Below are 57,671 nucleotides of genomic sequence, written 5' to 3'. Positions count from 1 at the left end.
AGTATAACGGCATGAAAGGTATCTATTTTTTTCATTTAGATGTGACGAATTATTTCCTATCAAAAATCACGGCAATAGGGAGCTTGCCATATCGCCATTCCAACATCTTAGTAAAACAAAGAGGGTATCACTATTCATATACAAGCCATTACAAAGTAAGTGATGAAAGATTGAGGGTTACTTGTACAATAGGAGACAAGACCAATACTAATTTCGACCAATGGATTGTAGAGCGTTATCATTCATGGGCGAAATGGAAGGATACACTTTTCCGCATTGATATTCACCACTCCCCATGGGAATTAAAGCGAGCCAGCGTAACGATTGAAAGCAATACATTAGCCTCTTTTATGAAGGGGAGCTTCCAAGGCATGCAACCTCGTGCACATTATGCCAAAAACAAAGTGGCGAGAGTTTTTCCTCCAGCAGTTGAGCGTAAAATGGACATAAATGCATCAAGATTTTTACATTAAAAGAGGTAACAAAATTGCATCACGATGGCGCTGGCAATCATATCTGACATCGCAAGTGCCTCTGCTTCAATTTCATCAAATACATCGACATCTGCCTGATAATCTTTTTGTATCATGGTGACAGCTTCATTTTTCGTTAAAGCTAAATGCGTATAAAACATTTTTTGTACTGCCTCTCTACTTAGGTATGGATTGATTGTATGCAAAAAGAAAGCAATATCATCTGCATTACGATACCATTCCTTCTCTTTTGCTTCCGCTGTGGTAGCGTCTCCTTTTGCTGCAGCTGTCACTAATTGAGCCGCAATTACCAGATGCTCTTTAATTAAAGCTGCATAATGATCTGCTACGGAGTCTCCGTAAAAGGGGCGTAGACAATTCCCTAAATCGGTTGCATTGCGTAGCAAACGCTGCTGCACAAAGGGTAAATCAGGCAAATTAAACACAATGCTAATAATGGTCATCCGTGTCCAATTTACATGCTCCATCCAAAGTAAGCGGTTCATAGCCATAAAATCCGCTTCGCCTTTACTAATACAGCGTCGGTAATCATTATTAGACTGTAAAAAGTGACGAATCGGAGCTGTATAGTGCGTATAGGGAGCGTGATACAGCTGGCTTAATGAAAAACCATTTGCATAGGGGTACAAGGCTTCACTCCTTCTTGTTCTTTTTCCTACAGTAGCATACTCCAAGGTATCTCTGAGTATGAAGAACAAGAAAGAAAAGAAGAAACGACAAAATTACGCTTCATACATCATTTTCTTCGTCATGCCACCATCAACTGTAAGATTAATCCCTGTCACAAAGTTATTCATCGGGTTTGTTAAATAGAGACAAGCCTGTGCAATATCTTCAGGCAGCCCCACCCTGCCTGACAAATGCTGTGCATGATCGATTGGCCGTAGTGCCTCGTAATCACCTGTTTCAATCCACCCAGGTGAAATACAATTCACAGTAATTTGATCTGGCCCTAAAGACCGCGCTAAAGCATGAGTTAATGCTACGATCCCACCCTTTGTAGCCGCATAAGCTTCTGTATGAGGCTCCGACATTTCAGCTCGCGTTGAGGCCAGCGAAACAATGGAACCGCCCTTTGCATTATGCCGCATCACTTTTGCAGCCTCTCTGGCACAGAAAAAGGTACTCGTTAAATTCGTCTGCAACAAATCATGCCACTCATCAAACGTAACCTCGTAAGGAGATTGATGCTGAAACTTCCCAGCATTATTAATTAAAATATGAATGGTCCCATATTGCTCAACAGCTCGCTGCATTAAATGGATGATATCCTGTTCCTTTGTCACATCCGTTGGAACAAATAATGCAGAGTAGCCCTGAGCAAGCATATCCTGTGCTAACTGTTGTCCTAAGCCTGCGTTCAAATCAGCAATCACCACTTTTGCACCTTGTTGTGCATATGCAAGCGTAATGCCCTTACCAATTCCTTGTGCACCACCTGTGACAACAACGACTAAATCTTTAAACATCCGCATACCTCCTACTTTTTTATCGCCAATAGTGTAGCAAATATTTTGCTATTCGTCCTGTTAAGAGGGTGAAGAAATGGTATAATGAATGCTGTGGCAATATATGATAAAAAATATGAGGCAAACCTTGCCTACATAGTAAAATTAATGTTGACATTATGCTATAAATTACATATAATAAGTATTGTCCTTCCTATGGAATACATAAGAAACGACATCATGTCTCAGTAGCTCAGCAGGATAGAGCAACGGCCTTCTAAGCCGTCGGTCGGGGGTTCGAATCCCTCCTGGGACGTCAATAGGTAGTTTTAGAAAGAGAAGCTACAGTGTGAAAAACACCTTAAATCCTTTAATATCAGGGATTTAAGGTGTTTTTAGTATTTTTGAGAAGTCGTTAAAAAGAGATAAAAAATAAAAGCTTTCTACACATTTTCTACACATCTACACGCTCTATATTAGTGGAAGGCATTAACATCATCTTTTTAAATACATCTGCTGTTTTTCTGGAATCACGTTCACGCAATTCTTTTAGCACATGGGCATATGTAGAAGAAGTAATTTCAATACCTGAATGTCCTAGACGTTCAGACACATAAATCAAATTTACTTCTTCGAAAAGTAAAATGCTCGCATGTGTGTGTCGTAATCCATGAGCAGTAATAAGAGGTGTTATTTTAAGATGTTTCAATGCTGCCCGTAGTACATCATTTAATCGATCATTTGTGACAACAAAAATATCGGATGTGTCATCAAAGAACACTAATTGATGTTGATTATCTGAATGTGATGTTCGATATTTGAAAAATTTCTTAAACAATAGCATAGTCTCTGTATCAATGGTTATTGTACGCTCAGAACTTTCATTTTTTAAGTCACCAAAGCCACCGCCTTCTTTGTATTTCCATTGCCGTTCTACACGAATGAAACTCTCTTTAAAGTAAAAATCTGTTTCGATCAGGCCAACTAATTCACCATAACGCATACCGGAAGTTAAGGCGAGAAGTAGTAATAAATTCTCAATACCATTATCCACGTTTTGTAAATTTTTTATGTTTTTCTCAACATGATCTTTTAAGTAATATAAGAGCCTTTCAGTATCAGTAAGGTTTAGAAATTTTTCAGACCCTTTTTTTGAAGAGGCCCCAGTAATAGTAATATTTCGAGTGAAATCATTCTTTATTAGTCCTTCGTCAATTGCTTCCAACAAACATGTTCGCACGTAACCATTTAACTTACGATTTGTATCTCTTGCAAATTTTGTCCCCAAATCATTCATAAATTCTTGGTATTTACGCTTAGTAATCTGTTGTATGGGCATCTCTCCAAAGTATTCATATAATTTATTGTAAGTGGTTGTGTAGGCTCTCATCGTAATATCAGAGATATTCGTTTTATATGTTTTAACCCAATCCATAAAATACTTAGTGAAAGGAATATCTTCTTGAATTGAAGGGAAGTTATTTTTCCCAATGTTAGCTTCAATAGCAGCTGCTGCAACTGTTGCTTCCTTTTTGGTACTGAAACCACCTTTCCGTATAGGTTTGTACTTTCCATCAACCATTCTACTAACACAATACTGCCACGTCTTTCCGCGTTTTGTTATGCTCGCCATATTAAACACCTCCAATTCTATTGTTAAAAATACAATAGAAATGCACTATTCCATTTCGGCATATTTTTATTATTAAAGTATTGAGTAAGCCTCTTTTCAGCAAACTCATATTCAACATTAAAAATTAGTTGCAAATCTTTAACAGATAGGGAAGAGTCATTTTCAATTAGATCATCTAACATAAACGTAGGCATACAGGCGTGGTACATAAAATTATTTGCCTTATTTTCTAAGTACTTAATCCAAGAATTTGTCATTTGGTGTTGTTGTCCTGTATGTAAGAGTATATGACCAAGCTCGTGGCAAAAATCTTGCCACAGTTGCGAAGGTGTTAATTGTTCGTTAAGTAGTATAAAGGCACGATATTCATCAAAAAGTGCTTGGCTTGGTCTATTCCAATAAAAGATTTGAATTGTCAACATTTGAGCAATATTTTTAAAATCAAGTTGTTTAGAATTAGTGATGCCTAAATTCATATACATTTTCTTTATAAAATTTTCTGTATGCCCATTATAAATCATTAAACCAACTCCAATTTCTAAATATAGAACATATGTTCCTTTTATTGTACAACAGAATATTATAGTTGGAAAGGCGATATATTCATTTATTTAAATAAAAAGGAGAGATTTGGACCAATTAAAGGGAATAGAGTATTTATGTAGAATATGATATTATAAGGTAAATATCTTAAGGTGGATAAGATGGAGACAGTAATAAAATCTATATTAGAAGTAGTTCCAGGATGGTCTATCACAATTTTGGCCATAATTATAATTATTATGGTAGTTGGCATTGCAATCCTCATTTGGTGGACGTTATTTAAAACTGTAAAGGTTGCACTTAAGGACAATACTGAAAAAAGCTTAAAAGAAGACATTAGACTTCTGACTGATGAAAAAGCTATTCTTGAATCACATGTTGCAAGAATGGAGAATATTGTAAGTCATGCACGATCTTTTACCAATTCCTATAATAAGCTTATCAACGGAGAAAGTACTAGCTTTGAAGCTGTCATACAGCGAATGATTGAAAGTCTTAGTAATGATATAAAAATGACTCCAAAAAATGGTCACAGATCTGGCTTTTGGCTATATGATGAAGAGGGAGAGGATGGACCATGTTTAAAATTACTTTATGGAAGTTCTGCTTTTCCTGATACATATTTTGGCGAAAGAAGGTTAGGAATAAATAATTCTGTCGCTGGTAGGTCATATCGAAAAAACAAGATTGAGCAAATTGATGATGTACATAATGATCCTGATTGGGCTACTGAAAACTCGACATCCAAATATCAGGCAATCTTATGTATACCTATTTCCGGTTATGGAGTTTTAACTGTTGATTCAAATGAAGCTATTACAGAGCATATAAGAATTATTGTTGAACTTTATGCGGTACTTATTGAAGGTGTATTTGAAGCCTTTCAGCGTTATGAAATAAATGAAACATCAGATCCGTCATAAACTTCTTATGTTGAATGTAAATAATCAATATAGAGTGAGGAGGAAGTGGTATGATGAGCACAAGAGAAATTCTTCTTAAAAAGAATTTATTAAGAAAATCGTTTGTTGAAAAAAAGATAAGTGAAGCTGAATATAAAATTGCACTAAAAAAATTAGAGGAATTGGAAAGAAAAAAAGCAGCCATTAGCAGCGAAAAGAATGCGAATTTAGGTATATTTAGAAAAAAATTAATGGGTAATTAAAAAAATGATTCAGACAACGTCTGAATCATTTTTTAGTATTTATTTCTATTATTAAAATAGTCATGGTTTAAATTTTTATCGAAATACAATTTTCTTTTAACCCATACAAACCCATCACCCTTAGTAATTATTGCTACATCAATAGGACCACCCACAGTTTCAGTTTCTTGTGAGACTTTCCTTTTAAAAGATGTAAGGTTTACTAAAGTCTCAGCTATTGAAGCTAATTCTTCTTTAGGAAAAGTAGGTAAAATTTTCAAAACTGGTTCTGTACTAGTATTATAAATAAAATCATTAATAGATAATGATATTTCTTGTAATGACTTTCCAATATAATCTATTTTTATCGCATCTACTTGATCTTCGCTTAGTGTTTTGTCGAGATTTGGCAAAATTACATCATCAAAATAATTGTTCAGTGTATACATAGTTGTATAGGGCATAAACTTTAATATATTTTCATCAATACCATTTAAAAAAGTATAAACCATTTCTTTCTGAGCGAAAGGAATTATTGCAGCTCTAGCATGATTAAACTTGTTACTTATTATAATTTTTTCTTCTTCACTAATTTTTAAATTCCCATAAAAAGTTCCGCCTATTGAATGCTCAGTTAATTTAGGAAAGAAATCTTTTTCTCCAAATCCTGCTATTACAATTCCAGAATGATTTTGATATTGGAAAGTATCTTTAATAATTAATAGATATACACATCTAGTGGTTTTTTTAAGTATAACTTCATTGAAATCAAAGAATAAGTTGTCATTCAAGAATTCATTTATATACTTTGTATAATCATTTTTAAATCTATTGAATAGAGTAGGATCTTTAATTAAAGTCTCTATCTTCGATAGTTCGTCTGTACGCTCGTCTACAAAATCCTCAAATTTTTGAACGTAATCTACCTCGTAATCGTTTTCTCGGCTTTCAATAATTAATTCTGCTAAATCATTGTCGATTATATCTTTAATAAATAACTCACTAATGCTCAAGATACTTCTAAGTTCAGTATCCTCATTACTAAAATAAGGATTTGTTTTTACAAATTCAATAAAAGCACTTGCGTACTCTTCTAATGTATCAAATTGAATATTACGATATTCTTTTCTGTAGGTTTTAATAACTGTTTCCCAAGGGACATCCATAAAATCTGCATTTCCATAAATCATAATGCCTACAGGGGAAGACTTAGATAAAGCAAATAACTTATTGGCAAAATTATATATTTTTCCTGAATCATTCCCTCCAATTGAAACAGCACTATCAGCAGCCAAAGCAATTCCAATAGTATTCATCACACAGACTTCTGCAGTCAAATTCCTTCACCTCAAACATTATCATTTATATTCCTATAATTTTGAGAAATAATAAAACAAAAAATCCATTAATGTTTTATATTTACAATGATGATTGTAATTATGGGCATGCCTTAAAGCATGCCCTACTTTTTATAATCGCGTTTAATAATTTCCCAAAATTCGCGAAGGCGTTCAACTGCCTCTTCTTCGGACTCAGGCAATTCCTTATAAAACACATTTAACTGAGGATTGCTTTTAAATGCTTGAAAATCAGCTTCATCTTGTTCTTCATGGGTCGGTATACCTGTACGCCCCAGAAGATAATCAGTACTAACTTCAAAATAATCAGCAAACTTATTTAGTAATTCAAAATCAGGTCTTCTCTCATCTCGTTCATACATTCCGATTGTACTCTCAGCAAGACCAAAAATTTTCCCGAACTCTTTTTGTGAAATTTTTCTACTCGTACGGAGAGCCTTTAATTTTTTTCCAAAAAGTTCTGTCATATTCATATCACCTGTTTTCATATTAACACAGATTGTGTTAAATAAATTGTTTTATATAATTTATTGACAACACGATTTGTGTGGTTTATATTGTTGAATAACGACACGAATTGTGTTGGGAGGTGGAATGTTGAATAAAGAGAAAATTGGTCAAATTCTCATTGTTTTAAGAGGTGAGGCGTCTCGAGAAGATGTTGCCAAAGCTGTGGGTGTAAGTGTAAGCGCTTGGCAAATGTATGAGAATGGGCAACGTATTCCAAAGGATGAGGTCAAGGTAAGAATCGCCTCCTACTTTAATAAAACAGTAGGAGAAAATTTTTATTCTTAAACAACACGAAATGTGCGGTTTTTATGGAGGAGGAATTTTATGCAACAGCAATTAAATGTCCAATTAACGATTCATATTCCAGAAGATCAAGTATTAATAAGCAAAGTCGAACTGGAAGAATTGCATAGGAGTAAATTGGCAGGAAAGTATTGGACTATGAAAGATTTAGAAGCACAAACTGGTCGAAAATCTGATTGGTTACAAGAAAAGATTCTTTATGTACCTCGTTTTAAACAAAAGTTAGATGCTCGTAATGGAGGATTTGTTTATTATCCAAAAGGAAAAGGTTCTCCCTGGGCTTTCCAAGCGACAAAAATGGCTAAGTTCCTGGATGATAATTTCCATTTAATTTGGGGAGGGTAACGTCCCTTTGACGCTACCCTAAGCAGATGAATTTTAAGTCGAGGGGAAATAGGAAAAATACGAGAGGCAATATGTAAATATTTCTATCTTCTTATTAGCAATTTTAACAGTTGATAGCTTAATTGAGTATTCCAGATTGGCATAAGAAGGTGGTGAGATAGTGAAATTAGGAGCACTTTTACAGGCATGTCGAATAGGCAGTGGTATGTCACAAGAAGATTTGGCTGCTCAAATGAATAGAAGTCAAACTTGTATTTCTAAGTATGAAAATGAACGGAAAACACCCGACATTTATACATTTATCGAATGGTTTAAACAAACGAATACTCAGGAGGTCGGCAATATCTTTATACAACAAATGATGAGTGGTATTGACTTAGCAACCGTTGTTCAATCATTACTACCAATCGTTGGAGGTTTTGGATGGTGGTTCTTTTTATAACAAGGAGGAGATCTAATTGAGGATTATCGTAAAACATTGGAAATCATTGAAACCAGTGGAGCGGTACATGGCTATATACAGAGCCGCACGTCAAAATGACGCTACCCTTAATAATCAGCATAAAAAAGGCTTACAAGCACTGGCATGCAAGTAAGCGGTTAAGAAAAATATATTACTGAAACTATATCAAAAATTTAGTGAATCGGCAAGAAAGGGGATGCATCTTATGCTTCCAGAAATTATTGTACATGACAGTGTACGTGTTTTAACAAGTGCTCAATTAGCTGAATCATTTAAAACGGATAGCAAGACTATGAATCGTAACTTTCAACGAAATCAGGATCAGTTTGAACTTGGTGTTCATTACTTTGCGCTAACAGGTGAAGATTTAAAAGCTTTTAAAGGTGAACGTCAAAATGACGTTACCCTTAAGTATGTTTCAGTTCTTTATCTTTGGACCGAAAAGGGAGCTTTTCTACATGCTCAATTTTCTAAAAGTAAGCAGGCTAAGGACGCTTATCGAGCGTTAATAGATAGCTATTACACAATGTTGGACAAACCACCAATTGAGCAACCACAAGCTTTAGCAATTAGTCTAGCTGATTTTCAAAATTTAGAAAGTAGGTTGGTAACTTTGGAAAATCAAATGCATGAAGTGACATTACACTCAGGAGAACAACTTCGCTTACGAAAAGCCGTGAATGAGCGAGTATATCAATTAGCTGAACAAACAGGAGCAAGACGTGTATTATTCCGAGCTTTGTATTCTGCAATCAAAGATCGGTATCAAGTAGGTTCTTATCGTGATGTTAGACAACATGAGTTGCAAGACGCATTGAACTTCGTTTCAAGCTGGGGAGCATAGGAGGAACATATATGTTTACAACGGGTAATAATACAGTCGATTTAATGGGACAAATGCACTTAGAAGGTAACGTTATACCACATATGTGGTAAGAAAATTTTCGTCTAGATAGTGGCAAACCTGATCTAAACGCCATAATCATTCTTGCTGAAATTGTTTATTGGTATCGTCCAAGTTATGAGAAAGATGAGTTAACTGGACGCCTCATCAACATTAAAAAGAAGTTTAAATCAGATTTATTACAACTTTCGTATGATCGCTTTGCTGAGCAATTCAGTTTTAGTAAAAAACAAGTCAAAGAAGCAATGGATCGACTAGAGAATAGGGGCATTATTAAGCGTGATTTTAGGACAATAAATGCTAATAGAACTCGATTATCGAATGTTCTTTTTATCGACCTAAATGTACCTCTTTTAGAGAGATTCACCTTTAGTTCTGGTAATGGGGTATTACCGCAGAAGGTAGGAGGGTATTCCCCTCAAAGTATGGAGGGTGGTGACTTGGAGGTTGGGAGAGTCCAACCTTCTAGGGTAAGAGGTGGTGCCCCACAGGTGGGGACATATACAAAGATTACTACAGAGATTACAAATACAGAGATTACTAATAAAAAGAATAGTAATCGCAAACGAGTTTACGACGAATCCTCTGTGCATTATCAATTGGCTTATAGACTCTATCAAAAAATACTGATTGATGATCCAAGCTTTAAACAACCAAATATGAATACCTGGGCTGATTGTATTCGCTTAATGATGGAGCAGGATGATAGAACAGCTGAACAAATCGAATATCTTATTGATTGGTCACAAACGAATTCATTCTGGAAATCAAATATTCTTTCAACAAAAAAATTGCGCGAAAAGGCTACAACGTTAATACGTCAAATCAAAGCAGAGAATGCAAAAGAAAACAAAGCCAAATCACCTTCGCCAATTAAACATCGACAAGGACGTACTGAAGTTGTACCAGAGTGGTTCCATAAGCGAAATGAGGACAGAGCCGAAACTGTAGAAGTCAGTCAAGAAATTGACTTTGAAGCAGAGCGTAAAAAAATACTTGAAACTTTAGGTAGGATAGACAAAAATGCACAGTAAGCTGAATTTGCTGTATAGAGTAAAAAAAATCCCCCTCTACTGAAGGGGAAAATACTTTATTCATTATTTTGACTTATAAATTTAACATATTCTCTATAATTTACCCAAATTATTAAGAGGATTAGTATGAAAAAAACACTAAAGAATGCTAACGGAAACGAAATCAAATTATTTAAAGTAAAGCTATAAATAAAAGCCACAATAAAGCCAATGATGAGTATACGAAATATAATTCTTAATTTGGTAATAGGCCATAAATTATATATTTTTTTTAGGGGGAAATGATAGACCAGTTCATAAGTTATGTTTTTATTATTCCAGTTGTCTACAATTCTATAGTTTGAATCTCTTTCCACCAATAAGGAAGATTCATTTTTCATTTTGAGTATTTTCCATTTTTCGTTATCGTCTAAAAGGATAAAAAATTCATTATGTAATGATACTTTTCTATCTACCCAAATGATTGCGTTAAAAAGCAAGATAAATGCGAATGTAACGATTAACCACACTATACCAAAAGCAATAATAGTAGTAGTTATAGAAGGCGAAATATTGCTAATAGAACTGGGATTGTATACAGCTATATAAAAACTACCAATAGATAATATGAAAAATGTATAAACGCCGTAGTTTGAGAAGTCTATTTTGAATTTTTTCCAATCAGTCATTAATAGTTTTTCAATTTCTAATAAATTCTTATTATCAATTATATTTTTTATTGCAATAACTACTAAGGAAAATAATGTTATTATACTAATTTCTCCAAGAAATTTGGATATTAATGTATCCATTTAAAAACTCCTTTACGTAAATTTATAGTTAAATTTTAACATAATTAAAGCTGAGATAATTTAAAAAATAAATGTTACTTGATCAAAAGGGGAATAGTGATGGGAAGAACACAACAATATTTTATCAATGGCAAGTTATATGAACTACCTATATACAAAGCAGGGGATAGAGTGAATTACTTGAAGCCCCTACTATTAAGGGGACGGTAAAAGAAATTAAAAATGATGGCTTGTATGTTCATGTGATATGGGACAAGTTTCAACATCCAAGTATTAAAGGTATAGGCGTGAATTGGCTGGTTTCCAACATACAAGCAGCTAAATGAAAGAGAGGGAAAATTTATGTATAACAGGATGGGATTATTAAAGCAACAAAACGCATTGCATCATCAATACTGTGTAACATGTGTAAATCGAAAAGACCGTAACGCAAAAAGTTGTAAAAAGTGTGACATCTTCATCAAGTTTATTGAAATCGGTAGATGCCTTTTAAATCTAAATAAGTCTCCTAACGATCAAGCGTCACTGAAGAAGACAAAAGATGATATTTTATTAGAATCAATGACTGAATACGGAATGATTCTTACGATAGATCGGTACTTGGACTTACAAGAAATGGGCCTAAAAAATTCTGAAATAGCAGAGTACTACGGTATTACAGATCAGGAGCTTAATGAATGGAAAGTATGGCAGGGACTAACTGGGAAACGTGGTCCCATGTCTAAGAATGATTTGGCATGCAGCAGTTAACCATCTTTGATTGTCCATTAACAGAAAAACATCTTTTCAAACACATGACAAAGTGAAGCTAAAGTTAGTTGACGAATCTACCAACTTTGAAATCTATAACAATCGGAAATATTATTATGATCATCTAATTGGGAAAATAGGTACCGTAATTGAAGTTAGAGGAAATACAATAATGGTGCTAATCAGTGAAGAAATTATTCCATGTGAGGCTTGTGAATTGGAGTGGATAGCGTAGAGCTACAGGTGCAACTGTAGCCCTACAATTAAGCCCTTCGCTTAATACGCTACAGTAATTATAGCAAGGAGGGGCTAATATGGGCAATACAGTTAATTTAGGGGCATTAGGCGATGGTGTTTACATCGTTCAACAAGGGGCAATTGTAGAGGTTCTAGAGCCTAAAGAGTATGGACAAGACTCTATCCAATGGCAACATGGCAAGGTGTTTGAAGTGAGCGAAAGCAAGCGTAGACGTGTGGGGTCAGTGAAAAAGTGAAAGATATTGAACAGGAGGGAATATTAAAATGAACAACAGTTATCCACGAATTAATGAAGAAGTAGCAGCTATTTTAAAACAAACATAAGCAGAGCCAGCATTTGAAGGTACAGTCCTTGTGGGAAAGAGCAAAAATATTATGTGTAACTTATTATAGCGCAGAGAGGAATTTATTAGTGCTTTGGAAGTACTGGGTGACTATTGACGGAATCCTATAGATTGATACAATGGAATTACCTGAGAATTGTGTAATAATTTTGTCACAAAGAAAAGCAAAAGTTGCTGAGTTTCCTTGTTTGCTGAAACAAAAATTGTGACATTCCATGATCAGGTAAAACGTTAGAAGTGGGATGAGGGTGAGTAGTTTTGAATGAAAGTAAATCAGAATTAATACTTGCAGTTTTAGGAATGTTACTGTTACTCATATTTAGTATAGTAATGCTTATTGAAGCTAATGTATATATGACAGCATTAACAGTAGTTGGAACGATTGCTACTACTTCTGCTGCAATCGCAACTTATTTAAGTGCAAGTGCTGCAAAAGAGAGTGCTAACATTGCCAGTCGTGCTTTAGATAATCAAATTCAAGAATCTATTTTAAATAATAAACCTGAGATTATCAGCTTAAATAAATATGTTGAATTAAAATTTAATAATTTTAATGATAAACCACATTTATGTAATTGGGATACTCAAGACTATGATTTACAAGATAGGTTATTTGTAAAACAAGTACAATTACCAATAGCAAATGTTGGGAAAAATTTTGCTAAAGATATTGAAATTAGGTGGGAACTAAATGGTTTTGAGGAATCTGTTGCTGAAATGAAAAACTTAAAACCAACTTTAAAGAAATTTTATACTACATTAGATTTCCAAATAAAAGAAGGACAAAGTTTTAAAGGTCTGAGAATATTTGAAACATTCTCGAATATGGAAAATGGTTTTTTAAGTATTGATGAATTTAGGATTGATAATTTTGAAATAGAAAAAATACCATTTTTAAAAAATGGAGAGGAAGCATTCATAAATATTCCAACCTCATATGTTATATTTTACAATATCTTAATTTCAATCTTCCATTTAGAGTGGCGTAAGGTAAATAAGCATCCTCTATTAAATCTAAATATAAAATATAGAGATGTTGATAACAGATTGTATGAAGATACTTTCATTTTGGGAATCACTAAAATGCAAATAGGGCATTCAAATTTTATATATGAAAGAAATTCAAAGTTTGATTTAAATCTGATTAAACGAATATAAAGTTCCAAGCATTCTGTAGGACAACAAAAGATATAGCAACCTGCTACCCTTTTTTGTTATCCACTATATTATATTCGTAATGAATGGGAGAGTTATTTAGATGTGGAAAGATGAATACTGGAATTTAATATTTCCAAAGAATAAAGAAGTCTTCAATTTTGCAAAAGCCCTATTATTAAAATCGAATTATATGCCAAAACTCTATAAATACAGTAAAGTAAATGAATCCACTATTAATAATATAATTAATAATAACGTTTGGTGTCGCAGAGCAGATCTTTTTAATGATCCCTTTGATAGCAGTGTAACAAAAAATATTTCTGTTCATCATGACAAAATTAAAGAGATTATTATTAGGGATTTTTGTAAATCATTTAAATTAGAATATAACCAAGTTTTAGAAATGGTAAAACTCTTAAGTTTAGAATCGACTAAAATGGCATTATTAAATACTTTAAAAGTATCAGGAGTAGATTTTTCCCAATCTCAAATTGATTCATTCAATGAAAGTGTTCAGGGATTATTGGATGGAACTATTGATATTTTCGAAGACTATCTTTTAAGGACCAATGAGATATATCAAAAGAGAGTATATGCTACTTGTTTTAGTGAAAATCCTTTATCCACTTCAATGTGGAGTCACTATGCAAATGACTACAAAGGAATTTGTTTGGAGTACGATTTTAGTAACTTAGCAATTACCAATGATATTTTTAAAAATATTCATCCAGTAAGATATACGGACAATCCAGTAGATTTAACTCAATATGATGGAAAAGAGCATGTTAGAAAAACGTTATTAGCAGCACTAAATAAATCTAATGATTGGCGATATGAGGAAGAATGGAGAATTGTTCTTGATAATATTGGAAGTAAGGATGAAGGTACGTGTTATCAAGTAGTTCAACCAATAAGTATAATTATGGGTTCTTCAATTAGTGAAGAGGATAAAGAAAAAATACTAGAGATTTCTAGTACAAAAAATATTTTAGTTAAACAAATAAGAAAAGATAGAATTAAAAATAAACTATCAATAATGAATTTTAATCAGTTTGCAATAGAATAAGCCTTTACGGAAAATACCGGAGGCACTAACAGACAGGTGAATGACCTGTTTTGTTGGTGCCTTTTTTTATTTTATTAAAGGGGTGGAGAATATGAGAACAATACAAACTGAGTTGGTACAAAAGGGGTTAAGCAAAGAAGTTAAGGGGCAAGCGTCCAAAAGACGTCAACCTAAAAAACAGATGAGTCGAAGAGAAATAGAAGAACTAATGGGAGTCAATCGAAGTACCTACAAACGAGTAAACGGTGCATATAGACAGAAAGGATGATAACAGGTGAATATTGTCCCTCTATCATACAGAGCTATCGAGATAAAAAGAGGTGCTAGAATTAGAATATAGAGAATTGCATAATTAAGAATTAAAATGAATAAACAGGTGTGAAGTGCTGAGGAGCACTTTCACACCTGTTTTATCTTTAGAGAAGCAATCTAATAAATAACTACTTTTTTTATTAGAAAACAATAGGTATTGCTGAGGTGATACTTCATGATACATAGCGTAGACAGTCCTGCTAAGAATGTTTTTAAAATAAACTAGAAAAGAAATTTTTCGTAGTATTAACAATTGAATTAAAAGTAGAGGAAATGAAATTAACAGCAGCACTTATTGCATTTTTTACAGTTTCCACAACTTTAACAAAAACATTTAAAACTTTATTCATCATATCTTGTATAAAGGCACCGACTTTATCAGCAAGAGTAAGGATTAATGTTTGGGCTGCAGGATGCTCTTCACCAAAATCTATCAACGAATCGTAGTATTTATTGATCATGTCTTCAGACTTTTTTAAAGCTTCATCTTTTTTCTTACGCATATTTTCAAAAAAAGCTGTTTGGTTTTTATCATTTTCTAATTGCTTAACATTTTCTTTTAAGTCTATTTCTTCTTGTACATAAAAATGATTAACATTCTCTTGATATTCTTGTGTTAGTTTGTGCAATTCATCAGGTGTGTCTGATAATGAAGGAGCTTGAAGTCCAATGAACGCTGCTAAAGAAAATTCTTTGGTTTGTTCTCCCGTATAAGCATCTCTCATTTGGTTCATAATACTACTAAAATTTTTTACAGCTACTGTCATAATAATTCCTCCTAGTAATTTTAATATTGAAACAAATATAGATTACCAATAAAAGGTTAAAATTAGGTTAAAAAACATAAATTTCTTTTTTTACCTTAATATATATATTGACGATGATATGAGCTAATAAAATAGTATGGATTTAATAGATAGATGAAAGACCACTCTGTTAGGTCCTACCCCCTTAAAGTAGATTTCTGACTCTTACTTTTGGACCTTATGGATGGTCTCAATTTTTTGTATGGTGATACATGATGAGGAGATAATTAAAAAGACCACCCATAATAGAATGGTCAAAATAGTTAAAACGCTAAATTGTCTTATCTTATAATGAAGTTGACTTACCTTTTTTCTCATCAATTATAAGGTCTTCTTCACGTTGTGGGCGTGGGGCTTCCGTATATTCTTTGCGCCCATTAGGTTTTTTGGGGTCTGCTCCACTAGCAAATGATTGTTTTGTTGGCTCGTCTGTTGCAAACTCTGTATTTTTTTTATCTCGTTTCATGTCAACACCTCCTAAAGATATTATTTAACTTATCCTATAAAATATCCCTTGTTTATTTCTACTTCATATTTAAAAATTTCAGATCACCCCAAGACTATGTAAGGTAAATTTGGTAGGTAATTTCTGGTGTTAGGATTTTGCGCAAAATAATTGATTATTTAGAAAAAATGAATTTTTATGTTAAAATAAACCATAGAAAACATTTTAGAAAAGTATCGGCGCTTTGATTGGAGGTTGAACAGATGGATGAGAAGAAAAAGGGGAAATTACAAATCCTCGTCATAATTTTAATGCTATTACTTTTGGTTGCAACGTTTGTTTTATTTTTCATAGGTAAATATATGGTGGCATTTATTTTATTTGGAATTTTTATGCTAATACTAAATTTTATTAGTAGCTGGAAAAACTTAGATAACGCAGATTACGTTTATAGAAAAATTCATAAGAGTAACCAGAAGTGGTAATTACTAGACGTTGACCTTAGGAATGTTGCTATACTTATGTTACTTGTAGTGCTTATTTGGCTATCTGAAAAGAGCAAAGAAGGAATCCTCACTTTAAATGAAGAAATAGTGAGTTATAATATTTTTCAACAACTACGGAGGTGCTTTTTTGCAACTATTTTTTAAATATAATTGGCTGGTTAGGGAAGACTGGTTTCGTTGGTGTGAAGAGTTGAGTGAGGAAGAACTTTTGCAAAACCGAACTGGAGGAATGGGCAGTATATTACACACACTTTTCCATATCATTGATGTTGAATGGAGTTGGATTCGTCTATTACAAGGTAAAACAGATTTTCAGGAGAGCTTTGATGAATATAATAGCTTGGAAAAGGTTCGTAAATTGCAAGCTGCATTTCATTTAGATGTCGAAAGCTTTGTAAATCAATGGGATGACAGTATGGAAGAGCGTATACTTCATATTCCATTAGCAAATGGTAGTATGGAGACGCATACATGGGGTGAAATCATTCGTCATACCATTGCACATGAAATTCATCATATAGGACAATTATCAATTTGGGCAAGGGAAATGGGGAGAGCACCTGTTTCTGCAAATTTAATCAGACGAGGTCTTTCTTCATCATTGAAAGATTCAGTAGGTGCTCAAATAAATATAGAAACATCTAAATAGAAGAAATGTATAAATGCTAGAAAACGATGTCATAGAATCCATTGTTTTTAGCCTAAAGCGAATAGCTTATCAGAATATCTTCCAATTCATTTGATATGGAAGATTTTTTGATGCCCAAATAAGAGAAATTACGAGGCAGATTTCATACAGACATTTAAAGAACAAACCATCTCTATTATGGCTTATAATACCCAGTAAATTTTAGTTAAAAACTAATGTTTACTGGGTATTTTTTGGACAATATTTAGGTTAATTAGAAATATTTATATGAAGAATAGTTAACAACTTGACAGAAGTTTAAATGGGGAGTACTATACATTGGTCGCGAAAAAAGCTATTGTAACGTAACATTTATTAAAGTGCAATACAGTACTTATCATTTAAGTTCATATACATCTAGATTTTAATTTAATCAGTAAAAGGTAGGTGCAATAATGAAAAATCTAGTAAATAAAAAAGATAACCTATTACACAACTTTTTAGGAATTTATATAGTAGCAGTATTAATGTTATGGATTAAAACATACATCTCTCAATTATCACAATTTGACTTAGGTGTAGAAGGAATCATTCAACAATTCCTTTTACTAATAAATCCACTAGGCTCAGCAATGCTATTTCTAGGATTTTCATTTATATTTAAAGGAAAAAGAAAATACACATCACTCGTTGTAGTTTACACATTGATGTCCATTGTTTTATATGCCAACATTGTTTATTACCGATTCTTTAGTGATTTCATTACATTACCTACACTTTCCCAAACGCAGAACTTTGGGGATTTAGGCGGCAGTGTTCTTTCTTTACTAAAACCTTATGATATCTTATTCTTTGTGGATGTATTTGTTATGTTTTATCTACGATTCTCTAAAAAAATCCAAAAAGATACGAAGCGTTTTGGCTATAAAAAAGGAATGGCAATCATTGCCTTTGCATTAGCGGTATCAATCCTTAATTTAGGACTAGCTGAAACTAATCGTCCTCAACTTTTAACACGTGGTTTTGATAGAAACTATATTGTGAAATATCTAGGAATGTATAACTATACGATTTATGATTCAGTTGAAACGATGAAAGCTTCTTCTCAGAGAGCTTTGGCGGACAGCAATGATATTACAGAAGTCATTAACTATACAAAATCAAATTACGCCAAACCGAATACGCAATATTTTGGTGCAGCAAAGGGAATGAACGTTATCTATTTACATTTAGAATCATTCCAAAACTTTTTAATCGACTATAAATTAAACGGTGAAGAAGTAACACCATTTTTAAATTCATTAGCAAAAGATAAGAATACATTGTATTTTGATAATTTCTTCCATCAAACAGGTCAAGGTAAAACGTCTGATGCAGAATTTATGCTTGAAAACTCTTTATTTGGATTACCACAAGGATCTGCTTATATTACAAAAGCACAAAATACGTATCAGGCAGCACCGAGTATATTAAAAGATTATGGTTATACATCGGCTGTATTCCATGGTAATAACGGAAGCTTCTGGAACAGAAATGTGATTTATAAATCATTTGGATTCGACAAATTCTTTGATGCTAGTTACTATAACACAGGTACTTCAGAGGACATGGCTGAATATGGTTTGTTAGATAAACCATTCTTTGAACAATCTCAAAGTCTTTTAAGCTCCTTACCACAACCTTTTTATACAAAATTGATTACGGTAGGGAATCACTATCCATATAAAATGAATCAAGACTTAGTGACAATTGATAAAGCTAATACGGGCGATGCAAGCGTTGATAATTATTTCCAAACAGCTCGTTATGCAGACGAAGCAATCCAACAGGTCTTCCAACAATTAAAAGAATCAGGTTTATATGATCATTCGATGATTGTTCTTTATGGTGACCATTACGGTATTTCCGATAATCATAATAAAGCGATGGAACAAGTCATTGGAAAAGAAATTACACCATATGAAAGTGCGAATTTACAACGTGTACCATTATTTATACATGTTCCAGGCATACAAGGTGGTACTAACCATAGCTATGGTGGCCAAACAGACTTACTCCCTACGCTATTACATTTACTAGGGATTGATTCACAACAATTTGTTCAATTTGGTTCAGATTTATTATCAGAAGAGCATGATGAAGTTGTACCATTTAGAAATGGCGATTTTGTCAGTCCTACGATTTATTCAATTAATGAAAAATTTTATGATAATAAGACAGGCTTACCATTAGACGAGAGTCAAGTAGAGGAAGCGAAAACGATTAAAAATGAAGTAGATCATAAATTGGCGTTATCTGATAGAGTCGTAAATGGTGACTTATTGAGATTCTATACGCCAACAGGTTATACGCCAGTTGATCCTTCTCAATATAATTACGCTCATGATGAGAATGTAGAATCTAAATAATTTAAGCAATTTACTTTGGCAGTTCAAGGAAATGTGTAAGATATCAGCGTGTATATGATATCTTACCATTACCTTGGATTGCTTTTTTAACGTTATTTTGAGAAAATATCGAGAATTTATATTCCTCCTTGGGACATATCGAGGTTCAAATAGAAAAGTTGGACTAACTGCAAAAGCGATTCAAATCCTTTAATAGTAAGGGTTTGAATCGCTTTTATTAAGGAGAGGCAAGAATAACCATTAGGGTACCCTTCATCTTTCCTTATTTCTTTTCAAAGAATAATTTATATGAAAAAAGGAAAGAAATAGGTGTAAATTGTAGGAGTTGATTGTGATGGAATTTTATAAGGATATTGTCATTTACTGTTACAGTTGTCGTAAAAGGACTGTGTTTACATGTAAAGATACGCATGAAAAAAAGGGTGTCGATAGTCACTGCAGTGAATGTATAGGTATTTGGTTTGAGTGGCAAAATCGAGCTGTGGAGAGAGAAATGGAAAAGTGGGTTGCATATAATAAAGAGTTAGTAAATAATATGAACCATTGATCTGTATTTTTTACCCAAAAGTTGTGTTGAATACATCTAGAATTATGAAGCGGAAAACTAGAGAAAAAGCTTTTTTAAAGTAAGTACGATGAGGCGTTGAAAGAACCATTTTCATTTAAGAGAGTGGTTCTTTATCTTTTAGGCACATTCATATAAAAAGAGGGTTTGATCGACAAACACTCTAGCATCTTAAAATACTGTTATAAAATCTAAATTAATCTTCAAAACTTGAATCTATATCATTGTATACTTGATTAACAATTTTAAGAAACGCTTTTAACGCGAAGGTTTGATATGATTTCCCATTAGTAACGACTCCAATATTCCATTCAATCGTAGGGTTAGTGAGTGGAATGGATACAATATCAACATCATTCAATTTACTAGCTAAGATTTTGGGAATTAGTGTAATCCCTAACTGGGCAGAAACTAATTCGATGATCAAATCCCATTGCTCACTTTCAAACGCAACTTTAGGAATAAATCCTACATCCTTACATGCATTGACAACTAGTTCATGTAATGCCCATTTCTTGGAGAAGAAAATAAAGTTTTCATCTATTAGATCGACTAATGATACAATCTTTAAATTTGATAAAGGATGTTTAGACGAAACACATAATACAAATTCATCATTGTAGATTGGAGTATGTTTTAAATGTTCGTTCTTCTTTGTCAATACGACAAATCCTATATCCACCAGTCCCCTTTCAATATGTTTTTCAATTACGAGTCCACCTTCCTCAAATATCTCTAATGTTACTCCTGGGAATTTATTTACATATACTTGGGCTACTTTGGGAAAGAATAAAGTTCCAACTATATGGGACACACCCACTTTTAAATTTCCAGTTACTAATTCTGATAAATCAGCAATGGAAGTAGAGATACTTTCTAAAGTTGAAAGGATAGCTTTACTTTTCTCATAAACAATCATTCCAACCTCAGTGAGACGTAATTTTCTATTGGATCTATCAAATAAGGTTACATTTAGTTCTTTTTCTAATTTTTGAACGGATTTACTTAATGAGGGCTGCGCAATAAATAATACCTCTGATGCTTTTGTGAAGCTGTTGTGTTCAGCTACTTTCACAAAAATATCTAAGTCTTTTAGTTGAATTTGCATGTATTATCACTCTCTTAATATTCTTTTTTAGAATAGTTTGTATGATGATTATGTATTTTACTAAATAGTAGGGCAAATGTAAAATTAAAATGCAATTGTATACACCTGAGTCGCTTTCTATATAAGAGTGAATAAGACCAACTTAGGTTATTCAAAAAAATACTTTAAGAAAGGATAAGATAAATTAAAGAGCACTCATTCTTAGATAGGACTTCTTTGAAAAAGCATATGGAGTAAATAGAGTTTGACAGTTTACTATGTTGATATAAGGAGCATAATTTCAATAGTAAATTAAAAAGACTGAATATTCTTTTATTAATAGGAGGAAAATAAAATGACTAAAAAAGAGAACAATGTACGAGTAGCGGTGATCCAAGCAGCATCTATATTTATGGATAGTGAAGCATCGACTGAGAAGGCAGTCTCATTAACTATGCAAGCAGGTGAAAAGGGAGCGAAAATTGTTGTATTCCCGGAAGCTTTTATCCCTGGTTATCCAAGGGGATTCTCTTTCGGCACAAAAGTAGGAAGTCGTGCTCCTGAAGGGCGAAAAGACTGGCTACGTTATTGGGAAAATTCAATTCTAGTTCCAAGTGAAACAACGGATAGATTAGGAGAAGCTGCACGGGATGCAGGTGTATATCTCATTATTGGAGTAATTGAAAGAGATAATGAATCAAGTGGAGGCACCGTATTTTGCACCGTATTATTTTTCGGACCAGATGGAACTTTACTTGGGAAACATAGAAAATTAAAACCTACTGGCGCCGAACGATTAATCTGGGGAGAAGGCGATGGAAGCACACTTCCTGTATTTGATACACCGTATGGCAAAATAGGTGCTTTAATTTGTTGGGAAAATTACATGCCATTAGCTCGAGCAGCGATGTATGCAAAGGGTGTTCAATTATATATTGCCCCTACAGCAGATGCAAAGGATACATGGCAACTATCGATTCGTCATATTGCTTTGGAAGGAAGATGCTTTGTTTTATCATGCAATCAATATTTCACAAAAGATATGTACCCTACAGACTTAGCCTGTTATGACGAATTAGAAACTTTTCCAGATGAAATGTGTATGGGCGGGAGTGCGATTGTTGGTCCATTAGGGGATTATGTGAAGGAACCTGTATTCGGCAAGGAAGACATTTTAATTGCTGATCTTGATTTACGCGATATAGCCTACAGTCAATTTGATTTTGATGTGGTTGGGCATTATGCAAGACCTGATGTATTTAAGCTAATTGTAAATGAGGAAAAAAAGGAAAACGTAGAATGGGAAAATAAAGGCTATTCGAACAGTAAATAAGAAAATATAGTGGGGCTGAAAAGGAGAAGGCAATGATTCTAGGAAGATTGTTTTCTCCTTTCTAGATAGATAGGAAGATAAGAGGTTATTCAAATGAATATAGAGAATATTGAGGCATTCATCTACGTATGTCAGCTAGGAAGTTTCAATAAAGCAGCTGAAGCTCTTTATTTAACTCAACCATCTATAACTGCACGAATTCAGTCTCTTGAACGAGATATTAATTTAAAACTTTTTCATCGAAATGGAAATAAAATTTCTTTAACTGATAAAGGCGAATACTTTCTTTTACACGCACAAAAAATACTCCAATCGTATAAGGAGGCGAAGTACGGCTTACAGCAAGTAAATATCCCTTATGATTTAGTAATTGGAAGTGCTTTATCAATTTCGAATAATGTTCTTCCAGATATCTTGCCTGCCTTTATTTCAAAATTTGAGAATGTTCGAATTAAGATTTTAACAGGACATTCTAAAGACATTTTAAACAAGGTCATAAATAAAGAGGTGGATTTTGGTATTGTGCGAACGGAAAATCATCCTCAAGTAGAATCTATTCGTCTTTATAATGATCCAATTCGTCTTTTTGTTCCTAAAAATCATGTATTTTTAAAAGAAGAAAGTGTAACAGTTGAAGATATTAGTAAACAACCACTTATTTTTTTTGATTATGGTTCTATAGAATGGCTTGCCATACATCGGCTATTCTTAAATAATAATCTAAATCCAAATATATATTTAGAAGTGGATAATATGGAAACAGCAAAAAAACTTGTACTCCAAGGAGGAGGCATCTGCTTTCTACCTGAGCATTGTGTAAAAAAGGAATTGGAAAACGAAGAGCTTTTTCAAGTTGAAATGACGCCACCTGTGAAAACAAATATTAGTATTGATTTTATTCATTTAAAAGGTAAGACTGAATCTGTGTTTATGGATTTCTTAAAGGATAAAATGTTTGAACAGCACTAAACCACCAAAATTTGTTGGTTTAGTGTTTTTTTGTTGTTCTGATGTACATTTCATTGTTCCATATAATTCCGATTGATATCTTCTATAACCATATAACTTACTTCTATAACTCAACTTGCTGAGGGGATTTTATAATGAATGAAACTTTAAGAAAAATTTAATTATTATACAAGATTTTATCTCTTCATTTGAATGTTCAAATGAAGATGACATGTTTAAACCGAGAGGCACTTTGATGTCGTTTTGTTGAACTTATTGAATAACAAAATGAAAGGGGTTGCAATACCGTATGAGCCTTGCTTTTTACGTTAAAGGAGGTGACTAGATTAGAAATTAGAAATTTAAGTGTTATCAGATGATAGAAGTCCAAAGCTTTTAGACATTTAAAGGGGGACAAAAATATGGAAACTCGATATAGAATATGAGGATTTGCAATAGATAGAGTGAGATAAGGAGAACATCATAACTATTCCAGAAGAATGGAAGAATTTTCTTGATTAAATTATCTTAATATTCAAAATAAAGTGGGGTTTTTTTATGAGAAAGAGTATTCAAATTGCAGGAGCGTATATTGGTACAATTGTTGGTGCAGGATTTGCTTCCGGGTTAGAAGTTTTGCAATTTTTCACTAGTTTCGGATGGCTTAGTTTTTTCGGAGTAATAGTGGCGACATTACTATTCGCATTTTTAGGAATGAATATTACACAAATAGGAAGTAGGTTACAAACACATTCTCATAAAGAGGTTGTCTATAGTATTTGTGGAAGATACTTAGGAATAGCCGTGGACATAATTATTACTTTTTTCTTATTCGGTGTAGCTGTCATTATGTTCGCTGGAGCGGGATCTACATTCCAACAACAATTTGGAATCCCGAGTGCTGTCGGAAGTTTATTCATGGTGGCATTAACAATTGCGACTTGCTTATTTAATGTCGAAAAGGTAATAAATATTATCGGCAGTATTACGCCTGTACTTATTGCTTTTGTATTAATCATTGCCGTGTATGCTTTGTTTACAATGGATACAAGCTTTACAGAGCTTGATAAAATAGCTCAAATGCAAAAATCTTCAACATCGAACTGGTTTATATCTGGTTTATTATATGTATCATTCAATATTACTAGCGGAGTTGCTATGCTGGCTGTTATGGGAGGGACAACAAAAGACGACAAAGTTGCAGGGGTTGGCGGTATTCTGGGGGGCTTAGGTCTAGGGTTAATGCTGATTTTAATTAACGTTGGTATGTTCACTAGAATTAATGATGTTGGAAGTTTGGATATTCCAATGCTTTATCTTGCAAATGAAATATCACCTATAATTGGTGTGGGCATGACTATTGTTCTTTTGGCAATGATTTTTAACACGGCTGTAGGTATGCTTTATGGATTCTCCGTTCGAATTGCAAAACCTTCTAGCCTTAAATTTAAAGTGTTTGTTCCGATAATTGGACTAGCAGGTTTTGCTGCAAGCTTTGTTGGTTTTACAAAGCTTGTAGGAACGCTATATCCTATTACTGGATATTTAGGGTTTACGTTAATAGCAGCCATTATCATTGCTTGGGTTCGAGGAAAACAAAATTCACATATTCAAACAATAGAAAATAAGGCTATATAATTATTACTCCAGGAATAACAATTTATTTGTTAATCCTGGCATGTTGTTGCAAAAAGATGATGTCAACGGCAGAAAAAGCAACTTTGTAAGGTGAGAGGTTGATTTCCGTTCCGCCAGCGTCCTTTCCAGGGGGCGTCCGATGAGCCGCTTCATCACTTACGTTCGCTCCAGGGTCTCCTCTGTGACGCTCAATCCCCTAGGAGTGACGCTGGCTCCACTCCAATCAACCATTCTACAAAAGTGTCTTTTCCTCATTTTTCATACTAGCGGTAGCGATCAAAATAGCCCATGATTTGTATGATTAGAAAAAGGATAGGTTTTTATTTTCAATGTAGAGAAGTGATGAATGACAACACCCCTCCATAAAATGAGTAGTGAAGACCTTCACTTTATTTGAAAACCTTTGCTAAAAAGATTACGTTTTCTGGGTTGGAGTGGAAGGCTACTTGACTCCCGTGGGATAGCGAGACAGGCGAAACCCTGCACGGAGCGGTAGCGGAGGAAGCGATTCGGCGCTCGCCCACAGGAAAGCAAGTAGCCTGCAACGGAAACCATTTTCACCTTTCACAAAAATTCTATTGATGGTTTTGTTTTTCGACAATATGCCAGGAATAACAATTTATTTGTTAATCCTGGTTTTTTTGTGCCATATCTCTTACTAGAAAATAAATTATGAAGCATATAGATAGCACTTTCATTAATAGTAATCCATTTATAGTTTCTATTAGTGTATAGAATGTTTTTATAATTCAACACCTAGCTTAAAAATTATAATAAAGTAAAGTTTCAAAAATATATGAAAAAGAGATGAAGAAAATGAAAAAAGTAGTTGGAATTATTGGTGGAATGGGCCCATTAGCAACTGTAGATTTAATGAATAAAATTATTCTTTATACACCAGCAAAGAAGGATCAGGATCATCTTCATATTATCGTGGACAATTATTCTCAAATACCTGATCGAACAACTGCCATTTTAGGTAACGGTACAGACCCTACCCCATTCATTGTTCAATCAGCGCAACGATTAGAAAGTGCAGGAGCAGATTTTCTTGCCATTGCATGCAATACAGCACACTTTTACTTTCAATCAATAAAAGACTCTGTCAGTATCCCGATTCTACATATGCCTTTAGAGACAGCTAGTTATTTACAAGACAATAGTATTAATAAAGTAGGTTTATTAGCTACTGATGGAACAATCAATACTAAACTATATCAACATAGCTGCAAAACTTATGAGGTTGAAGTCTTTGAACCTCATATGAAAATGCAAAAAGATGTGATGGAAGGAATATATGCTATAAAAGGAGGGGATTTAGAGAAAGGTCTCTTATATCTTTCGAAAGTAGCAAATAATTTAATCACTAGCGGGGCAGAAGCTATAATAGCAGGTTGTACAGAGATTCCTCTAGTACTGAAGTCAACCCAAAGCATTCGTGTTATTGATCCAACAGAAATTTTAGCGAAGTCCATAATTAATAAGGCATCTGGTTTAAGAAAGAAAGCCCATTCTGAAAACAAATATTAGTATTGATTCCATTTATCTAAATAAATTATATGTCAAACGACACTAAACACACAAAAATTATTTGGTTTAGTGTTTCTTTTTATATTTAATTCCAATTTAATACTTCTATAACATGATAGCTTTCTTCTATAGTTCAAGAGATTAAAAGAAAATTATAATAATCTAAACTGAACTTTAACTAATCTAATCAATGGGTATCGCGTAATGAAGTTAGTTGATTTTTAAATAAGGAGGAACCATCATGATACACCCAAAAGAAAAACGAGCTGTACGAACTGAGAATGACTTTTTAGGGTCAAAAGAAATTCCTAAGCACGCTTATTATGGAATACAGACATTACGTGCTGTGGAGAACTTCCCAATAACAGGATATAGGGTTCATGAAGAACTTATTAAAGCTTTAGCAATAGTGAAAAAGGCTGCAGCTCTTGCTAATATGAGCGTGAAACGTTTAAATCAAAAACTTGGCAAAGCAATTGTTCAGGCAACAGATGAAATCATAGAAGGGAATTGGCATGAGCAGTTCATTGTTGATCCTATTCAAGGTGGAGCAGGCACATCCATGAACATGAATATAAACGAAATTATTGCTAACCGTGCATTGGAATTGCTTGAGTATGAAAAAGGTTCATATAGAACGCTAAGTCCAAATAGTCATGTAAATATGTCGCAATCAACAAATGATGTATTTCCTACTGCTATCCATATTGCAACACTTAATTTATTAAATAGACTGTTAAAAACTATGACCAGTATGCATAGTATATTTAAACAAAAATCCAATAAGTTTGACCATATAATAAAAATGGGACGTACCCATTTACAAGATGCTGTCCCTATCAGACTTGGTCAAGAGTTTGAAGCATATAGTCGAGTAATAGACCGAGATATTAAACGAATTAAACAATCAAGAGAAAATTTATATGAGGTAAATATGGGAGCAACTGCTGTAGGAACAGGATTAAATGCAGATCCTGATTACATTGAAAATGTTGTAAGTAACCTTGCACATATGAGTGGGTTACCATTGCAGGGCGCAGATCATCTTGTTGATGCTACTCAAAATACTGATGCTTATACAGAAGTTTCAACTACATTAAAAATTTGTATGATTAATATGTCTAAGATAGCGAATGATATCCGATTAATGGCGTCTGGTCCTCGTACAGGATTAGCTGAACTTATCTTACCTGCACGTCAACCTGGCTCATCTATTATGCCTGGAAAGGTTAATCCAGTAATGCCTGAAATGATTAATCAAGTAGCTTTTCAAGTAATCGGGAATGATCATACTATTTGTCTAGCTTCAGAAGCGGGTCAGCTTGAATTAAATGTTATGGAGCCTATTCTAGTATTTAATTTATTACAGTCAATCAGTATAATGAATAATGCATTTCATGTTTTTACAGAACATTGTTTAAAAGGAATTGAAGCAAATGAAACACGGTTAAAAGAGTACGTTGAAAAAAGTGTAGGCATTATTACAGCTGTAAACCCACATATTGGATATGAAGTAGCAGCAAATATTGCAAGAGAGGCAATTTTGAATGAACAATCCGTACGGGAGCTATGCTTAAAAAGGGGTGTATTAACTGAAGAGGAGATGGAATTAATTTTAAATCCTTTTGAGATGACTAAACCTGGAATTTCAGGGGCTTCTTTAATGAATAAGCATTGAATAATCAAGTAAGACTAAAAAAGTTATAAATAGCATTAACTATAGAAAGAGTAGGTTTATATGATAAAACAAGTACAACAAAAAATACAGAAAATTGTTCGCTATCTGAATCCTGACGATCAAATATATTATGGAATTGTTGAAGGGGAAGAAATTTTACAATTGACTAGTAATTTTACTGAATTAATAAATGATGAATTGAAATTTGATGGTTTAAAATTTAAGTATAAAGATGTTAAAATTTTGGAACCTGTAATACCCTCAAAAATCATTAACTTTGGCTGGACATATGCTGAACATGCAAAAGAAACTGGAGGTAAGCCTTTTCTTAAGGAACCATTTCTATTTTTAAAACCAACATCTTCATTGATACCAAATGAGGGCGAAATTATTCTTCCTTCTAGTAAATTAACTAAACAGGTCGAAATGGAAGGAGAATTGGCTCTCATTATTGGCAAACGTGGAAAGAATATAAAAGAAGAAGAAGCAATGGATTATATTTTTGGCTGTACCATTTTCAACGATGTAACAGCGAGAGATCTTACAAAAACTGATCCTCAGTTTACACGTGGTAAAGGTTTCGACACGTTTGGTCCATTGGGTCCGTGGATTGTAAAAGGTATTGATCCTACGAATTTACGAATTGTTACAACCTTGAATGGCAAAGTTGTTCAAGAAGGGAATACTAGTCAGATGTCATTCTCTATCCCTTATCTTGTTAGCTGGATTTCACAAGTTATGACTTTAGAACCAGGAGATGTTTTGGCTACAGGATCGCCATCTGGGAGTTGCCCAATGAAGTCAGGTGACATTGTATCTGTTGAAGTAGAGAATATAGGTAAGTTAAGTAATTATGTAATTTAATCGTATTTTAAATGATCTAAGTGAAATAGGGATAGGGTCAGGGCCTCAAGTAAATGACTTTATCCCTTTTGTATAGTTTGATTTCGTAATAAGATAAATTTTACAATCAATTCTTGAACGAGAATCTTTTTGTAGAATGCTCAACAAAACTTGCCCTTGCCTCAATCGTATTGGTACAAAAAATCAAATGATATTCTTTTGAGCAGTTTTTTAATTAAAACCTTCTCCAATAAATCTTCCAATCCCTCTAAACAACCAATAAATGATTCTAAATGGGAGGAAAAGCAATTCTGGTATCCAACCAAGTACGTCAAGAAATAAGTCAAATAATGAGTATTGATCATTCCTTCTCTTAACGTTTCTCTTTTTGTTTTTCCTTCCTTGCCACCATTCCTTCATAGTACTCTACTCCTTTTCAAAAATAGTTCTGATAAATATACGATTCAACGTTTTAGTTGGTTTCATTTTAAGAACTTTATGGAGCAAAAGCGAAAATGGGGCGTAATTTGAAGTGAAAGTGTTGGGTTATTATATTTTCCCTAGTGTTCTGTAAAACCGAAGATGTGGTAGATGGAGAATTTAAAATTGAACAAGATGAAGGGTATACAGGTTTAAAAAGGGTCACTAGGCTGGGAGTGACCCTTTTTGCTATTGAATGTGTGGAGGTATCGACATTATTGTTAGCTGCCAATAATGAAGATTATCCCTTTTTCATGTTTTTTCACGTACTATCAAAAAATATTAATATTCTTTTTGCACGAATGCTGCGCCTACGATAATGAGAAGTATGAATAGTACAACGATTAAAACGAATGTTGAACTATTATTCTTGCCGCCATAGTCCATACCACAACTCATGCTATATCCTCCGCTATAGTCATTACCATAGCCTCCATAACAACAATTGAAATTACCCATGTTTCCAAAGTATCCCATCAAAATCTCTCCTTTCTTCAGTTTATTGTATGAATGCCTTTGAAAGGGAAAAGGGTATTCGTCTAATGAATCGTATTTCGGTAATTTTAAAAAGGATCATGAGCGAATGAGGAGTATCACTAAACACTTGATATGAATAAAACTCAACGATGCTTGTTACAGCATGAAGAGTAGTTGTAATCCATGATTGTGGCTGTCTCGATTAGCCTACCATTGAGAAATGGGAACGTCATTGCCAATCCACTCATCGTTATTGTCAGTAGCTTTTATTAGGATTTGATAATAATTCTTTTATGAATAATGGTGGAACAGGTTTAAAACAGTAAAATTCATGTTATTCCGTTTCTAGTTTTAACTACATAGCGCTGTGAAAAGGAATCATTTATATTTTTAATTAAAAATAAAGTGAGAGTTTTCTTTCATTTGCTCGTTATTACTTGTAGAGAAGAAAGGAGGTTTTCTAACTTCGTGTATTCATTAATTAATCAGCTACAAAAAAAGGATGAACAAGCTTTAAGAGAAGTGATTAACAGATATGGAGGGTATGTTAAAGCCATTGTGTTAAAAGTGTTACAACCTAACCATACAGCTATTGAAGAATGTATCAACGATGTATTTCTAACCATTTGGCAAAAGAGTATGCAATTTACAGGTGATGAGGTTGATTTTAAAAAATGGATTGGTGTTATTGCAAAATATAAAGCGATTGATACATACCGAAGCCTTCAAAATAAACCAAAAACAGTCGAGTTACTCCCATCAATTTCAAATAACAAGGACCTTCCAGAAAGCATCGTAGAACGAAGAGTACAAAAAGAGCAGCTATTTATCAGTATTTTAAATTTAAATAAAAACGATCAGGAAATTTTTCTTTTGAAATACTACTTAGGATATTCGAACAGAGAAATCGCAGAGATATTTGGTCTAACTAAATCAGCTGTTGAAAATCGTTTATATCGAGGGAAGTTAAAGTTAACAGAAGAGCTGGGAGGTATCTAAATGAACGAAAAGGACTTTATCAAATTAGATGTTGAAGAGATTGAACCAGTTGAATTATCTGATTGGGAAAAGAGTAATATTGAAAAAAGTGTTTTACGATCATCTTCAAGCAAGAAGGATGCACTTAAAAAATGGAAATGGGTTAGTGCGGTCGCCATGTTGACATTCATTTTTACTAGTAGTGTCATTTGGCTACCAGCCGTGGCTAATCGTTTACCGATTGTACAGCAGCTATTAAAAAGCAATGATAATCCTCAATTACAAGTATTTAATGATTATGCAACAATCATTAATCAAATAGACGAAAGTAACGGCACTTCCATTGAATTAGCTGAGGCTTTTTTCGATGGAACGATTGTATCGGTTAGTTATGAAATGAAGCACGAAGAACCAATAGATGAACCCCCGCTATTTTGGAATGGTGATTTAGAAGTCAACGGAAACAACTTAGACGTACGTAGTCATCAAATCATTAAAAAGAATGATGATACTTGGATTGGTATGTTTACGGCGAGAATTTCAGACGAAGTGATTGATGAAACGATAAATGTTCAATGGCGTCCTAAAGATTTTAAAGGTATCGAGAATACGCCCCTTGTGGAAGGATCATGGAACTTTCAACTAGAACTTACACCAACCGGAGCCTATTCGAAAAAAGTAAATATACCATTTGGTAATGAACAATACCAGTTATTATGTAATCAAATAACAGCAGGAAAATATATAACCACTCTTTATTTTGAGGGCAATCTAGATTGGGATACAGAATTTTTAATGGTGGACATCCAAGATAATCTTGGAAATATATATGAAAATGTAGGAACAACAACCATCAAAAGCGATTCAGGACGAGTAAAGGGCTATATTGAGGTTTTTATACCTGATCCTTCTATTCGAACGCTAGTCATTACACCCACTATAAGAATTGTAGATGAAAAAACATTAGAGCGGAAAGAGCTAGTTCCGCTCCCCAGTATTAATATTTCTCTAGGGTAAACCATCGATTAAAATGACTATTTCAGGGATAACATGACAAAATTGTCACTTCAAAAAGGGCCACTCCTAAACCAATAGGAGGGCCCTTGAAATTTTATTTAGTTTGTTCTGGCTCTGGAAGTAAATCTTGCCCGTTAAATGTTAATTTAGATGCTGAGATGAGAATTTCTCTATTAGCTTCGTAGTAAGGGTCTAAAATTTTGTAGAAGGCTTCCCATTGCTCGCCAGCTTTTTCATCTTCACCCTTTTGTTCAAGGGCAACTGCTTCTTCATAGTGTTGTTTTAATTTTGCGTAATCCGCATTACTAATGCTGAATTCGATATCTGTCATATATTCCTCGAAGGGAACAGGTTTAAAATGTGGGCGAAGTATTTCATAGAATTGATCCCATTTCTTCATGGCCAACTCATCGTCTTTATCTTTTTCAGCTTTTTGTGCCTCTTCATAGAGGGTTTTAAGTTTTGCAAGTTCCTCTTTTGTTAAATCGACGTTCATATCTGCCATGTACTCTTCAAAAGTTAATGGAGGATATAATTCTTGGTAATAAGGTTCAAGAATAGTGAAAATTTTATCAATGTTTTCTGATGCCTCATCCGTTTTATTTTCTTTTACATACTTAATCCAGTTACTATAAAGTGTTTTTAGCTGTTCTTTATCTTGCGCTTTGATAACGATATTTTTTTCAGCGAATGCCGCTTCATTGATAAATTCTTCAAATGGCTCAGGTTGCCAATTTGCTAATTCATAAGGTCTTGTGATGTTATCCATCGCCTCATAGATTCGTTCCATTTCCTCATAATTCTCTTCTTTTTCAGCCTTTTTTATGTCAGAAAAGAGCTTTTCTAGTTGGACTAATTCTTCTTTTGTGACTTCTTTAGGTAAGCTTTTTTTATATACTTCAAAGGTAAAGAAGTCTGAGTAATCTTTCAAAATACTACCCTCAACTGAAATTTCCTGCCCCTCCCTTAGCTTTAATTGCTCAATTTGCTTATCAGAGAACTTATACAAACCAATGAAGTAGTTTTTTCCATCTGTTCCTTTAAGGGTAATGCTACTACCATCAAAATATTTAATGGTACCTGTTATTTTTTGTTCTATTTGAATCGTTACATTATTGGTTGTATCAACAGATGTTGCACCAGCTTGAAGCGGTGTTAATACGGCCATCCCAAGTGTTAGTGCTGAAGCCAATATCCATGTTTTTTTAGCAGGTTTTTTCATATTTATCAATTCTCCTTTAGGTTAACTTCTGTTACCAATTATTAGACGTTTTACCAATTGAAAAAGTTTTAATTTTTTTAGAAATTTTTAAAAAGATTGTTTTCCGAGAAAGTATAGATCATATGTATTTCATTTTTTATTACCCGATTTCGTTGAAAATAGTCATTATTTACAGTACATAATGCACAACAGAGGGGAACTTATTTTGGTTTATATAGCTAATGACGGTATATAATGAAAAATTTACAATAGTGACAAGAAAGCGCTTTCTATGAAATGAAGAAGTACAATGCGTTTACTAGATGTGCACATTCATCCTTTTTTGCTAAAAGTGGGAATAGGTTTATTTGAATTACTCAATACACGAGTAAAGGGGAGATAAACATGAATCAAGTGTCATTTAAAGAAATGCTTTGGAAACGAGGCGATTGGGCAGGATATTTTGGTTTATTAGCTAACAATTTAACGAATTTGTTGACGATGGCTTCACTACTTTTATTTGTTGTAGGTTTTCCAGATGATCTTGTTTATGGAAGGGTTGTCCCTGCATTTGGCCTGGCCATTTTCCTTGCGAGCATTGCCTACACTTGGTTTGCGCAGCAGCTGGCTAAGAAAACGGGGAGAACCGATGTCACGGCTTTACCATCTGGGCCGAGTGCTCCATCTATTTTTACAGTTACGTTTTTAGTATTGATTCCCGTCTTTAGAGAAACTGAAGATGCTAATCTTGCTATTCAAATTGGCTTAGTTTGGTGTTTCTTTGAAGCAATGATTTTGGTTGTTGGGTCGTTTCTAGGAGACTTACTGCGTAAACTAATTCCTAGAACAGTGCTGTTGTCCTGTTTATCGGGACTAGGTTTATTATTGCTAGCTATGAACCCCATGCTACAGTCATTTGAAACACCTATTGTGGCATTTGTTGTATTAGTGATTATTTTTATCAACTGGTTTGGGAAATCACCGATCTTTAAGAAAATTCCAACAGGGTTTTTACTGCTTGCTTCTGGGACTGCTCTTGCGTGGGTGTTTGGTTTACAGAGTCCTGAGGCAATTACAGCAGCCCTTTCAAATTTAGGCTTTAATCCGCCAGAGGTACATATTGTCGGGTTATTCCAAGCAATTCCCTATGCTTTACCCTATTTAGCATCTGCCATTCCTTTAGGTTTAGCAAACTATATTTTTGATTTAGAAAACATCGAAAGTGCTCATGCGGCAGGGGACCCCTATAATACGCGCAATGTGATGTTAGTGAATGGCGTGGCTTCAAGCATTGGCGCTTTTTCTGGAAATCCATTTCCTGTTACAGTCTACATTGGACATGCTGGATGGAAGGCAATGGGAGCAGGCATCGGTTATACAATTGCCTCAGGCTTTACAATGCTCATTATTTGCTTGTTTGGAGTTGGAGAATTACTACTAGCGATAATACCAGTGGTAGCCATTGTACCAATTCTTGTTTATGTAGGAATTGTGACAGCGAACCAAGTAGTCCGCGAAACACCAAGTTTAGAAGTACCTGTTATTTTCATTACATTATTCCCTTGGATTGCCAACTGGGCCTTAACAATGGCTAATAATATTTTTTCAGCTGCAGGAACATCAGCGGCTTCTGTCGGTATAGATACACTGCTAGGGAAGGGCGTCTATTATAATGGACTAATTCATTTAGGTAATGGTGCACCACTTAGTAGTTTAATTTGGGGCTCAATCACCATATTTGCTATATTAGGTAAGCCATTACGTGCTGCAATATTTGCCTTTATTGCCGCAATACTATCCTTCTTTGGAATTATTCATGCACCTACAGTAGGAATTGCTCAACCTGAACTGATCCAGTTTGTCTATGCATACTTAATGGTTACAGGCTTATTCCTTTACAAATATTTTGTTGATCGGAAAGACCCTGCACAAAATTTAAGTGAATAGAGTGCCTATAAAAATAAGACTTTCTATCAAACAATAGAAAGTCTTATTCTTAGTGTTGAAAAACAAAACAGTCAATTGAAAGGTAGAAATGGATTTCCGTTGCAGGCTACTTGCTTTCCTGTGGGCGAGCGCCGAGCCGCTTCCTCCGCTCCCGCTCCGTGCAGGGGCTCGCCTGTCTCGCTATCCCACGGGAGTCAAGTAGCCTTCCACTTCAATCCACTAACTTTTTAGCAAAGGTTTTCAAATAAAGTGAAGGTGCTCACTACTCTTTATGAAGAGGTGTTGTCACGCATCACTTCTCCACACTGAAAATAAGAGCTTATCCCCGTTAAGAATACAGATAATGGGCGATTTGATCGCTGTGCTACTATGAAAAAAGTAAAGACACTTTGCAGCATAGTTGATTGGAGTGGAGCCAGCGTCACTCCTAGGGGATTTAGCGTCACAGAGGAGACCCTGGAGCGAACGGAAGTGAGTGAAGCGGCTCATCGGACGCCCCCTGGAAAGGACGCTGGCGGAACGGAAATCAACCCCTCACCTTGCCAAGTTGCTTTTTCTGCCGTTGACATTATCTTTTTTCAACAACATGAATAAGACTTTCTATCAAACAATAGAAAGTCTTATTGGCAGTTATGCCATGATAACAGCTGTTGCTTGAATTGCTTTAGGGGGCACTAAGTCTTGAGGAATTAGGGCTTCATACGTTTCACCATCAAGACGCTCCACTAACTCGGCCTTTGCGTCTTCGATTAATGACGGATTTTCCAGAGCTGAAATCGCTGTACAAGCAATCGCCTTGCCAGCAAGCAGTGTTGCCTCATGAGCATAGGCTGATTTTCCTTGTGCGACAGCCTGCCATGTATGGAATGGTGTTCCGAATGCCCATGTGGCTGTCGTGCATTGGGCAGTTGGGACATTCCAGCTGACATCCGCCACATCGGTTGAGCCACCCATGAAAAATGGTTCTTCTGGAAGAGGGGCAAGAAAATCAACAATAGGCTTGTCAATGAGAATTTGCGCCGCTTCTTTACCAACCTGTAAAGCTGCTACATTCTTTTCTTCGTCGGAGAGTGTATGATAGATTTCCTTAGCAAAATGAATATCATCTTCTGTGATTTTAGCGCTACCTAAGTCCTCCATATGCTGATGCATAACCTTCTCCAATGTTTTGTTAGGAATTAAATTATGGCAAGATCCCACAATTTGCTCTTCTACCGTTGTTTCGGTCATTAAAGCAGCACCCTTTGCACAATTGAGGACACGTTGATATAAGTCTTTTACTTGATTTGGTTTTGGTGCGCGAATCAAATAAGTCACTTCAGCCTCAGCTTGTACAACATTTGGCGCAAGTCCACCTGTATTGGTCACGGCATAGTGGATTCTTGCTTCATCTACGATATGTTCTCGTAAATAATTCACTCCAACATTCATTAACTCTACTGCGTCTAATGCGCTTCTTCCTAAATGAGGGGAGGCAGCAGCGTGTGAACTGCGTCCTTTAAATTTAAATGTAGCGTTAATAACCGCATTGGCTCTAGCATGCATAATGGCATTGACTGTGCCAGGATGCCAAGAAAAGGCAACATCTACATCTTTAAAATACCCATCTCTAGCCAAAAAGGATTTGCCGTAGCCACTTTCTTCGGCAGGGCAGCCAAAATATTTTACAGTTCCAGCTAAGTTATGGTCCTCGAAGTACTGTTTTGTAGCAATGGCTCCTGCAAGTGCCCCGACACCTAATAGGTTATGACCACAGCCATGACCATTGCCATTTTGGATGATTGGCTCATAGTTCGCGCTCCCAGCCTGTTGACTTAACCCTGCGAGTGCATCATATTCACCAAGTATAGCGATCACTGGCTTTCCATTTCCAAAGGTTGCAATGAAGCCTGTTTCAAGATTTGCAACGCCTCTTTCGACTTGAAACCCTTCATTCTCTAACGTTTTACATAATAAATTGGCAGAGCGAACCTCATCAAATCTTGTTTCCGCATAGTCCCAAATGCGATCGCTTACATTTTTATATAGCCCGCTTTTTTGATCAATATAGTGTGCAATTTTGTCTGTTAAACTCATAAACTATCACTCCTTAGTCGCTGATTTCATTTATAGAAGGGGAATTCAACACAACCGTATTTTTATTCGGGCGGATCATAAATAATGACACAGCACACACAATTGTAAAGCCAATCAGCATTGTGAATGCAGCACTATAAGAACCACCAAAAGCTTCCACTAAAAAACCAATCAGCATTGGTGTAAGTACCCCTGCGAATTGAGCGCCTGTATTAATAAAGCCATTTGCTGTTCCTACTACTGCCTCTGGTAAAATTTTTAGTGGAACAGATGTTATTAAAATAATATTAAAGGACAGCATGACCGTCACGACACTTTGACATACCGTAAATATGAGCATGCTTGGTGCATTCGCCATGAATAATAGCCCTATACCTGCAATAATGGCAAAAATGCCAGCGACCAGCTTATCTCGTCCTTGAGGCATTTTATCTAGCACATAACCGCTACAAAGCATAGCGAAGATCCCAATAAATGGAGGAATAGCTGAATAGATACCAACAGCAGTCAATTCTAACCCTTTTACTTTAGATAAATACGTTGGCATCCAAGATGTTAAGCCCCAGTTCACTGCATAAATACTGAAATAGGCAATAAAAAGCTTCCAAATCATTGGTGTCTTTAAGACGTCTCTTAATGGAGCTTTTGAAGTTTGAGCCTTTACTTGCTCTGTCGCAGGTGTATTTTTTTCCTTCACTAAGAAGAAGAAACTAAGTGCAACAACAATACCTAGTGCGCCTACAATGTAGAAAATATCTCGCCAACCAAGTGCTAGCATTAAGTATGTTCCTACAATCGGTGCCACAACGCCCATAATTGAGCCAGATGTTAACATAATAGACATGGCTTTACTACGTTCATCAACCGGGAACCAATTGGCAATGCCCTTAGAGGCAGCTGGGAAATAGCTTCCTTCACCTACACCGAATAGGAATCTAATTACAATGATTGATAGAAACGACCAGGCAGCACCCGTTAAGACAGTGAAGATGGACCAAACTAAGATCGTTGATATGAGCACCTTTCGATAGCCAAATCGATCAGCTAACCAGCCACCTGGAATTTGCATTAAGGCATAACCAGCAAAAAAGCTACTTAAAACAATGCCCGTTAATGATTCCGTCAATTGTAATTCCTTTGAAATATCGAGAATGGCGAAGTTAATAATGAAACGATCAAAGTTCCCTAATGACCACCCTAGAAACAACATAGCGATTACAAGATATCTAGCATTTTTAGCAGTTGTTGTTGTCATTGTTTTTTCCTCCTAGCTATAGTGGATTTGTTTATATTGCAAAGTATAAAAAATTTAGACTTTTCTAACAATATGTGTTTTCATATAATAAATCTAATAAATGTAGATGTTTATCCATATAAAGTGAGGTATTTCAGCATGACAATAGTAGATAGACTACAACAATTCCTCTTTGATTTTTGCAAGTTAACACAATTTCAAGTATGGAAAAATATTAATGAGGATCGTTTTTCTCTGGTGCTTTCTCAAGGGGTAGAAAATCATCTGCCACCTTCTTATGACAAAAAAGTGGCAGATTTTCATGATTATTTCTTCGAATTCCATGAAAGGGGACGTTTGGTCATTCGGATTAATAGAGTGCTATTAGCAACGGAGCAACAAATTATCGAAACAGTACTTCATGCATATTACTTAGAATTAATGCTGGAGAAAGAACAATTTATTCGGGAGAAAATGATGGAAAGTATACGGGAAATTTCCGTTTTAAACGATATTCATATTCTACTGACCACGATTTTAGAGAATGCGCTATCTGTTATACCGGCTGCAGATTTTGGGGTACTGTGGATGTATGAAGAAAGCGAAGCAGCACTTGTACCAAAAGCATGGGCAGGGGGACCTGGTGAGGACATTAAAAATATGCGCATGAAGGTCGGAGAAGGGATTATTGGAAAGACCTTTAAAGAAAACCAGTCCATGATTTTGACTTCGTATACAGACGTGCTAAAAGCTTCTTCATCTGTAACAGAAGAGAATCTACGTCATTTATTAAATGCCTATACGTTTGAGCATTTACAATCGGTTATTGCTGTTCCGATTGTAATTGAGGAGCAAACACTATGTGTGGTCATTATTTATCAAAATGGGGAACATGCATTGCTAACAACAGAAGATAAACAGCTTTTAGAAAGTTTTTCTGATCAGGTATCTATTGCATTGACGAATTCAAAACTGTTTCAGCATTTGAAGCTTCAAAATGAATTACTACTGCAACGAGATCAAATTCACCATACTTTTATGAAGCTTTCTTTGCAAAATGCTGGTATGCAAGTCATTGTCAATGAAATAAGACATATGCTGAATTTGCGACTCGTCATTAGAGATTTAATGGATGACTCCATTTATGCAAGTCCACGTCATTGGATAGACACTGATGATGTAGACATATTACGATCTTCCATTCATTTAAAAGAATCTCCAGCATTTTATACAATTGAAATCGAGAATGAATGGGTGGATTACTATATTCAACCGATTGTTGGTGTAGGTCAAATCCTTGGCTTTCTACTTATCGAAGTAAGTGAACAGGAGCTAGAATCGATTCATAAATTAATTATCGAGCAAGCTAGCTCCGTTATTGCTCTAGAAATGATACGGAAACAAACAATTGTGGATGCGTTTTATAAAAAAACACATGATCTATTTCATGATTTTTTAATGTGTAAGGATCCTGGACAGCTTATGAAAAAGGGTGAAGAGCTCGGACTTGAGTCAAATACCTATTATGCTGTCGTTTTAATTCAATTATCATCGAATATGGATAGTCAAGTGATGGATAGGCAAGTTCATCTATTAATTGCGGAAATTAAAAAACATTTTCAAGAGCATGCACCAATAGTATTTGGCTTTGGTCATAAAATAACGATTCTTTGTCAATTTAAACGAATGGGTAATGAAGTGCTGCAACTTGTAAAGCAATTGCAAGCGAACTGGGAAAAAGTAAAAAGCAATACGTTGAAAATTGGAATCGGTTCATTGTATCTGGGCATGGACCATATAGCGAAAAGTTATCATGAAGCGGATAAAGCACTGTCGTTTTTGATCACTCGTCAACGCTGGGGCATCATGCATTATCAGGAGATTGGGGTGAATCGACTCTTTATTCATCAAACACAGGAGGAACTATTGAGTTTTGTGAATGAAGTGTTCCAACCATTGCGCAATGAAAAAACAAAACATCAGCTGCTGGAAGAAACTTTGCTGGTATATATTAAGCAAAACGGCTCTGTAGGGGAGACAGCTAAACAACTACACATTCATGTCAATACGTTGTATCAGCGTTTGAGAAAAATCGAAGAAAAGCTAACCATATCTTTTCAAAATGCTGAAGATGTCCTAAAGCTTCAGCTTGCCTGTTATTTAAGGGGGATGGTGCCTTAACAAGAAGAGGATAAAGTAATAGATGAATTTTAGTGTTTTAAGCAAAAGATGATTTTGTAAAGAGAAGTTGTTTTCCGTTCCGACCAAGTGCTTCCCTGTGAAGCTTAATGAGTTTCTCACAAGAAGCTTTACTCTGTACGAAAGCGAGGCGTCAATGGCAAGCATATAGCCTGGAACGGAAATCATTTAGTTATTTTTAAATTCGTTGATAAAAATAGGAAGTACCTTTTCTACTGTTCATCCTGAAAATAGATTTTATAGAATTTGCGATTCGTTGCCTCATCATAGCCTACTTCAATTAATTCATCTATTTGGTCGATATGCTGAATATTTACTTGGATTTCAATATTGGAATCGAGTTTAATTTTACGTTTGTATTTCTGTTCAGCCTTTTCTAAAGCACTATCAGAAATGACCGTCTCATAGGGTTTGACCGAGTTAATGATGACATCTTTTTGGGTAGTGTCCGCTTGCTCAAAAACGGTTTCGATATAATGATTTACCTGAAATTCCTCTTCATTTCTAAAGTAATCCAGTGTTTTATTCAAAAGCCCAAGCTTTTCTGTGCTTGTATAATTTTCTTCCTTTAAAATAATTTTTTTGCATTCTGTTAGTGCTAAATTGGTTTTATAATAATGCGCATCTGCTGCTTGTATTTTTAAAAATCGTTCTTGCCAATAAACGATATCTTCTTTCCGTTTTGTTTTGATATACACAGCAGGAAATTGATCTGGTCCCATATCAACAATAATAGCCATATTATTAATTTTCTTGACGTTAATGCCATCCACGCCATTAACAATCATTTGATTGTGTTCATTTTTTACATCTAAAAACATTTCTTTTTCATCAATTTTGACAATGGCGATAACCTTTTTAGCCTCATTCAATAGTAAACAATTTTCAAATAGGCCAATAAACAGTTCTCCGCTTTTGATGTTTGGGTGCTGTGACACACTATGTAAGTGCTTGGCTATATTTTGTGATTGTTCGAGGAAGTTACTTTCCTGTTCGAAAATGGCTTTGGAATACGTAAAAACTTCATTGAGTGCAATATTGCTTTCATGGAAAAATTCATATTGCTGTTCCATATCGATTTTATTAAAAGCAAGCTGCGTAAAGGCTGCTTCTAACATAACTTCAGGTTGTGTAAAAACTTCTTCTCCTAAAATAAGCGTCTCGCTCAAAAAATGCAGACTATATTGTGCTAATTTACTTTCACTGACTTCTAGCATAAATTTCACCTTCTAATTTTTCATAGTAGCTAGTATACCATAACCTAAAGATTGCTTTTATAAGTACCAGTACTCAATTTGAGGCTGGATTTTTTTATGTCCAGCAAATATTAGTGTCTTGTTATGAAAGAATGTTGAGGATTAGAAGTTTAAAATACGGTTGCTTAGATAATGATAAAAACATGTAGATATACTCTGTACAAGTGTACTAAAGAGGGTGATCAATATGTGGGAAAAGATAATTTCCTACATGCCGCATTGGCAAGTTTTTTTACAAGGCTTTTTAGCATTTTTTATTCCATATTTAATTTATAAATTGTTTCATGTTTTTTTATTTGTTAATAAGAGCAATGGCAAAATTGATATGAAAGAAAATAGTGAACAAAGTGAGACAATACAAATACCTGTTCAAAAAAAGTTAGAGCATTTTACAGGTGATTACAGTGAAGATTTTTTACAAATGAAAAAAGAGCTTGGTCATAATTGGGATATCCATTTTAGAGAATTTCAAATTGGGAATACGGATAATCGTGCAGCCATCGTTTTTCTTAAAGGTTTATGCGATAAAGAGTTGATTGACAAACATATTTTGAAATCATTAATGAATGGACTTTCAGAAAGATCCACTTTGATAAGAGGTTATGAGCTACAGCAATTGATTGTAAATGAAATCCTACCAGTGAGTGATCTGCTAGAGGAAACGAAAGTTATGAAAGCTGTTGGGAAAGTATTAACGGGATCCACTGTATTAATTGTGGATGGGATCCAGAATGTATTTATTATTGGTACTGCACATGGAAAGACTCGAAATCTTGAAGAGCCCGTTTCTGAGGCATTGGTACGTGGACCAAGAGTGGGCTTCACGGAAAAATTAAGTGTGAACACCTCTTTATTAAGACAACATGGTGAAAATCGAAATTTATCCATAATTGAGATGGAAGTGGGCGAGCGTACAAAAAAAGAGTTGGTTATAGCCTATATAGATGAGATTGTGGAGCCTAATCTCGTCAAAGAGGTGAGAAAACGAATTGAAACAATCCATTTGGATGATGTAGCTGAATCAGGATATATTGAGCAATTAATTGAGGATAATTATCTTAGTCCGTTTACGCAAGTACAGAGTACCGAGCGTCCTGATCGTGTTGTTGCCGCTTTACTGGAGGGACGAGTGGCAATTTTATTAGATGGAACGCCGTTTGCGCTAATTGTGCCAGTCACGTTTAATATGTTACTGCAATCACCAGAAGATTATTATGAACGTTGGTTGTCAAGCTCACTTATTCGCTTGCTTCGCTACTTTGCTGCCGGTATCTCCTTATTTGGACCATCTCTGTACATTGCTTTTGTATCATTTCATCAGGGATTAATTCCCACTAAACTAGCCTTGTCTATGATGGCGACAAGGCAGGGGGTACCGTTCCCAGCATTAATTGAAGCCCTCATTATGGAGGTTGCCATTGAAATATTAAGAGAAGCGGGACTTCGCTTGCCGAAGCCGATCGGTCCGACAATGGGGATTGTAGGAGGGCTTGTCATTGGAGAAGCAGCAGTACAGGCAGGAATTGTTAGTCCGATTATGGTCATTGTTGTTGCACTAACAGCGATTTCTTCTTTTGCTATCCCTCAATACAATGCTGGAATCACGCTACGAATGCTGCGTTTTGTCGCCATGTTTTCTGCAGCTTTATTTGGACTATATGGCATCATCCTGTTTTTCTTATTCCTTTGCAGTCATTTAGTGAAGCTAAAGAGCTTCGGTGTATCATATCTAAGTCCTACTGTTCCGTATCGAGCAGGTGATTGGAAAGACTTTATGGTTCGTATGCCGTTCAGGATGATGAAACATCGTCCTAGATTGTTAAAGCCAAAAGATTCTGTCCGCAAAGGGGAATAAGAGGAAAGGAGAAAAACAGTCATGAACAGCAGTTTGAAAGATAAAATAACGACCTCACAAGCAGTTGTTATTATTATTAACTATATTCTTGCCACTGGAATTCTTACCTTACCTCGTGCCTCTGTAGAAAAAGTAAAGACCCCGGATGTTTGGATTAGTGTATTTTTAGGTGGAATCGTTGCGATGATTGCAGGGGTAATCATTGTCAAGCTAAGCCAACAATACCCTGATAAAACATTTTATCAATATAATCAAGACATCCTAGGGAAGTGGTTAGGCTGGTTCTTAAGTACGTGTGTAATAGTCTACTTTTTTACCATTTCTGCATTTGAGGTTCGCATAATGGCTGAAGTAACCTCCCTCTTCTTATTAGAGGGTACCCCTACATGGGCCATTATTCTTCCTTTTTTATGGGTTGGGCTTTACTTAATAAGTGGCGGTATCAATACAATCGCTCGTCTATTTGAAATCATTTTTCCTATTACCTTTGTTATTTTTTTACTTGTGGCCTTTTTAAGCTTAGGGATTTTTGAAATCGATAATCTTAGACCAGTATTAGGCTTGGGTGTTGTACCGATGTTAAAGGGGATCAAAACAGCGACACTAGCCTTTTTAGGACCTGAAATTATGTTGCTCCTCGTGGCATTTATGTACCCATCAGATAGATCAAAAGCTGTAAAGGTTGTGCTGGTGGGCATCACCATTCCTCTGCTTTTTTATGTCATCACGGTTGTGATGGTCATCGGTGCTCTATCCATTGAAGGGGTTATGACAAGGACATGGCCAACGATTGAATTGATGCGAAGTTTTGAAATTCCAGGATTAATTTTTGAACGCTTTGAGTCGTTTCTTCTTGTAATTTGGATTATGCAAATATTTGCTACCTTTACGATTACTTATTATGCCGCTGCTTTAGGATTAGCCCAACTTTTTAAAAAAAGTATGCATCCTTTCTTATACGGATTGTTGCCAATTATTTACATTATTGCGATGACGCCAAAAAATATTAATGATCTTTTTACATTTGGCGATAAGATTGGTCATGCTGCATTGATTTTATTTGGTGCCGTACCTATCATTTTACTCCTTATATCGAAATGGAAAGGAAAGAAAGCATGAAGCGAAAACATCGATATAGCCAATACCTTCTAGTAATGACTGTACCCTTCTTTCTTACTGGATGCTGGAGTAGTAAAGAGATTGAGGATTTAGGTCTCATTGTAGGTACATCATTGGATTTAGAAACGGGTGATGTATCTTCTGAGGAGCAACAAGATGCTAGATATGCAAATAGGGAGCTGTTAACGATTACCAATCAATTTGTTACGTCAGAGACAACGGTTTCTGGAACAAGAGAGGGAGCATTGCCAGAAAAAGCGTATAAAAATGTTTCTGAGACAGGTGATGCGGTTTTACCAACTTTACGAAATATGCTTTTAAAGGTTGATAAACATTCCTTTGCTGAACATTCCAAAGTGATTATCATTGGAGAAGAATTAGCCAGCACCGTCAACCTGCAACAAACACTAGATTTTTTTCTAAGAGAATTAGAAATACGACCTAGTGGCCTTCTCCTTATTGCTCAAAATCAGGCAAGTCAGGCACTTGAAACGAATGAACCAACGAAAATTCCAGCCTTTCAATTAGTAGAAATGATGGAGGGGCATGAAAGGACGACTAAGATTTTACCACCGATGACTGTTGCAAAGCTAGAAGGGAAGCTATATTCAGATTCCAGCTTTTTATTGCAAAATGTGATAGCGGAAAATGGAGAAGTAAAATTTGCAGGCGCTGCTATCATTGAAGGGAAAACCAAAAAATTACGAGGGTTTTTAAATGAGAGTGACATAGAAGGAATTGCTTGGATGTCAGGGGATGCAAAAGGTGGCCTAGTCAAAGGGTTTGATGAGGAGTCAGGTGCACCCATTGTATATGAAATTATTTCAACTAAAAGTAAAATTATTCCACATGTGAAAGGAGATCAAATCTCCTTTACGATAAAAATTCAATCAGAGGGAAGAATTGCTGAACATTGGGTTCTATCAGATAAAGCATTTGACAATCAATTTTTGAAAAAAGCAGAGAAAGTATTTGAAAAAGAGATTGAGCGATTGGTGATGAAAGTTTTAGAAAAAACGCAACATGAATTTCAAACAGATGTTTCAGGGTTTGGCAATAAACTCAGAATCAACTATCCGAGAGTATGGCAAAAAATAAAAAAAGAATGGGATCAAACATTTAGTGAGGTTCCGATTACATGTGAAGTGAATGTATCCATCAAGGATTATGGCACATCAGGTGATTAACATCGTTAATCATCTTTTTTTCTGTCTATTTAGTATATACTGGCATTAAAGACCATATAGTAGACATTCGAAAAGATGGGGGATAAAAGGCATGCAATATACCGTTCAATCAATCGCTACAGTTCGTAACAATCGGCAAATGATAAAAGATGATCATTGGGGAGAGATTATTTCAACCATTGAACTTGCTGCTCATATCCAGGAGGCATCCTTAAAAGGAATAGAAGATTTTTCTCATCTAGAAATTATTTTTTATTTTGATAAAGTTACAGACGATCAAATCCAATATGAGGCTAGACATCCTAGAAATAATCAAGATTATCCCGAAGTGGGCATTTTCGCGCAAAGGGGTAAGAATAGACCCAATAAATTAGGAAGTACAATCGTTGCGTTGTTAGAGGTCAAACCTAGAGCATTAATCGTTCAAGGGCTAGACGCCATAGATGGCACACCTATACTAGATATAAAGCCTGTGATGAAAGAATTTTTACCTAAAAAGGATGTTAAACAGCCAGCGTGGTCAATAGATTTAATGAAGGACTACTGGGGGTAATAAAGTTGTTAAAGCGAAGACAATTGTGGATTTCTAACAAAGGGGAGTAGCATGCTCCCCTAATTTTTTATAGAATAATGCCCTCTTGATAAAGAATGCTAATGGCATGGGAACGATTTTTGGCACGCAATTTTTTGATAGCCGATTTTACATATTGTGTAATGGTTAATTCACTTAAATTCATAACATCTGCTATCTCCTTTGTACTATCTCCCTGCGCTACCTGTCTCATGACCTCTAGCTCACGTTTGCTAAGAAAACCCTCTTTTTTACTATTTCTAGCTTGCATGATAAGCTGCCCAATCATATGTCCAAAGGTCGTCATATCATCTAATAGCTTTTCATTTACATCGATTGCCTCTTCCAATTGAGTACTACAAATATAACCAAAAACATATTGCCCTATAAAAATAGGAACAATTAAAAAAGAATTATTTTGCGAGGGAATAGAATATTTAATACTGATATTTTTTAAATAGTCCATTCCTGTACAAAATTTAGCCTTCTTATCTTCAATAGCAGCATAAATAATAGGGAAGCTGCGAATCTCCTCACGAATTTCACCGATATGACTACCACCCGATTCATTCAAGAAAATGATTCCTTCAGCGACAAAGCCTATTGGAGAATACCTTAATAAATAGGCATCCTTGATAGGAAAAGAATCTAAATATACCTGCAAAATGTGTATCAACAACTCTTCATGGTTGACATAGCTTTGTACCGTGTCGAAACGTTTTTGAATGGTATAAAGATTGGACATGACCTATCCCCTTTTTTAAGTATATACTACGCTTAAAATAAGGAATGTTCAATATTTTCTGTAAGTTGTAGTATTTAAGTTAAGTAAATCCATATTTTCCTATTTTGGTGTGAGGGGGAGCGGCAGATGAGTAGTCAAACAATTAAAGAGGTGGATGCAGTTGTTCTAGGTGCTGGGTTTGCAGGTCTGTATATGCTACATCAGTTGAGGAGTAAAGGCTTTTCGACCATTGTATACGAGGCTGGAGATGGTGTAGGTGGTGTTTGGTATTGGAATCGTTATCCTGGTGCTAGATGTGATATTGAAAGCATCTATTATAACTACACGTTTTCAAAGGAATTATATGAAGAATGGACTTGGACATCTAGATTTCCGGAACAAGCGGAAATATTACGCTATTTAAATTACGTAGCCGATCGCTTTCAATTGCGAGCAGATATTCAATTTAACACAAGAGTCACTGCGGCTCATTTTGATGAAGAACGACATAAATGGATAATTCATTTAAACGATGGACAGTGCATTTTAACAAAATATTTTATTACAGGAATAGGCTGTCTATCTGCTGCAAATGTTCCGAACATCCAAGGATTACAACAGTTTAACGGAAAATGGTATCACACGGGGCATTGGCCACATGAAAAGATTGATTTTACGGGGAAGCGTGTAGGAATTATCGGGACAGGCTCCAGTGGTATTCAAGCAATACCTGTCATTGCAAAAGAAGCAGAGCAGCTCACGGTGTTTCAACGCACACCGCAATATACGATTCCCGCTCGAAACCATGCATATGATGAGGACTTTATCAAAGAAACCAAGCAAAATTTCGAAGCGATAAAGCATTCCATGAGAAATTCTGTTTCAGGTACACCTTTTGCACAAAATCAGCATTCTGCAATGGAAGATCATGATGATAGGAGGCAAGCGGTTTTTGAGAAAGCTTGGGCACAAGGTGGCTTTGCCTTCTCAGCTACTTATCATGACTTGTTAACGAATGAACAATCCAATGAAAAAGCGGCAGAATTTATTCGCTCCAAAATACGACAGATTGTGAAAGACCCTGTGGTAGCAGAGAAATTATGTCCAAAGTATATGTATGGCACGAAAAGACAGGTTTTAGATAGCGATTATTTTGAAACCTATAATAGGGAGAATGTTTTACTGGTTGATGTCAAAGAATCACCCATTCAAAAAATAACAGGAGAAGGTATTCAAACGGCGGATAACCATTTTGATTTAGATATCATCATTTTTGCGACAGGCTATGATGGCATGACAGGACCTTTATTTAAGATTGATATCCAAGGAAGGAATGGCGTGTCATTAAAGGAGAAATGGGAGGATGGGGCAGCGGTTCAAACCTATCTTGGACTCACAACAGCAGGTTTTCCTAATTTATTTATGATTACGGGACCAGAAAGCCCTTCTGTCCTCGTGAATATGCCAATTGCTATTGAGCAGCATGTCGAATGGATTGCCGAGTGCATACAATACTTGCGTGAGCATGACATTGACCTTGTGGAACCAACTATAGAAGCAGAGGAAGCTTGGAGCAAACATTGCCGAGAGGTTGCTAATGCAACACTCTACGTCAAAGGTGATTCTTGGTATACGGGAGCCAATATTGAGGGCAAACCACGAAGTTTTTTAATTTATCTAGGAGGATTTGATTATTACACAAAACATTGTAATGAGGTGGCTCAGAACAATTATGAAGGCTTTAAGTTAATGAAATTAAAATCAATATCATAGTTTGTGAGAGAGGAGCATATATCAATATGGAGCAACAAGTAGTCATTATTACAGGTGCAGGAAGTGGTATAGGAAGAGAGACTGCAAAATTGCTTGCAATTAAGGGCAAAGCATTAGTTTTAGTGGATTTTGACGAAAAAAGTGGACAAGACACACTACATGCTGTGAAGGAACATCAACAACAAGCAATTTTTGTCCAAGCTGATGTTTCACAAAGCCAAGATGTCAAAAAATATGTGGACGCTGCAAAAGAAACATTTGGCAGGATTGATGCTTTTATTAATAATGCAGGCGTTTTAAGCCCACCAGCACTACTGGGAGATTTAGAAGAGGAGACGTTTGATAGAGTGATCTCGGTCAATCTTAAAGGGGCATTTTTAAGTTTAAAATATGTGTTAAAAGAAATGGAGCAACAGCAATCAGGTGTCATTGTGAATACATCCTCAGCAGCTGGTATACAGGGACAACCTTATCTAGGTGGCTATGCGGCAAGTAAGCATGGTGTAATTGGGTTAACTAAAACGGCAGCCATTGAATATGGACCTAAAGGTATTCGAGTGAATGCAATTTGTCCTGGTGGCGTGATGACAAACATGACGAAGGGATTGGCATCGAGTCCAGAAGAAAATGGACCATTACGAAGATTAGCAGACCCTACTGAAATCGCAAATGTAATCGCTTTCTTAATTTCGCAAGAAGCTTCTTATGTGAATGGCGCTGCCGTTCCAATTGATGGCGGTTTAACATCGTAAAAAACATTTTAAATAAGAGAGGAAGAATTTTAATGGAACATCGTATTAATTCAGAACTAAAAGAAACGTTAGCAATTTTTCCCCCATTAGATTTGGATAATGTACAAGCTACAAGAGAAGGAATGGCAGCCGTTGCTGTACCAACTCCAATAGAAGAGCATATCACAGTAGAAAATAAAGTGATTCAAGGGCCTGATGACAACGATTCTCTTCGTATTCGTATCTATAAGTCAAAAGAGCAAAATGAAATTTACCCAGGCCTGCTATGGATTCATGGTGGTGGCTATGTCTTAGGAGCTCCCGAGGGAGATGATGTGCTTTGTCAGCGTTTTGTCAATGAAGCGAAATGTGTTGTTGTATCTGTAGACTATCGACTTGCACCTGAGCATCCTTATCCAGCCCCACTTGAAGATTGTTATGTAGCGTTAAAATGGGTAGCGGATCATGCAGACGAATTAGGGATTGATCCTTCCCGTATAGGAATTGCTGGAGCTAGTGCTGGTGGGGGGCTCACAGCTGCACTTGCATTACTTGCTCGTGATCGAAATTATCCGAAGCTTAGTTTCCAAATGCCGCTCTATCCAATGATTGATGATCGTAATAATACACCATCATCATTAGAAATCACAGGCCACATGATCTGGAACCACTCACTTAATCAAAAGGGGTGGGAAATGTATTTGAATGGAGAAAACGGTAGCGACAATGTGCCACCATATGCCGCAGCAGCTAGAGCGGATGATTTATCAGGTTTACCATTTACGTATACATGTGTTGGTCAACTTGATCCGTTTCGTGATGAAACTTTACAATATGTAACCAAGCTATGCCAGGCTGGAGTAGATGTTGAATTCCATTTATACCCGGGCTGCTATCATGGCTTTGAGAGTATTGTGCCCACAGCCACAGTCAGTCAAAGAGCTGTCACTGAGTATGTAGAAGCCGCTAAATATGTGTTGCATCGAAATATTTCAGTGCCTTTATAAAAAACTTACGAAAATCCCGAAACCATAAATTCCTCAGGTTTCGGGATTTTTTTTGTTAAGCAAAATGATCTTATAGCTAGTTTGTAATATCCTCTTTTAGGTTAAACTTTTATCGAGTGAAAGGAGGAGAATATAAATTGTTACAATTTGATTCAAAAATTGTTGGAAAAGAGATAGGTTTTGGCTATTTACGAGATAAAATTGCCAATCGAGGTTTCACGATCGGCGGGAATTGGGAGTATTATAAAGGTAGCTTCGACTCGGTATTATGGAAAGAGGCAGGAGAAACGATTTATTTACGCGTCCCTTTTATCGTCACATCAGGGGAGCTTGATAATGAAGATGCTCAAATTCGTTTTCAAAAGCCATTTGTCATTAAGCATGTTGAAAATATTGGTCTAGATTATGATGAGGGCTCCTTACTAGATGCAACTGGTGCTAGCCAATTTCAAACCCCGCTTGATAAAGATGGATACATTCATGATAAAAGTAGATGGATTCAAGCAGGTGAACAAGCTGTGGAAGAAAAAGTACTACCATTTTTCATTCACTAGTTAGATAAATTTAAATAGCTGCTGGAAGAAATCATAAGTCTTTTATCCTTGTTATTTTGGGAACTTGTAATCAAAAATACAAATAGAATTGTCGTAAGAATTTTCCAACATTATAATGGTGTTAGCATGTACTACTATATGAGGTGAGTTTATGAACAAAATAGCTATAGATGATTTTCAGCATTCCTATCAGAAATTGCACCAAGAACGACTCATCCATCGTAAAGAAGCCTATCTAGAGATGCTAGAGAAAACAAGAACATTTGGTGAAATAATCCTGTTTGAAAGTATAAAAAGTAAGAGAGGCGTCTAGGTGGCGTCTCTTTCTATTTTTCATAAATGAGAGGATGATTAATCATGAGACGTTACATGCCTTTATTACTGCTAACGATGATTTTTTGTGTTGCTTGCACATCAACGAAGGATAAGAACAATAAAAGGTTAGAAAGTGAGGAAAATCACTCTAGAGATTCAATGAATTCCTCTGTTGAAATAATAGCAGATCAATTGCAGACACCTTGGTCGATTCAAAAAAGTGGTGATGTCTTTTATCTAACAGAAAGGCCAGGAAGTATTGTAAAGATTGCAGAAGAAACCGTTGATAGGCAACAGATTATCCTGAAAAAGGAGCTTTCATCCGCGCCAGAAGCTGGTTTATTAGGGTTTGTACTAGCCCCTAATTTTCCTACCAGTCAGATTGCCTATGCGTATTATACGTATGTTGAGGAAGGGGAACAATTTAATCGAATTGTTACGTTAACGTTAAGCGATAATAAATGGCTAGAACAGGATCTTATTATTGATCGAATAAAGAGTGGTACATATCATCATGGTGGACGTTTGAAAATAGGTCCTGATGAGAAGCTGTATGCAACGGTAGGAGATGCGACACAACCTTCTTTAGCACAGGATGTGGATGCTTTAGAAGGGAAAATTTTGCGCATCAATTTGGATGGCTCCGTACCGAATGATAATCCTTTTCCGCAATCCTATGTATACAGCTATGGGCATCGAAATCCACAAGGTTTAACATGGTCTACTGATGGTACGATGTATGCCAGTGAGCATGGCAATGCAGCAAATGATGAAATTAATATCATTGAGAAGGGGAAGAATTATGGTTGGCCTCTTATTGAAGGAACGGAGAAAGAGCAAGGTATGATAGCACCTCTCTTTACATCCGGTGCTTCTACCACATGGGCACCATCAGGCATTGCCATTGTAAATGATCAATTATATGTCGCCGCACTAAGAGGTACGGCAGTCCTAGCATTTGATATAAATAAGAGCAAACATAATAAATTACTATCGGAATTTGGTAGAATTCGTGATGTCTTTGTGGATGAAAAATTTCTTTATTTTATTAGCAATAATACTGATGGCCGTGGAAACCCGCAACCGCAGGACGATAAACTATATCGAACGCCATTGTGATATAATATTTGAGAAAACATGGAATGGTATGATGAATGGGGAGGACGAACATGGCTAATTATCTTAAAATCGCAGTAGCAATTGATTTCTCAGAACAATCATTAAAAGCATTGGACAGAGCGAGTCAATTAGCAAGAGAATACAATGCTATTTTGCAATTAGTGAATGTAATTGATACGAAATCGTTTGGAGCAGTTTCAGCATATGACTTAAAATATGCGGAGGAATTGAAGAAGGAAAACATTCTTAAAATGGAAAAGCTAGAAAAAGAGGCATTACAGACAGGGGTCAAAGCGGTAGAATCAACGGTAGAAACAGGTTCACCAAAAGGTATTTTAACACAATTACCTCAGGTTGATTTAATTGTTTGTGGTGCAACAGGATTAAATCGTATGGAGAAAATGATGTTAGGCTCTGTTGCAGAGAAAGTCGTACGACATGCGCTATGTGATGTGTTAATTGTTCGTTAGTTTTTTTAATAGTTTAGAATAAAAGAACCTGCTTGCGCTAACTAGCACAAGCAGGTTTTTAGTGTTGAAATACAAAACAGTCAATTGAAAGGTAGAAATGGATTTCCGTTGCAGGCTACTTGCTTTCCTGTGGGCGAGCGCCGAGCCGCTTCCTCTGCTACCGCTCCGTGCAGGGGCTCGCCTGTCTCGCTATCCCACGGGAGTCAAGTAGCCTTCCACTCCAACCCACAAAAGTGTTACCTTTTTAGCAAATGTTTTCAAATAAAGTGAAGGTGTTTACTACTCTTTATGGAGAGGTGTTGTCACGCATCACTTCTCCACATTGAAAATAAGAGCTTATCCCCTCTAAACACTTTGCAGAATGGTTGATTGGAGTGGAGCCAGCGTCACTCCTAGGGGATTTAGCGTCACAGAGGAGACCCTGGAGCGAACGCTAGTGAGTGAAGCGGCTCATCGGACGACCCCTGGAAAGGACGCTGACGGAACGGAAATCAACCTCTCACTTGCAAAGTTGCTTTTTCTGCCGTTAACATCATCTTTTTTCAACAAAAAGAACCTGCTTGCGCTAACTAGCACAAGCAGGTTTTTAATTATTCGATTGTTTGAGCGTTATCAATAATGCTTTGGGGAATATCGATTGTTTTTAGATGATTAAATTCAGTATACGTAACGACTGATTTTGTATTCATTAACAATTCGTCACCTTCTACGGCCATTTTTAAATCAAAATTCATATCCATTTTGTTCGTATCGAAAGTCTCTTTATCGATGTGCAGCACATAATTGATTTTTTCAATTGTTAGTTGATCCAGAGGGTTTTCTTCTAGACCCATATCTTGCATAGACTTATTAATTTCAGAATCGATAAGCTCTTTGAATTTATCGCCTTTTGCATCTAATGTAAGGACATATTCATCATCCGTTTGTTCAAATGTAAAGTCATTAATGAATTTCTTCAGTTGTTCTAGCTGTTCCTTCGCGTCAGCAGAAGCCGCCGTTTGATCTAAAATAGCATCAAAGTTCTCATCAGGAAGCTTTAACCAGCTGTCTGTCGTCATATCTTTCATAAATAGGCCAGCATCTTTTTTCATATACATTTCTATTGGCATGTCCATTGTTTCTTCGCCTTCACTCATCATATCTGGCATCGACATAGACCCTGATAAATGCATTGCAAGTGGGTCAACGATGATATCCATCTCCATTTTAGAGTCGATCGAAAACTCCATTGCCTCTTCACCAGATCCAACCTTTGTCACCTGTGTCATATCCATTTTTGCACTTGCACTTTTAATATCAGCCTGACGATCCACTGCTTTGTCATACACTTGTTCTAAAGTGAGTTTGCTTTTATTCGTTGTGTCTTTCGTAGGCGTAGCACTTGAATTACAAGCGGCAAGTGTCAACGCTAGTGTTCCGACTGCTAATACTTTAAAAATTTTCTTCATTACTTTCATCTCCTATTCTTGGTAAAAAACACTATCTACTACTATACGCACTAGAAAAGGAAAAGTTTCATAAATTGTTAGAAAAGAACTAATTTTTTATTAAAAAAACAACATTTTCCCTACTTCTTTTAGTGGTAAACGTGAAAATTATCAAATGAATAGGGATAAAACAAAAAAGCTGTCACGAACTTATCGTACAAAGACGATAAGTTGGGACAGCTTCTTATTTACACCGAGGCGTAATGGATCAATTATAACCCCAGATCATAGCAAATAATGTACCGATGATTGTCACAACACCTACGAATACTGAGTATAAAATCGTTGTATATAACGTTTTCTTATCTTCAGATTCACCGATGTGCATGAATAATACTAATTGTACAGTTGCTTGTGCAAGGGCAGTTACTAGTAAAATTCCAAATGCCATATTAAGAGACATATCGAATTTAACAACTGCTAAAGCTATAATTGTTAGTAATAGTGAGAAGCCGAAGCCCATCACATGTTGTTTTGGGAATAATTCCTTCATCAGCTAATCAGTCCTTTCAAGTAGACGAAGCTGAAGATGAAAATCCAAACAACGTCTAGGAAATGCCAGTACAATGAGAAGATAAACGCTTTGTTCGCTGTTTGCGGATTTAAACCACGTTTAGCTACTTGGATTAAAATAGCTACGCCCCAGAAGAAACCAAATGTTACGTGGGCACCATGCGTTCCAAGTAGAGTCATTAGTGACGATAAGAATGCGCTTGTTTGAATCGTCGCACCTTCGTGTACATAAGTGACAAATTCATCAATCTCAATAGCTAAGAAGCCAAGACCTAGTAAAAGAGTGATGATAAAGAATGTCATCATCGCTTTTTTACGACCGATACGCATTGCATGAACACCAAGACCAATTGTGAAACTACTTGTTAATAATAAGAATGTTTCCCATAGAACTGGAGTTAATTCGAAAATTTCGGCACCATTTGGTCCACTACCTGTACGTGTATGAAGTGTGAAATACACTGTAAATAATGTGGCAAATAACACGATTTCGGCGCCAAGGAAAATCCAAAAACCAAAGATTTTTAGACGGTTTTCCTCTGTACTATATTCTAATGGAAGTGAAGAATCGATTTTCATATTATTTATCACCTCTCAAGCTTTTCTCAGTTGCCATTACTTCCTCAACTGAAATGTAACGACCATGATCTTTTTCGAATGAACGATGGATCATGAAGCCAAATACACCAAGCATACTGATGATGGCTGGAATCCATAGATTGAATACAGCGAAGAATGCTGCAAGGAAGAAGAATCCACTCATCCAGAATGGTGTGCCTGTATTATTTGGCATGTGAATTTTTTCGATTGGACCTGCAGTAATATCGCGACCTTCTTTTTTGGCGAACCAAAACTCATCTAAGCGAGTAACAGTAGGCACTACGGCAAAGTTATATTCTGGTACTGGAGAATGAGTAGCCCACTCAAGTGTACGACCATCCCAAACATCTGCCTTTTCATTGCGAGGCATATGTTTCCAGCTGTAGTAAATGTTATAGACAATTAATGCAAAGCCGACTGCAAGTCCTAGCGCACCGACGAACGATAACATGTTCAATGGACCATAACCAGTAGACTCAGAATAAGTGTACATACGACGAGCATAACCATCTAAACCTAAAATGAATAGTGGGAAGAATGTTACGTTGAAGCTGATGGCAATGAACCAGAAACCAGCTTTCCCTAATTTTTCATTTAGACGGAAACCGAACATTTTTGGCCACCAGTAGTGGTAACCTGCAAGCACACCAAATACTGTACCTGGAATTAATACATAGTGGAAGTGGGCAACTAAGAACATCGTATTATGATATTGGTAGTCGGCACTTGCCATCGCGAGCATAACCCCTGTAACCCCACCAATAGTGAAGATAGGAATAAAGCCAAGTGCATAAAGCATCGGTGTTGTAAATTGAATTTTCCCGTGTCTCATTGTGAGTAGCCAGTTAAATATTTTAACACCAGTAGGAACTGCGATTGCCATTGTTGTAATAGAGAAAACACTGTTAACCATTACACCGTGACCCATTGTATAGAAGTGGTGAGCCCAAACTACGAATGATAGTAGGGAAATGACCACCATACTCATTACCATTGATTTGTAACCGTATAAGTTTTTACGTGCAAATGTTGCAATGATTTCTGAGAAAATACCGAAAGCAGGTAGGATAACGATATAAACTTCAGGATGTCCCCAAACCCAGAATAGGTTGGCCCAAAGCATATCCATACCACCGTCTTGCATCGCAAAGAATTTTGTGCCGAATTGACGGTCAAACATCATAAGTGCAAGCGCTACAGTTAATACTGGGAACGCGAATACGATAATAATGTTTGTAATTAAAATAGACCAAGAAAACATTGGCATTTTCATTAATGTCATACCAGGGGCACGCATTTTAATGATCGTCGTGATAAAGTTAACACCTGTCATTAAAGTACCAATACCTGATAATTGAAGTGCTAAAGAATAATAGTTATTCCCTACAGTCGGACTAAATTCCGTACTTGCAAGAGGGAAGTAGGCTGTCCAACCAGCGTCTGGTGAACCACCGATAATGAATGATAAGTTTAATAAACCAGCACCTGCTGCAAATAGCCAGAAGCTG

The 57,671-nt window shown here is 35.6% G+C and carries 58 protein-coding genes and 1 tRNA gene (2 of these 59 running past the window's edge); 38 read left to right on the top strand and 21 right to left on the bottom strand.

Annotated features, from left to right (window positions below; translation table 11 throughout):
• A protein-coding gene (locus MHB65_RS17215) for a DUF2071 domain-containing protein (protein WP_342441153.1) crosses the window boundary here: on the top strand, positions 1 to 473 show its 3' portion. 226 nt of this gene lie to the left of the window's left edge; the window shows 473 of its 699 coding nt (coding positions 227-699); its start codon lies beyond the left edge, outside the window; its stop codon occupies positions 471 to 473.
• Here the strand turns inward: MHB65_RS17215 and MHB65_RS17210 are convergent.
• Positions 470 to 1,123, bottom strand: coding sequence for a hypothetical protein (locus tag MHB65_RS17210; protein ID WP_342441152.1), 654 nt, complete (start codon positions 1,121 to 1,123; stop codon positions 470 to 472). The genes MHB65_RS17215 and MHB65_RS17210 overlap by 4 nt on opposite strands.
• A 93-nt stretch (positions 1,124 to 1,216) precedes the next feature.
• Positions 1,217 to 1,963, bottom strand: coding sequence for a glucose 1-dehydrogenase (locus MHB65_RS17205; protein ID WP_342441151.1), 747 nt, complete (start codon positions 1,961 to 1,963; stop codon positions 1,217 to 1,219).
• A 221-nt stretch (positions 1,964 to 2,184) separates the two neighbouring features.
• On the opposite strand from MHB65_RS17205, the gene MHB65_RS17200 reads away from it, so the two are divergent.
• A tRNA-Arg gene (locus tag MHB65_RS17200) sits at positions 2,185 to 2,258 on the top strand.
• Positions 2,259 to 2,396: 138 nt separating this feature from the next.
• Here the strand turns inward: MHB65_RS17200 and MHB65_RS17195 are convergent.
• Both MHB65_RS17195 and MHB65_RS17190 read right to left on the bottom strand, forming a co-directional pair.
• Positions 2,397 to 3,575 carry a site-specific integrase gene (locus tag MHB65_RS17195; RefSeq protein WP_342441150.1) on the bottom strand — a complete coding sequence of 393 codons (1,179 nt, stop codon included), beginning with the start codon at positions 3,573 to 3,575 and terminating at the stop codon, positions 2,397 to 2,399.
• A 23-nt stretch (positions 3,576 to 3,598) separates the two neighbouring features.
• Positions 3,599 to 4,096: an ImmA/IrrE family metallo-endopeptidase gene (locus tag MHB65_RS17190; protein ID WP_342441149.1), complete on the bottom strand. Its 498-nt coding sequence runs from the start codon at positions 4,094 to 4,096 to the stop codon at positions 3,599 to 3,601.
• A 183-nt stretch (positions 4,097 to 4,279) separates the two neighbouring features.
• Between MHB65_RS17190 and MHB65_RS17185 the strand changes: the two genes are divergently transcribed.
• Both MHB65_RS17185 and MHB65_RS17180 read left to right on the top strand, forming a co-directional pair.
• Positions 4,280 to 5,041 (top strand): GAF domain-containing protein, encoded by a 762-nt coding sequence (locus MHB65_RS17185; RefSeq protein ID WP_342441148.1) that lies wholly within the window; start codon positions 4,280 to 4,282, stop codon positions 5,039 to 5,041.
• Between the two features lie 50 nt (positions 5,042 to 5,091).
• Positions 5,092 to 5,283: a hypothetical protein gene (locus tag MHB65_RS17180; RefSeq protein WP_342441147.1), complete on the top strand. Its 192-nt coding sequence runs from the start codon at positions 5,092 to 5,094 to the stop codon at positions 5,281 to 5,283.
• A gap of 32 nt (positions 5,284 to 5,315) precedes the next feature.
• On the opposite strand, the gene MHB65_RS17175 is transcribed toward MHB65_RS17180, so the two are convergent.
• Both MHB65_RS17175 and MHB65_RS17170 read right to left on the bottom strand, forming a co-directional pair.
• Positions 5,316 to 6,599: a hypothetical protein gene (locus MHB65_RS17175; protein ID WP_342441146.1), complete on the bottom strand. Its 1,284-nt coding sequence runs from the start codon at positions 6,597 to 6,599 to the stop codon at positions 5,316 to 5,318.
• Between the two features lie 125 nt (positions 6,600 to 6,724).
• Positions 6,725 to 7,087: a helix-turn-helix transcriptional regulator gene (locus MHB65_RS17170; protein WP_342441145.1), complete on the bottom strand. Its 363-nt coding sequence runs from the start codon at positions 7,085 to 7,087 to the stop codon at positions 6,725 to 6,727.
• Between the two features lie 127 nt (positions 7,088 to 7,214).
• Here MHB65_RS17170 and MHB65_RS17165 point away from each other — a divergent pair, with 127 nt between their 5' ends.
• The 6 genes from MHB65_RS17165 to MHB65_RS17140 all read left to right on the top strand — a co-directional run bounded on the left by MHB65_RS17165 (position 7,215) and on the right by MHB65_RS17140 (position 10,179).
• On the top strand, positions 7,215 to 7,415 hold the full coding sequence (locus MHB65_RS17165) for a helix-turn-helix transcriptional regulator (protein ID WP_342441144.1): 201 nt from the start codon (positions 7,215 to 7,217) through the stop codon (positions 7,413 to 7,415).
• Positions 7,416 to 7,454: 39 nt separating this feature from the next.
• The gene (locus MHB65_RS17160; RefSeq protein WP_342441143.1) at positions 7,455 to 7,778 is read left to right on the top strand and encodes a DUF771 domain-containing protein; all 324 of its coding nucleotides are present in this window, start codon (positions 7,455 to 7,457) and stop codon (positions 7,776 to 7,778) included.
• 160 nt (positions 7,779 to 7,938) lie between these two features.
• Positions 7,939 to 8,220, top strand: a complete 282-nt coding sequence (locus tag MHB65_RS17155) for a helix-turn-helix transcriptional regulator (protein ID WP_342441142.1) — start codon at positions 7,939 to 7,941, stop codon at positions 8,218 to 8,220.
• A gap of 16 nt (positions 8,221 to 8,236) precedes the next feature.
• Positions 8,237 to 8,374, top strand: a complete 138-nt coding sequence (locus tag MHB65_RS17150) for a hypothetical protein (RefSeq protein ID WP_342441141.1) — start codon at positions 8,237 to 8,239, stop codon at positions 8,372 to 8,374.
• A gap of 72 nt (positions 8,375 to 8,446) precedes the next feature.
• The gene (locus MHB65_RS17145; RefSeq protein ID WP_342441140.1) at positions 8,447 to 9,085 is read left to right on the top strand and encodes an ORF6N domain-containing protein; all 639 of its coding nucleotides are present in this window, start codon (positions 8,447 to 8,449) and stop codon (positions 9,083 to 9,085) included.
• 500 nt (positions 9,086 to 9,585) lie between these two features.
• A complete protein-coding gene (locus tag MHB65_RS17140) occupies positions 9,586 to 10,179 on the top strand; it encodes a hypothetical protein (RefSeq protein ID WP_342441139.1) in 594 nt (197 codons plus the stop codon).
• Between the two features lie 56 nt (positions 10,180 to 10,235).
• On the opposite strand, the gene MHB65_RS17135 is transcribed toward MHB65_RS17140, so the two are convergent.
• Positions 10,236 to 10,970 (bottom strand): hypothetical protein, encoded by a 735-nt coding sequence (locus MHB65_RS17135; protein ID WP_342441138.1) that lies wholly within the window; start codon positions 10,968 to 10,970, stop codon positions 10,236 to 10,238.
• A 342-nt stretch (positions 10,971 to 11,312) separates the two neighbouring features.
• On the opposite strand from MHB65_RS17135, the gene MHB65_RS17130 reads away from it, so the two are divergent.
• From MHB65_RS17130 to MHB65_RS17115, 4 genes are all read left to right on the top strand, one after another.
• Positions 11,313 to 11,720 (top strand): hypothetical protein, encoded by a 408-nt coding sequence (locus tag MHB65_RS17130; RefSeq protein ID WP_342441137.1) that lies wholly within the window; start codon positions 11,313 to 11,315, stop codon positions 11,718 to 11,720.
• A gap of 314 nt (positions 11,721 to 12,034) precedes the next feature.
• Positions 12,035 to 12,214 carry a hypothetical protein gene (locus MHB65_RS17125; RefSeq protein WP_342441136.1) on the top strand — a complete coding sequence of 60 codons (180 nt, stop codon included), beginning with the start codon at positions 12,035 to 12,037 and terminating at the stop codon, positions 12,212 to 12,214.
• Between the two features lie 366 nt (positions 12,215 to 12,580).
• A complete protein-coding gene (locus tag MHB65_RS17120; RefSeq protein ID WP_342441135.1) occupies positions 12,581 to 13,480 on the top strand; it encodes a hypothetical protein in 900 nt (299 codons plus the stop codon).
• A gap of 100 nt (positions 13,481 to 13,580) precedes the next feature.
• On the top strand, positions 13,581 to 14,546 hold the full coding sequence (locus MHB65_RS17115; RefSeq protein WP_342441134.1) for a DUF2971 domain-containing protein: 966 nt from the start codon (positions 13,581 to 13,583) through the stop codon (positions 14,544 to 14,546).
• A 524-nt stretch (positions 14,547 to 15,070) separates the two neighbouring features.
• Here MHB65_RS17115 and MHB65_RS17110 read toward each other — a convergent pair.
• Complete coding sequence (locus MHB65_RS17110; protein WP_342441133.1) at positions 15,071 to 15,625, bottom strand: hypothetical protein; 555 nt, start codon at positions 15,623 to 15,625, stop codon at positions 15,071 to 15,073.
• A gap of 325 nt (positions 15,626 to 15,950) precedes the next feature.
• Positions 15,951 to 16,130 (bottom strand): hypothetical protein, encoded by a 180-nt coding sequence (locus MHB65_RS17105; RefSeq protein WP_342441132.1) that lies wholly within the window; start codon positions 16,128 to 16,130, stop codon positions 15,951 to 15,953.
• 242 nt (positions 16,131 to 16,372) lie between these two features.
• On the opposite strand from MHB65_RS17105, the gene MHB65_RS17100 reads away from it, so the two are divergent.
• From MHB65_RS17100 to MHB65_RS17090, 3 genes are all read left to right on the top strand, one after another.
• Entirely contained in the window at positions 16,373 to 16,594 is a 222-nt protein-coding gene (locus MHB65_RS17100; RefSeq protein ID WP_205444751.1) for a hypothetical protein, read from the top strand.
• A 148-nt stretch (positions 16,595 to 16,742) separates the two neighbouring features.
• Positions 16,743 to 17,264: a DinB family protein gene (locus MHB65_RS17095; protein ID WP_342441131.1), complete on the top strand. Its 522-nt coding sequence runs from the start codon at positions 16,743 to 16,745 to the stop codon at positions 17,262 to 17,264.
• Between the two features lie 434 nt (positions 17,265 to 17,698).
• A complete protein-coding gene (locus tag MHB65_RS17090) occupies positions 17,699 to 19,651 on the top strand; it encodes an LTA synthase family protein (RefSeq protein ID WP_342441130.1) in 1,953 nt (650 codons plus the stop codon).
• Between the two features lie 761 nt (positions 19,652 to 20,412).
• On the opposite strand, the gene MHB65_RS17085 is transcribed toward MHB65_RS17090, so the two are convergent.
• Positions 20,413 to 21,324, bottom strand: a complete 912-nt coding sequence (locus MHB65_RS17085; protein ID WP_342441129.1) for a LysR family transcriptional regulator — start codon at positions 21,322 to 21,324, stop codon at positions 20,413 to 20,415.
• A gap of 334 nt (positions 21,325 to 21,658) precedes the next feature.
• Here MHB65_RS17085 and MHB65_RS17080 point away from each other — a divergent pair, with 334 nt between their 5' ends.
• The 6 genes from MHB65_RS17080 to MHB65_RS17055 all read left to right on the top strand — a co-directional run bounded on the left by MHB65_RS17080 (position 21,659) and on the right by MHB65_RS17055 (position 29,294).
• Positions 21,659 to 22,636 carry a carbon-nitrogen hydrolase family protein gene (locus MHB65_RS17080; RefSeq protein WP_342441128.1) on the top strand — a complete coding sequence of 326 codons (978 nt, stop codon included), beginning with the start codon at positions 21,659 to 21,661 and terminating at the stop codon, positions 22,634 to 22,636.
• A 93-nt stretch (positions 22,637 to 22,729) separates the two neighbouring features.
• Positions 22,730 to 23,605, top strand: coding sequence for a LysR family transcriptional regulator (locus MHB65_RS17075; protein ID WP_342441127.1), 876 nt, complete (start codon positions 22,730 to 22,732; stop codon positions 23,603 to 23,605).
• 537 nt (positions 23,606 to 24,142) lie between these two features.
• A complete protein-coding gene (locus MHB65_RS17070) occupies positions 24,143 to 25,222 on the top strand; it encodes a hypothetical protein (RefSeq protein ID WP_342441126.1) in 1,080 nt (359 codons plus the stop codon).
• Between the two features lie 816 nt (positions 25,223 to 26,038).
• Complete coding sequence (locus MHB65_RS17065; RefSeq protein WP_342441125.1) at positions 26,039 to 26,752, top strand: amino acid racemase; 714 nt, start codon at positions 26,039 to 26,041, stop codon at positions 26,750 to 26,752.
• Between the two features lie 241 nt (positions 26,753 to 26,993).
• Complete coding sequence (gene aspA, locus MHB65_RS17060) at positions 26,994 to 28,430, top strand: aspartate ammonia-lyase (protein ID WP_342441124.1); 1,437 nt, start codon at positions 26,994 to 26,996, stop codon at positions 28,428 to 28,430.
• Between the two features lie 60 nt (positions 28,431 to 28,490).
• The gene (locus MHB65_RS17055; protein WP_342441123.1) at positions 28,491 to 29,294 is read left to right on the top strand and encodes a fumarylacetoacetate hydrolase family protein; all 804 of its coding nucleotides are present in this window, start codon (positions 28,491 to 28,493) and stop codon (positions 29,292 to 29,294) included.
• 210 nt (positions 29,295 to 29,504) lie between these two features.
• On the opposite strand, the gene MHB65_RS17050 is transcribed toward MHB65_RS17055, so the two are convergent.
• Positions 29,505 to 29,693 carry a hypothetical protein gene (locus tag MHB65_RS17050; RefSeq protein ID WP_342441122.1) on the bottom strand — a complete coding sequence of 63 codons (189 nt, stop codon included), beginning with the start codon at positions 29,691 to 29,693 and terminating at the stop codon, positions 29,505 to 29,507.
• 342 nt (positions 29,694 to 30,035) lie between these two features.
• The gene (locus MHB65_RS17045; protein ID WP_225341045.1) at positions 30,036 to 30,140 is read right to left on the bottom strand and encodes a YjcZ family sporulation protein; all 105 of its coding nucleotides are present in this window, start codon (positions 30,138 to 30,140) and stop codon (positions 30,036 to 30,038) included.
• Positions 30,141 to 30,698: 558 nt separating this feature from the next.
• Between MHB65_RS17045 and MHB65_RS17040 the strand changes: the two genes are divergently transcribed.
• Both MHB65_RS17040 and MHB65_RS17035 read left to right on the top strand, forming a co-directional pair.
• Positions 30,699 to 31,229, top strand: coding sequence for a sigma-70 family RNA polymerase sigma factor (locus MHB65_RS17040; RefSeq protein WP_342441121.1), 531 nt, complete (start codon positions 30,699 to 30,701; stop codon positions 31,227 to 31,229).
• A complete protein-coding gene (locus MHB65_RS17035) occupies positions 31,230 to 32,225 on the top strand; it encodes a DUF4179 domain-containing protein (RefSeq protein ID WP_342441120.1) in 996 nt (331 codons plus the stop codon).
• A 94-nt stretch (positions 32,226 to 32,319) separates the two neighbouring features.
• On the opposite strand, the gene MHB65_RS17030 is transcribed toward MHB65_RS17035, so the two are convergent.
• Positions 32,320 to 33,447 (bottom strand): hypothetical protein, encoded by a 1,128-nt coding sequence (locus tag MHB65_RS17030; protein ID WP_205444735.1) that lies wholly within the window; start codon positions 33,445 to 33,447, stop codon positions 32,320 to 32,322.
• Positions 33,448 to 33,831: 384 nt separating this feature from the next.
• Here MHB65_RS17030 and MHB65_RS17025 point away from each other — a divergent pair, with 384 nt between their 5' ends.
• A complete protein-coding gene (locus MHB65_RS17025; protein ID WP_342441119.1) occupies positions 33,832 to 35,373 on the top strand; it encodes a xanthine permease in 1,542 nt (513 codons plus the stop codon).
• Positions 35,374 to 36,003: 630 nt separating this feature from the next.
• Here the strand turns inward: MHB65_RS17025 and MHB65_RS17020 are convergent.
• Together MHB65_RS17020 and MHB65_RS17015 are read right to left on the bottom strand one after the other, a co-directional pair.
• On the bottom strand, positions 36,004 to 37,449 hold the full coding sequence (locus tag MHB65_RS17020) for a M20 family metallopeptidase (protein ID WP_342441118.1): 1,446 nt from the start codon (positions 37,447 to 37,449) through the stop codon (positions 36,004 to 36,006).
• 13 nt (positions 37,450 to 37,462) lie between these two features.
• The gene (locus tag MHB65_RS17015; RefSeq protein ID WP_342441117.1) at positions 37,463 to 38,704 is read right to left on the bottom strand and encodes an MFS transporter; all 1,242 of its coding nucleotides are present in this window, start codon (positions 38,702 to 38,704) and stop codon (positions 37,463 to 37,465) included.
• A 138-nt stretch (positions 38,705 to 38,842) separates the two neighbouring features.
• Here MHB65_RS17015 and MHB65_RS17010 point away from each other — a divergent pair, with 138 nt between their 5' ends.
• Entirely contained in the window at positions 38,843 to 40,864 is a 2,022-nt protein-coding gene (locus MHB65_RS17010) for a helix-turn-helix domain-containing protein (RefSeq protein WP_342441116.1), read from the top strand.
• A gap of 230 nt (positions 40,865 to 41,094) precedes the next feature.
• Here MHB65_RS17010 and MHB65_RS17005 read toward each other — a convergent pair whose 3' ends face one another.
• Positions 41,095 to 42,099 (bottom strand): hypothetical protein, encoded by a 1,005-nt coding sequence (locus MHB65_RS17005; RefSeq protein ID WP_342441115.1) that lies wholly within the window; start codon positions 42,097 to 42,099, stop codon positions 41,095 to 41,097.
• A 226-nt stretch (positions 42,100 to 42,325) separates the two neighbouring features.
• On the opposite strand from MHB65_RS17005, the gene MHB65_RS17000 reads away from it, so the two are divergent.
• From MHB65_RS17000 to MHB65_RS16985, 4 genes are all read left to right on the top strand, one after another.
• The gene (locus tag MHB65_RS17000; protein ID WP_342441114.1) at positions 42,326 to 43,993 is read left to right on the top strand and encodes a spore germination protein; all 1,668 of its coding nucleotides are present in this window, start codon (positions 42,326 to 42,328) and stop codon (positions 43,991 to 43,993) included.
• Positions 43,994 to 44,014: 21 nt separating this feature from the next.
• Positions 44,015 to 45,112: a spore germination protein gene (locus MHB65_RS16995; RefSeq protein ID WP_205444727.1), complete on the top strand. Its 1,098-nt coding sequence runs from the start codon at positions 44,015 to 44,017 to the stop codon at positions 45,110 to 45,112.
• On the top strand, positions 45,109 to 46,299 hold the full coding sequence (locus MHB65_RS16990) for a Ger(x)C family spore germination protein (RefSeq protein ID WP_342441113.1): 1,191 nt from the start codon (positions 45,109 to 45,111) through the stop codon (positions 46,297 to 46,299). The genes MHB65_RS16995 and MHB65_RS16990 overlap by 4 nt, the downstream gene beginning before the upstream one ends.
• A gap of 91 nt (positions 46,300 to 46,390) precedes the next feature.
• Complete coding sequence (locus tag MHB65_RS16985) at positions 46,391 to 46,852, top strand: SAM-dependent methyltransferase (protein ID WP_342441112.1); 462 nt, start codon at positions 46,391 to 46,393, stop codon at positions 46,850 to 46,852.
• A gap of 67 nt (positions 46,853 to 46,919) precedes the next feature.
• Here MHB65_RS16985 and MHB65_RS16980 read toward each other — a convergent pair whose 3' ends face one another.
• Positions 46,920 to 47,615: a LuxR C-terminal-related transcriptional regulator gene (locus tag MHB65_RS16980; RefSeq protein WP_342441111.1), complete on the bottom strand. Its 696-nt coding sequence runs from the start codon at positions 47,613 to 47,615 to the stop codon at positions 46,920 to 46,922.
• A 126-nt stretch (positions 47,616 to 47,741) separates the two neighbouring features.
• Between MHB65_RS16980 and MHB65_RS16975 the strand changes: the two genes are divergently transcribed.
• From MHB65_RS16975 to MHB65_RS16945, 7 genes are all read left to right on the top strand, one after another.
• A complete protein-coding gene (locus MHB65_RS16975; RefSeq protein WP_342441110.1) occupies positions 47,742 to 49,367 on the top strand; it encodes an NAD(P)/FAD-dependent oxidoreductase in 1,626 nt (541 codons plus the stop codon).
• 20 nt (positions 49,368 to 49,387) lie between these two features.
• Entirely contained in the window at positions 49,388 to 50,119 is a 732-nt protein-coding gene (locus MHB65_RS16970) for an SDR family NAD(P)-dependent oxidoreductase (protein WP_342443762.1), read from the top strand.
• 32 nt (positions 50,120 to 50,151) lie between these two features.
• The gene (locus MHB65_RS16965; protein WP_342441109.1) at positions 50,152 to 51,105 is read left to right on the top strand and encodes an alpha/beta hydrolase; all 954 of its coding nucleotides are present in this window, start codon (positions 50,152 to 50,154) and stop codon (positions 51,103 to 51,105) included.
• Between the two features lie 137 nt (positions 51,106 to 51,242).
• A complete protein-coding gene (locus tag MHB65_RS16960) occupies positions 51,243 to 51,659 on the top strand; it encodes a YugN family protein (protein WP_016991855.1) in 417 nt (138 codons plus the stop codon).
• A 151-nt stretch (positions 51,660 to 51,810) separates the two neighbouring features.
• Positions 51,811 to 51,972, top strand: a complete 162-nt coding sequence (locus tag MHB65_RS16955) for a hypothetical protein (RefSeq protein WP_342441108.1) — start codon at positions 51,811 to 51,813, stop codon at positions 51,970 to 51,972.
• Positions 51,973 to 52,016: 44 nt separating this feature from the next.
• Positions 52,017 to 53,093, top strand: a complete 1,077-nt coding sequence (locus tag MHB65_RS16950) for a PQQ-dependent sugar dehydrogenase (protein ID WP_342441107.1) — start codon at positions 52,017 to 52,019, stop codon at positions 53,091 to 53,093.
• 50 nt (positions 53,094 to 53,143) lie between these two features.
• Positions 53,144 to 53,563, top strand: coding sequence for a universal stress protein (locus MHB65_RS16945; RefSeq protein WP_205444713.1), 420 nt, complete (start codon positions 53,144 to 53,146; stop codon positions 53,561 to 53,563).
• Positions 53,564 to 54,153: 590 nt separating this feature from the next.
• Here MHB65_RS16945 and MHB65_RS16940 read toward each other — a convergent pair.
• The 4 genes from MHB65_RS16940 to qoxB all read right to left on the bottom strand — a co-directional run.
• Entirely contained in the window at positions 54,154 to 55,011 is an 858-nt protein-coding gene (locus tag MHB65_RS16940) for a DUF6612 family protein (RefSeq protein ID WP_342441106.1), read from the bottom strand.
• 247 nt (positions 55,012 to 55,258) lie between these two features.
• The gene (gene qoxD / locus MHB65_RS16935; RefSeq protein ID WP_205444710.1) at positions 55,259 to 55,543 is read right to left on the bottom strand and encodes a cytochrome aa3 quinol oxidase subunit IV; all 285 of its coding nucleotides are present in this window, start codon (positions 55,541 to 55,543) and stop codon (positions 55,259 to 55,261) included.
• A complete protein-coding gene (gene qoxC / locus MHB65_RS16930; RefSeq protein WP_004226587.1) occupies positions 55,543 to 56,142 on the bottom strand; it encodes a cytochrome aa3 quinol oxidase subunit III in 600 nt (199 codons plus the stop codon). The genes qoxD and qoxC overlap by 1 nt, the downstream gene beginning before the upstream one ends.
• Position 56,143: 1 nt before the next feature.
• A protein-coding gene (gene qoxB / locus MHB65_RS16925; protein WP_205444708.1) for a cytochrome aa3 quinol oxidase subunit I crosses the window boundary here: on the bottom strand, positions 56,144 to 57,671 show its 3' portion. 416 nt of this gene lie beyond the right edge of the window; 1,528 of the gene's 1,944 nt are visible here — the last part of the coding sequence; its start codon lies beyond the right edge, outside the window — the gene reads right to left on this strand; it ends in the stop codon at positions 56,144 to 56,146.

It is taken from the genome of Lysinibacillus sp. FSL K6-0075 (assembly GCF_038592945.1).
In the GTDB taxonomy this organism is placed as follows: Bacteria; Bacillota; Bacilli; order Bacillales_A; family Planococcaceae; genus Lysinibacillus; species Lysinibacillus fusiformis_F.
This window is presented reverse-complemented; position numbering and strand designations above follow the sequence as displayed.

What these genes read in the sequence shown, in the direction of transcription:
- MHB65_RS17205 (WP_342441151.1), bottom strand. Translation starts at nt 1,963, where the DNA reads ATGTTTAAAGATTTAGTCGTTGTTGTCACAGGTGGTGCACAAGGAATT.
- MHB65_RS17195 (WP_342441150.1), bottom strand. Translation starts at nt 3,575, where the DNA reads ATGGCGAGCATAACAAAACGCGGAAAGACGTGGCAGTATTGTGTTAGT.
- MHB65_RS17190 (WP_342441149.1), bottom strand. Translation starts at nt 4,096, where the DNA reads ATGATTTATAATGGGCATACAGAAAATTTTATAAAGAAAATGTATATG.
- MHB65_RS17185 (WP_342441148.1), top strand. Translation starts at nt 4,280, where the DNA reads ATGGAGACAGTAATAAAATCTATATTAGAAGTAGTTCCAGGATGGTCT.
- MHB65_RS17180 (WP_342441147.1), top strand. Translation starts at nt 5,092, where the DNA reads ATGATGAGCACAAGAGAAATTCTTCTTAAAAAGAATTTATTAAGAAAA.
- MHB65_RS17170 (WP_342441145.1), bottom strand. Translation starts at nt 7,087, where the DNA reads ATGACAGAACTTTTTGGAAAAAAATTAAAGGCTCTCCGTACGAGTAGA.
- MHB65_RS17165 (WP_342441144.1), top strand. Translation starts at nt 7,215, where the DNA reads ATGTTGAATAAAGAGAAAATTGGTCAAATTCTCATTGTTTTAAGAGGT.
- MHB65_RS17160 (WP_342441143.1), top strand. Translation starts at nt 7,455, where the DNA reads ATGCAACAGCAATTAAATGTCCAATTAACGATTCATATTCCAGAAGAT.
- MHB65_RS17145 (WP_342441140.1), top strand. Translation starts at nt 8,447, where the DNA reads ATGCTTCCAGAAATTATTGTACATGACAGTGTACGTGTTTTAACAAGT.
- MHB65_RS17135 (WP_342441138.1), bottom strand. Translation starts at nt 10,970, where the DNA reads ATGGATACATTAATATCCAAATTTCTTGGAGAAATTAGTATAATAACA.
- MHB65_RS17130 (WP_342441137.1), top strand. Translation starts at nt 11,313, where the DNA reads ATGTATAACAGGATGGGATTATTAAAGCAACAAAACGCATTGCATCAT.
- MHB65_RS17125 (WP_342441136.1), top strand. Translation starts at nt 12,035, where the DNA reads ATGGGCAATACAGTTAATTTAGGGGCATTAGGCGATGGTGTTTACATC.
- MHB65_RS17115 (WP_342441134.1), top strand. Translation starts at nt 13,581, where the DNA reads ATGTGGAAAGATGAATACTGGAATTTAATATTTCCAAAGAATAAAGAA.
- MHB65_RS17110 (WP_342441133.1), bottom strand. Translation starts at nt 15,625, where the DNA reads ATGACAGTAGCTGTAAAAAATTTTAGTAGTATTATGAACCAAATGAGA.
- MHB65_RS17105 (WP_342441132.1), bottom strand. Translation starts at nt 16,130, where the DNA reads ATGAAACGAGATAAAAAAAATACAGAGTTTGCAACAGACGAGCCAACA.
- MHB65_RS17100 (WP_205444751.1), top strand. Translation starts at nt 16,373, where the DNA reads ATGGATGAGAAGAAAAAGGGGAAATTACAAATCCTCGTCATAATTTTA.
- MHB65_RS17090 (WP_342441130.1), top strand. Translation starts at nt 17,699, where the DNA reads ATGAAAAATCTAGTAAATAAAAAAGATAACCTATTACACAACTTTTTA.
- MHB65_RS17085 (WP_342441129.1), bottom strand. Translation starts at nt 21,324, where the DNA reads ATGCAAATTCAACTAAAAGACTTAGATATTTTTGTGAAAGTAGCTGAA.
- MHB65_RS17080 (WP_342441128.1), top strand. Translation starts at nt 21,659, where the DNA reads ATGACTAAAAAAGAGAACAATGTACGAGTAGCGGTGATCCAAGCAGCA.
- MHB65_RS17075 (WP_342441127.1), top strand. Translation starts at nt 22,730, where the DNA reads ATGAATATAGAGAATATTGAGGCATTCATCTACGTATGTCAGCTAGGA.
- MHB65_RS17070 (WP_342441126.1), top strand. Translation starts at nt 24,143, where the DNA reads ATGAGAAAGAGTATTCAAATTGCAGGAGCGTATATTGGTACAATTGTT.
- MHB65_RS17065 (WP_342441125.1), top strand. Translation starts at nt 26,039, where the DNA reads ATGAAAAAAGTAGTTGGAATTATTGGTGGAATGGGCCCATTAGCAACT.
- aspA (WP_342441124.1), top strand. Translation starts at nt 26,994, where the DNA reads ATGATACACCCAAAAGAAAAACGAGCTGTACGAACTGAGAATGACTTT.
- MHB65_RS17055 (WP_342441123.1), top strand. Translation starts at nt 28,491, where the DNA reads ATGATAAAACAAGTACAACAAAAAATACAGAAAATTGTTCGCTATCTG.
- MHB65_RS17050 (WP_342441122.1), bottom strand. Translation starts at nt 29,693, where the DNA reads ATGAAGGAATGGTGGCAAGGAAGGAAAAACAAAAAGAGAAACGTTAAG.
- MHB65_RS17045 (WP_225341045.1), bottom strand. Translation starts at nt 30,140, where the DNA reads ATGGACTATGGCGGCAAGAATAATAGTTCAACATTCGTTTTAATCGTT.
- MHB65_RS17035 (WP_342441120.1), top strand. Translation starts at nt 31,230, where the DNA reads ATGAACGAAAAGGACTTTATCAAATTAGATGTTGAAGAGATTGAACCA.
- MHB65_RS17030 (WP_205444735.1), bottom strand. Translation starts at nt 33,447, where the DNA reads ATGAAAAAACCTGCTAAAAAAACATGGATATTGGCTTCAGCACTAACA.
- MHB65_RS17025 (WP_342441119.1), top strand. Translation starts at nt 33,832, where the DNA reads ATGAATCAAGTGTCATTTAAAGAAATGCTTTGGAAACGAGGCGATTGG.
- MHB65_RS17020 (WP_342441118.1), bottom strand. Translation starts at nt 37,449, where the DNA reads ATGAGTTTAACAGACAAAATTGCACACTATATTGATCAAAAAAGCGGG.
- MHB65_RS17015 (WP_342441117.1), bottom strand. Translation starts at nt 38,704, where the DNA reads ATGACAACAACAACTGCTAAAAATGCTAGATATCTTGTAATCGCTATG.
- MHB65_RS17010 (WP_342441116.1), top strand. Translation starts at nt 38,843, where the DNA reads ATGACAATAGTAGATAGACTACAACAATTCCTCTTTGATTTTTGCAAG.
- MHB65_RS17005 (WP_342441115.1), bottom strand. Translation starts at nt 42,099, where the DNA reads ATGCTAGAAGTCAGTGAAAGTAAATTAGCACAATATAGTCTGCATTTT.
- MHB65_RS17000 (WP_342441114.1), top strand. Translation starts at nt 42,326, where the DNA reads ATGTGGGAAAAGATAATTTCCTACATGCCGCATTGGCAAGTTTTTTTA.
- MHB65_RS16995 (WP_205444727.1), top strand. Translation starts at nt 44,015, where the DNA reads ATGAACAGCAGTTTGAAAGATAAAATAACGACCTCACAAGCAGTTGTT.
- MHB65_RS16990 (WP_342441113.1), top strand. Translation starts at nt 45,109, where the DNA reads ATGAAGCGAAAACATCGATATAGCCAATACCTTCTAGTAATGACTGTA.
- MHB65_RS16985 (WP_342441112.1), top strand. Translation starts at nt 46,391, where the DNA reads ATGCAATATACCGTTCAATCAATCGCTACAGTTCGTAACAATCGGCAA.
- MHB65_RS16980 (WP_342441111.1), bottom strand. Translation starts at nt 47,615, where the DNA reads ATGTCCAATCTTTATACCATTCAAAAACGTTTCGACACGGTACAAAGC.
- MHB65_RS16975 (WP_342441110.1), top strand. Translation starts at nt 47,742, where the DNA reads ATGAGTAGTCAAACAATTAAAGAGGTGGATGCAGTTGTTCTAGGTGCT.
- MHB65_RS16965 (WP_342441109.1), top strand. Translation starts at nt 50,152, where the DNA reads ATGGAACATCGTATTAATTCAGAACTAAAAGAAACGTTAGCAATTTTT.
- MHB65_RS16955 (WP_342441108.1), top strand. Translation starts at nt 51,811, where the DNA reads ATGAACAAAATAGCTATAGATGATTTTCAGCATTCCTATCAGAAATTG.
- MHB65_RS16950 (WP_342441107.1), top strand. Translation starts at nt 52,017, where the DNA reads ATGAGACGTTACATGCCTTTATTACTGCTAACGATGATTTTTTGTGTT.
- MHB65_RS16945 (WP_205444713.1), top strand. Translation starts at nt 53,144, where the DNA reads ATGGCTAATTATCTTAAAATCGCAGTAGCAATTGATTTCTCAGAACAA.
- MHB65_RS16940 (WP_342441106.1), bottom strand. Translation starts at nt 55,011, where the DNA reads ATGAAGAAAATTTTTAAAGTATTAGCAGTCGGAACACTAGCGTTGACA.
- qoxD (WP_205444710.1), bottom strand. Translation starts at nt 55,543, where the DNA reads ATGAAGGAATTATTCCCAAAACAACATGTGATGGGCTTCGGCTTCTCA.
- qoxC (WP_004226587.1), bottom strand. Translation starts at nt 56,142, where the DNA reads ATGAAAATCGATTCTTCACTTCCATTAGAATATAGTACAGAGGAAAAC.